Source organism: Arthrobacter sp. zg-Y238, assembly GCF_024385525.1.
Classification (GTDB): domain Bacteria; phylum Actinomycetota; class Actinomycetes; order Actinomycetales; family Micrococcaceae; genus Arthrobacter_B; species Arthrobacter_B jinronghuae.
In genome coordinates, this window is sequence record NZ_JANFLU010000012.1 from 113,768 (window position 1) to 168,016 (window position 54,249).

General features: G+C 65.9%; 57 protein-coding genes and 2 tRNA genes (2 of these 59 only partly in view). 25 read left to right on the top strand and 34 right to left on the bottom strand.

Going from position 1 to position 54,249, the window contains the following annotated elements:
• Nucleotides 1-634, bottom strand: the 5' portion of a protein-coding gene (thiD, locus tag NNX38_RS15030; protein ID WP_255798760.1) for a bifunctional hydroxymethylpyrimidine kinase/phosphomethylpyrimidine kinase. It extends 212 nt beyond the left edge of the window; 634 of the gene's 846 nt are visible here — the first part of the coding sequence; the start codon lies at nucleotides 632-634; its stop codon lies beyond the left edge, outside the window.
• 93 nt (nucleotides 635-727) lie between these two features.
• Nucleotides 728-1,381: a TetR/AcrR family transcriptional regulator gene (locus NNX38_RS15035; RefSeq protein WP_255798761.1), complete on the bottom strand. Its 654-nt coding sequence runs from the start codon at nucleotides 1,379-1,381 to the stop codon at nucleotides 728-730.
• Between the two features lie 191 nt (nucleotides 1,382-1,572).
• On the opposite strand from NNX38_RS15035, the gene NNX38_RS15040 reads away from it, so the two are divergent.
• From NNX38_RS15040 to NNX38_RS15050, 3 genes are all read left to right on the top strand, one after another.
• Entirely contained in the window at nucleotides 1,573-2,307 is a 735-nt protein-coding gene (locus NNX38_RS15040; protein WP_255798762.1) for a queuosine precursor transporter, read from the top strand.
• A gap of 101 nt (nucleotides 2,308-2,408) precedes the next feature.
• Complete coding sequence (locus NNX38_RS15045) at nucleotides 2,409-2,612, top strand: hypothetical protein (protein ID WP_255798763.1); 204 nt, start codon at nucleotides 2,409-2,411, stop codon at nucleotides 2,610-2,612.
• Between the two features lie 48 nt (nucleotides 2,613-2,660).
• Nucleotides 2,661-2,885 carry a hypothetical protein gene (locus tag NNX38_RS15050; RefSeq protein ID WP_255798764.1) on the top strand — a complete coding sequence of 75 codons (225 nt, stop codon included), beginning with the start codon at nucleotides 2,661-2,663 and terminating at the stop codon, nucleotides 2,883-2,885.
• 42 nt (nucleotides 2,886-2,927) lie between these two features.
• Here the strand turns inward: NNX38_RS15050 and tgt are convergent, their stop codons facing one another.
• Nucleotides 2,928-4,202 (bottom strand): tRNA guanosine(34) transglycosylase Tgt, encoded by a 1,275-nt coding sequence (gene tgt / locus NNX38_RS15055; protein ID WP_255798765.1) that lies wholly within the window; start codon nucleotides 4,200-4,202, stop codon nucleotides 2,928-2,930.
• A gap of 189 nt (nucleotides 4,203-4,391) precedes the next feature.
• On the opposite strand from tgt, the gene NNX38_RS15060 reads away from it, so the two are divergent.
• On the top strand, nucleotides 4,392-5,438 hold the full coding sequence (locus NNX38_RS15060; RefSeq protein WP_255798766.1) for an FUSC family protein: 1,047 nt from the start codon (nucleotides 4,392-4,394) through the stop codon (nucleotides 5,436-5,438).
• On the opposite strand, the gene NNX38_RS15065 is transcribed toward NNX38_RS15060, so the two are convergent.
• A complete protein-coding gene (locus NNX38_RS15065; RefSeq protein WP_255798767.1) occupies nucleotides 5,419-6,285 on the bottom strand; it encodes a DUF6707 family protein in 867 nt (288 codons plus the stop codon). The two genes, NNX38_RS15060 and NNX38_RS15065, sit on opposite strands and share 20 nt — an antisense overlap.
• A 72-nt stretch (nucleotides 6,286-6,357) precedes the next feature.
• Entirely contained in the window at nucleotides 6,358-6,897 is a 540-nt protein-coding gene (locus NNX38_RS15070; protein ID WP_227924051.1) for an NUDIX hydrolase family protein, read from the bottom strand.
• A 115-nt stretch (nucleotides 6,898-7,012) separates the two neighbouring features.
• On the opposite strand from NNX38_RS15070, the gene NNX38_RS15075 reads away from it, so the two are divergent.
• Both NNX38_RS15075 and NNX38_RS15080 read left to right on the top strand, forming a co-directional pair.
• Nucleotides 7,013-7,639: a YdeI family protein gene (locus tag NNX38_RS15075; protein ID WP_255798768.1), complete on the top strand. Its 627-nt coding sequence runs from the start codon at nucleotides 7,013-7,015 to the stop codon at nucleotides 7,637-7,639.
• Between the two features lie 74 nt (nucleotides 7,640-7,713).
• The gene (locus NNX38_RS15080; protein WP_255798769.1) at nucleotides 7,714-8,586 is read left to right on the top strand and encodes a class II glutamine amidotransferase; all 873 of its coding nucleotides are present in this window, start codon (nucleotides 7,714-7,716) and stop codon (nucleotides 8,584-8,586) included.
• Between the two features lie 9 nt (nucleotides 8,587-8,595).
• On the opposite strand, the gene NNX38_RS15085 is transcribed toward NNX38_RS15080, so the two are convergent.
• Nucleotides 8,596-9,726 (bottom strand): glycoside hydrolase family 76 protein, encoded by a 1,131-nt coding sequence (locus NNX38_RS15085; protein ID WP_255798770.1) that lies wholly within the window; start codon nucleotides 9,724-9,726, stop codon nucleotides 8,596-8,598.
• 117 nt (nucleotides 9,727-9,843) lie between these two features.
• Between NNX38_RS15085 and NNX38_RS15090 the strand changes: the two genes are divergently transcribed.
• Together NNX38_RS15090 and NNX38_RS15095 are read left to right on the top strand one after the other, a co-directional pair.
• Entirely contained in the window at nucleotides 9,844-10,617 is a 774-nt protein-coding gene (locus NNX38_RS15090; protein ID WP_227924047.1) for an SDR family NAD(P)-dependent oxidoreductase, read from the top strand.
• Nucleotides 10,618-10,622: 5 nt separating this feature from the next.
• Complete coding sequence (locus tag NNX38_RS15095) at nucleotides 10,623-11,843, top strand: acyl-CoA dehydrogenase family protein (RefSeq protein WP_255798771.1); 1,221 nt, start codon at nucleotides 10,623-10,625, stop codon at nucleotides 11,841-11,843.
• A 567-nt stretch (nucleotides 11,844-12,410) separates the two neighbouring features.
• Here NNX38_RS15095 and NNX38_RS15100 read toward each other — a convergent pair.
• The gene (locus NNX38_RS15100) at nucleotides 12,411-12,557 is read right to left on the bottom strand and encodes a hypothetical protein (protein WP_255798772.1); all 147 of its coding nucleotides are present in this window, start codon (nucleotides 12,555-12,557) and stop codon (nucleotides 12,411-12,413) included.
• Nucleotides 12,558-12,717: 160 nt separating this feature from the next.
• On the opposite strand from NNX38_RS15100, the gene NNX38_RS15105 reads away from it, so the two are divergent.
• Both NNX38_RS15105 and NNX38_RS15110 read left to right on the top strand, forming a co-directional pair.
• Nucleotides 12,718-13,167, top strand: a complete 450-nt coding sequence (locus NNX38_RS15105; RefSeq protein WP_227924040.1) for a hypothetical protein — start codon at nucleotides 12,718-12,720, stop codon at nucleotides 13,165-13,167.
• 128 nt (nucleotides 13,168-13,295) lie between these two features.
• Nucleotides 13,296-13,601: a hypothetical protein gene (locus tag NNX38_RS15110; protein ID WP_227924039.1), complete on the top strand. Its 306-nt coding sequence runs from the start codon at nucleotides 13,296-13,298 to the stop codon at nucleotides 13,599-13,601.
• A gap of 10 nt (nucleotides 13,602-13,611) precedes the next feature.
• Here the strand turns inward: NNX38_RS15110 and NNX38_RS15115 are convergent, their stop codons facing one another.
• Nucleotides 13,612-14,517 (bottom strand): RluA family pseudouridine synthase, encoded by a 906-nt coding sequence (locus NNX38_RS15115; protein WP_255798821.1) that lies wholly within the window; start codon nucleotides 14,515-14,517, stop codon nucleotides 13,612-13,614.
• Nucleotides 14,518-14,720: 203 nt separating this feature from the next.
• On the opposite strand from NNX38_RS15115, the gene NNX38_RS15120 reads away from it, so the two are divergent.
• Entirely contained in the window at nucleotides 14,721-16,202 is a 1,482-nt protein-coding gene (locus NNX38_RS15120; protein WP_255798822.1) for a SulP family inorganic anion transporter, read from the top strand.
• Nucleotides 16,203-16,237: 35 nt separating this feature from the next.
• On the opposite strand, the gene NNX38_RS15125 is transcribed toward NNX38_RS15120, so the two are convergent.
• Both NNX38_RS15125 and NNX38_RS15130 read right to left on the bottom strand, forming a co-directional pair.
• A complete protein-coding gene (locus tag NNX38_RS15125) occupies nucleotides 16,238-17,131 on the bottom strand; it encodes a serine/threonine-protein kinase (RefSeq protein WP_255798773.1) in 894 nt (297 codons plus the stop codon).
• A gap of 121 nt (nucleotides 17,132-17,252) precedes the next feature.
• The gene (locus NNX38_RS15130; RefSeq protein WP_255798774.1) at nucleotides 17,253-17,771 is read right to left on the bottom strand and encodes a MarR family winged helix-turn-helix transcriptional regulator; all 519 of its coding nucleotides are present in this window, start codon (nucleotides 17,769-17,771) and stop codon (nucleotides 17,253-17,255) included.
• Nucleotides 17,772-17,935: 164 nt separating this feature from the next.
• Here NNX38_RS15130 and NNX38_RS15135 point away from each other — a divergent pair, with 164 nt between their 5' ends.
• The 4 genes from NNX38_RS15135 to NNX38_RS15150 are packed head-to-tail and all read left to right on the top strand — an operon-like array spanning nucleotide 17,936 to nucleotide 22,464.
• On the top strand, nucleotides 17,936-19,084 hold the full coding sequence (locus NNX38_RS15135) for an ABC transporter substrate-binding protein (RefSeq protein ID WP_255798775.1): 1,149 nt from the start codon (nucleotides 17,936-17,938) through the stop codon (nucleotides 19,082-19,084).
• Between the two features lies 1 nt (nucleotide 19,085).
• On the top strand, nucleotides 19,086-20,195 hold the full coding sequence (locus tag NNX38_RS15140; protein ID WP_255798776.1) for an iron ABC transporter permease: 1,110 nt from the start codon (nucleotides 19,086-19,088) through the stop codon (nucleotides 20,193-20,195).
• Nucleotides 20,192-21,109, top strand: coding sequence for an ABC transporter ATP-binding protein (locus NNX38_RS15145; protein ID WP_255798777.1), 918 nt, complete (start codon nucleotides 20,192-20,194; stop codon nucleotides 21,107-21,109). Before NNX38_RS15140 ends, NNX38_RS15145 begins: the two co-directional genes overlap by 4 nt.
• A complete protein-coding gene (locus NNX38_RS15150; RefSeq protein ID WP_255798778.1) occupies nucleotides 21,106-22,464 on the top strand; it encodes a hypothetical protein in 1,359 nt (452 codons plus the stop codon). Before NNX38_RS15145 ends, NNX38_RS15150 begins: the two co-directional genes overlap by 4 nt.
• Before the next feature lie 6 nt (nucleotides 22,465-22,470).
• Here the strand turns inward: NNX38_RS15150 and NNX38_RS15155 are convergent, their stop codons facing one another.
• Nucleotides 22,471-23,067, bottom strand: a complete 597-nt coding sequence (locus tag NNX38_RS15155) for a LysE/ArgO family amino acid transporter (protein WP_255798779.1) — start codon at nucleotides 23,065-23,067, stop codon at nucleotides 22,471-22,473.
• Nucleotides 23,068-23,136: 69 nt separating this feature from the next.
• Here NNX38_RS15155 and NNX38_RS15160 point away from each other — a divergent pair, with 69 nt between their 5' ends.
• Nucleotides 23,137-24,003 carry a LysR family transcriptional regulator ArgP gene (locus NNX38_RS15160; RefSeq protein ID WP_255798780.1) on the top strand — a complete coding sequence of 289 codons (867 nt, stop codon included), beginning with the start codon at nucleotides 23,137-23,139 and terminating at the stop codon, nucleotides 24,001-24,003.
• Between the two features lie 50 nt (nucleotides 24,004-24,053).
• Here the strand turns inward: NNX38_RS15160 and NNX38_RS15165 are convergent, their stop codons facing one another.
• The 6 genes from NNX38_RS15165 to rlmH all read right to left on the bottom strand — a co-directional run bounded on the left by NNX38_RS15165 (nucleotide 24,054) and on the right by rlmH (nucleotide 32,639).
• On the bottom strand, nucleotides 24,054-24,848 hold the full coding sequence (locus NNX38_RS15165; protein WP_255798781.1) for a DNA-formamidopyrimidine glycosylase family protein: 795 nt from the start codon (nucleotides 24,846-24,848) through the stop codon (nucleotides 24,054-24,056).
• A 38-nt stretch (nucleotides 24,849-24,886) separates the two neighbouring features.
• Complete coding sequence (locus NNX38_RS15170) at nucleotides 24,887-29,776, bottom strand: ATP-dependent helicase (RefSeq protein WP_255798782.1); 4,890 nt, start codon at nucleotides 29,774-29,776, stop codon at nucleotides 24,887-24,889.
• Nucleotides 29,777-29,845: 69 nt separating this feature from the next.
• On the bottom strand, nucleotides 29,846-30,520 hold the full coding sequence (locus NNX38_RS15175) for a DUF4232 domain-containing protein (RefSeq protein WP_255798783.1): 675 nt from the start codon (nucleotides 30,518-30,520) through the stop codon (nucleotides 29,846-29,848).
• Nucleotides 30,521-30,642: 122 nt separating this feature from the next.
• Nucleotides 30,643-31,368 carry a YcnI family protein gene (locus tag NNX38_RS15180; protein WP_255798784.1) on the bottom strand — a complete coding sequence of 242 codons (726 nt, stop codon included), beginning with the start codon at nucleotides 31,366-31,368 and terminating at the stop codon, nucleotides 30,643-30,645.
• A 66-nt stretch (nucleotides 31,369-31,434) separates the two neighbouring features.
• The gene (locus NNX38_RS15185) at nucleotides 31,435-32,049 is read right to left on the bottom strand and encodes a hypothetical protein (RefSeq protein ID WP_255798785.1); all 615 of its coding nucleotides are present in this window, start codon (nucleotides 32,047-32,049) and stop codon (nucleotides 31,435-31,437) included.
• A 134-nt stretch (nucleotides 32,050-32,183) separates the two neighbouring features.
• Nucleotides 32,184-32,639 carry a 23S rRNA (pseudouridine(1915)-N(3))-methyltransferase RlmH gene (gene rlmH, locus NNX38_RS15190; RefSeq protein WP_255798786.1) on the bottom strand — a complete coding sequence of 152 codons (456 nt, stop codon included), beginning with the start codon at nucleotides 32,637-32,639 and terminating at the stop codon, nucleotides 32,184-32,186.
• A 63-nt stretch (nucleotides 32,640-32,702) separates the two neighbouring features.
• On the opposite strand from rlmH, the gene NNX38_RS15195 reads away from it, so the two are divergent.
• Nucleotides 32,703-33,617, top strand: coding sequence for a patatin-like phospholipase family protein (locus NNX38_RS15195; protein ID WP_255798787.1), 915 nt, complete (start codon nucleotides 32,703-32,705; stop codon nucleotides 33,615-33,617).
• A gap of 18 nt (nucleotides 33,618-33,635) precedes the next feature.
• Here NNX38_RS15195 and NNX38_RS15200 read toward each other — a convergent pair whose 3' ends face one another.
• The 5 genes from NNX38_RS15200 to NNX38_RS15220 form a co-directional block, all read right to left on the bottom strand.
• Nucleotides 33,636-33,944, bottom strand: a complete 309-nt coding sequence (locus tag NNX38_RS15200; protein ID WP_255798788.1) for a hypothetical protein — start codon at nucleotides 33,942-33,944, stop codon at nucleotides 33,636-33,638.
• 61 nt (nucleotides 33,945-34,005) lie between these two features.
• Nucleotides 34,006-34,350 carry a hypothetical protein gene (locus NNX38_RS15205; protein ID WP_255798789.1) on the bottom strand — a complete coding sequence of 115 codons (345 nt, stop codon included), beginning with the start codon at nucleotides 34,348-34,350 and terminating at the stop codon, nucleotides 34,006-34,008.
• A gap of 9 nt (nucleotides 34,351-34,359) precedes the next feature.
• Nucleotides 34,360-35,103 carry a GAF and ANTAR domain-containing protein gene (locus tag NNX38_RS15210; RefSeq protein ID WP_255798790.1) on the bottom strand — a complete coding sequence of 248 codons (744 nt, stop codon included), beginning with the start codon at nucleotides 35,101-35,103 and terminating at the stop codon, nucleotides 34,360-34,362.
• Complete coding sequence (locus NNX38_RS15215; RefSeq protein ID WP_255798791.1) at nucleotides 35,090-35,365, bottom strand: hypothetical protein; 276 nt, start codon at nucleotides 35,363-35,365, stop codon at nucleotides 35,090-35,092. The genes NNX38_RS15210 and NNX38_RS15215 overlap by 14 nt, the downstream gene beginning before the upstream one ends.
• A complete protein-coding gene (locus NNX38_RS15220) occupies nucleotides 35,362-35,667 on the bottom strand; it encodes a hypothetical protein (RefSeq protein WP_255798792.1) in 306 nt (101 codons plus the stop codon). Before NNX38_RS15220 ends, NNX38_RS15215 begins: the two co-directional genes overlap by 4 nt.
• A 265-nt stretch (nucleotides 35,668-35,932) precedes the next feature.
• Between NNX38_RS15220 and NNX38_RS15225 the strand changes: the two genes are divergently transcribed.
• Nucleotides 35,933-36,814, top strand: a complete 882-nt coding sequence (locus NNX38_RS15225; RefSeq protein WP_146364083.1) for a manganese catalase family protein — start codon at nucleotides 35,933-35,935, stop codon at nucleotides 36,812-36,814.
• Nucleotides 36,815-36,891: 77 nt separating this feature from the next.
• Here the strand turns inward: NNX38_RS15225 and NNX38_RS15230 are convergent, their stop codons facing one another.
• Nucleotides 36,892-37,707, bottom strand: coding sequence for a GAF and ANTAR domain-containing protein (locus NNX38_RS15230; RefSeq protein WP_255798793.1), 816 nt, complete (start codon nucleotides 37,705-37,707; stop codon nucleotides 36,892-36,894).
• 775 nt (nucleotides 37,708-38,482) lie between these two features.
• A complete protein-coding gene (locus NNX38_RS15235) occupies nucleotides 38,483-39,100 on the bottom strand; it encodes a hypothetical protein (protein ID WP_255798794.1) in 618 nt (205 codons plus the stop codon).
• Nucleotides 39,101-39,225: 125 nt separating this feature from the next.
• Here NNX38_RS15235 and NNX38_RS15240 point away from each other — a divergent pair, with 125 nt between their 5' ends.
• The 3 genes from NNX38_RS15240 to NNX38_RS15250 are packed head-to-tail and all read left to right on the top strand — an operon-like array spanning nucleotide 39,226 to nucleotide 41,641.
• The gene (locus NNX38_RS15240) at nucleotides 39,226-39,921 is read left to right on the top strand and encodes a CDP-alcohol phosphatidyltransferase family protein (RefSeq protein ID WP_255798795.1); all 696 of its coding nucleotides are present in this window, start codon (nucleotides 39,226-39,228) and stop codon (nucleotides 39,919-39,921) included.
• On the top strand, nucleotides 39,918-40,652 hold the full coding sequence (locus NNX38_RS15245; RefSeq protein ID WP_255798796.1) for a 1-acyl-sn-glycerol-3-phosphate acyltransferase: 735 nt from the start codon (nucleotides 39,918-39,920) through the stop codon (nucleotides 40,650-40,652). The genes NNX38_RS15240 and NNX38_RS15245 overlap by 4 nt, the downstream gene beginning before the upstream one ends.
• Nucleotides 40,649-41,641, top strand: a complete 993-nt coding sequence (locus NNX38_RS15250) for a phosphatidate cytidylyltransferase (RefSeq protein WP_255798797.1) — start codon at nucleotides 40,649-40,651, stop codon at nucleotides 41,639-41,641. The genes NNX38_RS15245 and NNX38_RS15250 overlap by 4 nt, the downstream gene beginning before the upstream one ends.
• Nucleotides 41,642-41,701: 60 nt before the next feature.
• Here the strand turns inward: NNX38_RS15250 and NNX38_RS15255 are convergent.
• From NNX38_RS15255 to tadA, 3 genes are all read right to left on the bottom strand, one after another.
• Nucleotides 41,702-41,791 (bottom strand) — tRNA-Ser (locus tag NNX38_RS15255).
• Between the two features lie 75 nt (nucleotides 41,792-41,866).
• A complete protein-coding gene (locus NNX38_RS15260) occupies nucleotides 41,867-42,352 on the bottom strand; it encodes a pyridoxamine 5'-phosphate oxidase family protein (protein ID WP_255798798.1) in 486 nt (161 codons plus the stop codon).
• A gap of 69 nt (nucleotides 42,353-42,421) precedes the next feature.
• Nucleotides 42,422-42,901, bottom strand: a complete 480-nt coding sequence (tadA, locus tag NNX38_RS15265; RefSeq protein ID WP_370646480.1) for a tRNA adenosine(34) deaminase TadA — start codon at nucleotides 42,899-42,901, stop codon at nucleotides 42,422-42,424.
• A gap of 66 nt (nucleotides 42,902-42,967) precedes the next feature.
• Between tadA and upp the strand changes: the two genes are divergently transcribed.
• From upp to NNX38_RS15280, 3 genes are all read left to right on the top strand, one after another.
• Nucleotides 42,968-43,600: a uracil phosphoribosyltransferase gene (upp, locus tag NNX38_RS15270; protein WP_255798801.1), complete on the top strand. Its 633-nt coding sequence runs from the start codon at nucleotides 42,968-42,970 to the stop codon at nucleotides 43,598-43,600.
• A gap of 553 nt (nucleotides 43,601-44,153) precedes the next feature.
• The gene (locus tag NNX38_RS15275) at nucleotides 44,154-45,023 is read left to right on the top strand and encodes a winged helix-turn-helix domain-containing protein (protein WP_255798802.1); all 870 of its coding nucleotides are present in this window, start codon (nucleotides 44,154-44,156) and stop codon (nucleotides 45,021-45,023) included.
• Nucleotides 45,024-45,094: 71 nt separating this feature from the next.
• A complete protein-coding gene (locus NNX38_RS15280) occupies nucleotides 45,095-45,619 on the top strand; it encodes a histidine phosphatase family protein (RefSeq protein WP_255767417.1) in 525 nt (174 codons plus the stop codon).
• Here the strand turns inward: NNX38_RS15280 and NNX38_RS15285 are convergent.
• The 5 genes from NNX38_RS15285 to NNX38_RS15305 form a co-directional block, all read right to left on the bottom strand.
• Nucleotides 45,616-47,682, bottom strand: a complete 2,067-nt coding sequence (locus tag NNX38_RS15285; protein ID WP_255798803.1) for a YhgE/Pip family protein — start codon at nucleotides 47,680-47,682, stop codon at nucleotides 45,616-45,618. The genes NNX38_RS15280 and NNX38_RS15285 overlap by 4 nt on opposite strands.
• Nucleotides 47,679-48,344, bottom strand: coding sequence for an ABC transporter ATP-binding protein (locus NNX38_RS15290; protein WP_255798804.1), 666 nt, complete (start codon nucleotides 48,342-48,344; stop codon nucleotides 47,679-47,681). The genes NNX38_RS15285 and NNX38_RS15290 overlap by 4 nt, the downstream gene beginning before the upstream one ends.
• A 135-nt stretch (nucleotides 48,345-48,479) precedes the next feature.
• A complete protein-coding gene (locus NNX38_RS15295) occupies nucleotides 48,480-49,907 on the bottom strand; it encodes an NAD(P)/FAD-dependent oxidoreductase (protein ID WP_255798805.1) in 1,428 nt (475 codons plus the stop codon).
• A 50-nt stretch (nucleotides 49,908-49,957) separates the two neighbouring features.
• Nucleotides 49,958-50,689: a GAF and ANTAR domain-containing protein gene (locus NNX38_RS15300; RefSeq protein WP_255798806.1), complete on the bottom strand. Its 732-nt coding sequence runs from the start codon at nucleotides 50,687-50,689 to the stop codon at nucleotides 49,958-49,960.
• 159 nt (nucleotides 50,690-50,848) lie between these two features.
• A tRNA-Arg gene (locus tag NNX38_RS15305) sits at nucleotides 50,849-50,924 on the bottom strand.
• Between the two features lie 303 nt (nucleotides 50,925-51,227).
• Here NNX38_RS15305 and NNX38_RS15310 point away from each other — a divergent pair.
• Entirely contained in the window at nucleotides 51,228-53,114 is a 1,887-nt protein-coding gene (locus tag NNX38_RS15310) for a phosphoenolpyruvate carboxykinase (GTP) (protein WP_255798807.1), read from the top strand.
• 68 nt (nucleotides 53,115-53,182) lie between these two features.
• On the opposite strand, the gene NNX38_RS15315 is transcribed toward NNX38_RS15310, so the two are convergent.
• Nucleotides 53,183-53,635 (bottom strand): hypothetical protein, encoded by a 453-nt coding sequence (locus NNX38_RS15315; RefSeq protein WP_229952962.1) that lies wholly within the window; start codon nucleotides 53,633-53,635, stop codon nucleotides 53,183-53,185.
• 3 nt (nucleotides 53,636-53,638) lie between these two features.
• Nucleotides 53,639-54,249, bottom strand: the 3' portion of a protein-coding gene (locus tag NNX38_RS15320; RefSeq protein WP_255798808.1) for a phosphomannomutase/phosphoglucomutase. It continues 796 nt past the right edge of the window; only the last 611 of its 1,407 coding nucleotides appear in the window; its start codon lies beyond the right edge, outside the window; its stop codon occupies nucleotides 53,639-53,641.

Here is a 54,249-nt window from a genome sequence, read left to right on the forward strand (position 1 = left end):
GCAGGACCTCCATGGTTTCACCGTCGTAGAAGACGTCGACGGCGTCGTCGCCTTCCAGCCGGACCCCGCCCTTGGCCAGCACTACGGCTCCGCTGGCTTCATGGATGCGGCGGGCTGCTTCCTGCAGGTCTTCCACGGTCTCAATGGAGTCCATGCCGGACAGTGACATGGACTCGAAGTGGTTGGGGGTGACGAAGGTGGCCAGGGGGAGGATCTGGGCCTTGAGCGCCTTGTCGGTGTCCAGTGCTGCGCCGGGCTCCTGGCCCTTGCAGATGAGCACCGGGTCCAGCACGAGGTTCTTCCAGTCCTGGGACTGCAGCGCCTTGGCGACGACGTCGATGGTTGCCGGGGTGCCGAGCATGCCGATCTTGACCGTGTCGAGGTCATAGGCGGTCATGATGGCTTCGAGCTGGTCGGTAATGACCTGCGGGTCCACCGGGACGAACCGGTGGTTCCACGAATCATTGGGATCGAAGGACACAATGCAGGTCAGGGCGGTGATGCCGTAGACGCCGAGTTCCTGGAAGGTCTTCAGATCGGCCTGGGCGCCGGCGCCGCCGGTGGCTTCGGAACCTGCGATGGTCAGCGTGACGGCCGGGGCTGAGGCCGCAGAAGTGGATGTGTTTGCAGACATGGGTCCATCTTCCACCCAAAACGGCGGAACCGGCCACCCTTGCAAGACGCGCTGTTACGGCGCGCCGTCGTCGTCCCCCGCCGCCGCTGCGGGCTAACCGTCCCGGCGGACCCCTCGGAGCAGGCGGACTATGTCTTCCAGGATGTTCCGGACCACCGGGAGTCGGGACAGGATCACGAGTTTGGCCACCAGCGGGGCCAGATTCGCGGCCAGCCGGTGGGACCTGCGCTGGCCGGGGGAACGGTCATACACCCAGAAGAAGGTGATCCCCATATGCATCAGCCAGAGCAGTTCGGGCAGGTCGTTGCGGATGGCCACGGGCGGCTGCGGCCGGGCGGTGGATACCGCCTGCCGGAACATCGCGATGGATTTCCCCCGCCCGACGGCGCCGTCCTCCCTGCGGTTCGGCGACATGGCGTCGCGCAGGAAATGCGTGCCGAAGGCGTGGTACGGCTCCATGGTGGTCAGGCCCGTGGACAGAATGACCGCCAGGTTCTCGCCCAGGTTGTGGCCCTCCCGGATCTGCGGCAGCGCAAGCGAGCGGTGTTCGTCCTGGAGGGATCGGTATAGCTCGTGGAGGAGGTCATCCTTGGAACGGAAATAGTAATAGGCGTTGCCTACCGAAACGTTTGCCTCCTGCGCGACGGCGCGCATGGTGGTCTTTTCGTAGCCCTGTGAGGCGAAGAGGCGCAGCGCGGTGTCGATGAGGAGCCGGCGCGTCTGTTCGCTCTTGGCGATGACGGCCAATGATGCTCCCTTTGCAGTAATTCCAGCGTTTAGTAGACCATTCTTTTGAACGTGTTCAAAATAGGGCGCGCGGCAGGAACTGACCGGGCATGGCAGAATGGAGGCGGTCCAATCGGGCCGCCCGGGGCAGCGGGCACAGTGCTAATACAGCCGGCGAAAGCCAGGCGAACCACTACCGGAACGGAAATGCCATGGATGCACAGCCACGGGCAGCTGTGAAAACTGCTGCAACTTATGCCTCCCGCGGGAGCTCGCAGTACGACCTGATCCTCACCCTGATGTGCGTGGTCATCGTCATTTCGAATATCGGCGCCACCAAGGGCGTGCAGTTTTCCCTTCCCGGCGGCTGGGACATTGTCACCGACGGCGGGTTCTTCCTCTTTCCGCTCGCGTACATCCTCGGCGACGTGGTCAGCGAGGTTTACGGCTTCAAAGCAGCCCGCCGGGCCATCTTCACCGGCTTTGCAATGGCACTTCTCGCCGTCGCGAGTTTCGCGGTAATCATTGCCCTGCCTGGATTCACGGATGCCTACGGGCTGGAGAAGCAGGCTGCACTGGAAGTGGCACTCGGTCCGGTCTGGCAGATTGTGCTTGCGAGCCTGCTGGGGTTCCTGGCCGGCCAGCTGCTGAACTCAATGGTGCTGGTGCGGATGAAGGAGCGGTTCCGCGAGAAGGCGCTGGCCGGGCGGCTGATGGTGTCCACCGGTGTGGGGGAGTTTGCGGACACCCTGATCTTCTGCGCCATTGCGGCTCCGGTCATCGGGATTACCGACGCCGGCGGGTTCTTCAACTACGTCCTGTTCGGCTTCCTCTACAAGACGCTCATCGAGTACCTTTTTGTGCCGGTCACCGCGCTGGTTATCCGGGTCATCAAGAAGCGCGAACCCAGCTACGTGCCGGCTGAGCTGGAGCCTGTCGCGGCGTAGGGGCGGGATGCCCGTCAGGTCACCGGGCGAAATCCCTGCCCAGGTGTGCAAAGGTGGGGGAACGCCAGCGTTTCACTTCCCCAGTACGGCAGGAGACAAACATGAGCAATCCAGTCCCGAACCCCGGTGCCAAGGCAGTAGATGAAAATCTTGCCGGAACCGCGGAGGAATTCAACGATGAAGTCACCAAGGCGATGATCGACGACGCCCAGGAGAAGGATTCGAGCCCCGGAGACGAAGAACGCGATGCGCAGCCCGCCTTGGAAGAGGATGAATCGACCCAGGCTAAGCCGGACAATTCCTAGCAGCTCGGCTCTCTGCAGAATCCACTCGATACACAACAGGAGGACAGTGTGCCCGAGGACAAAGATTTCGAACACAACGAAACCAAGGCCGAAGAACAGCTCCAGATTGTAGATCCGCCGGAACCGGGCGACGAAGAGGCCGGACAGCAGCAGGCCGGGCACGCAGACGGCTCACCCACCGGAGGCCCGGAAGATCCCACTGCCGAAGAGCAGAACGTCACCGGAGAACCGGACGACCAGCAGAACGAATCGCTGCCGCGGACCTGGAACTAGGGAGTCTGCAGGCAAGTACTACGGCGGTAGGGCGCTGCGCAGCTACTTACCGCTGTAGTACTTGCCCAGGACCTCCGCCTTGAAGTCGAAGAACGTACCGTCGTCGATGGACAGCCGGGCGTCGTCAACGAGCTTCACGGTGAAGCGTTCATTGTGAATGGAAATCAGCGTGTGGCTGACCATTTCGTTGGACTTGAACAGGTGCTGGATGTAGGCACGGGTGTAGTTGGTGCAGGTATAGCAATCGCAGCCGTCCACCAACGGCCCGAAGTCCCGCTTGAACTTGGCATTGGACAGGTTCTTGCGGCCGTACGGCGTGTAGAACGCCGAATTCCGGGCCACCCGGGTCGGAGAAACGCAGTCAAAGGTGTCGGCACCGTTTTCGATGGCGGTGAAAATGTCATCCGGCTCTGAAATGCCCAACAGGTGCCGGGGCTTATTCTCCGGAAGCTCCTCCGTGCACCACCGGACAATGGTGCCGAGGTTTTCCTTTTCGAACGCGCCGCCCAGGCCGAAGCCGTCAAAGTCCATGGCACCGAGATCCCGGGCCGCCTTACGCCGCAGGTCTTCGTACTGCGCACCCTGCAGCACGCCGAACAATGCCTGGTAGGGCTTGTCGGCGCGTTCCTCGGTGAGCCGCTGGTGCTCGGCAAGGCACCGCAGCGCCCAGAGGCGGGTGCGTTCCAAGGACATTTCCTGATACCCGCGCGAATTCATGAGCGTGGTCAGCTCATCAAAGGCAAACATGATGTCGGCGCCGATTTTGTGCTGCACCTGCATCGAAATTTCCGGGCTGAACCGGTGCTTGTCCCCGTTGAGATGGGACTTGAACCAGACGCCGTCGTCGTCAATATGGGCCAGGCGCTCCTTGCCGGGCGCGACGTCGTCGTCCGCTCCCGTGGCATGCGTCGTCCCGTCGGCATTCATGTTGATGACCTTCTTGAACCCCGCGCCCAGGCTCATGACCTGGAAGCCGCCGGAGTCGGTGAAGGTGGGGCCGGACCAGTTCATGAACTTCCCCAGACCGCCGGCCTCGTCGAGGATGTCCGGGCCGGGCTGCAGGTACAGGTGATAGGCATTCGCCAGCACGGCCTGGGCGCCAAGCTCCGCGACCGACTCGGGCAGCACGGCCTTGACCGTGGCCTTGGTGCCTACCGCGATGAATGCCGGAGTGGCGATCTCGCCGTGGGGCGTGGAGATGGTGCCGGTGCGGCCCTGAAAGCCGCCGCCGTTCGCCTCGACTCGCTGTTCGGCCGCTGCAGGGGCGGTTTCGCGCAGGCGCTTACCGAGGGTGAAGGAAAAGGCTGAGGAAGACACTCCTCCATTTTGCCCTACCCGGCGCCCGCCTTCCGCCGGGTGTTCCTGCTGCGAGATGCACCACATTTATTCAGCCCTGTGCTTTGCCGGGGATAGGTTGGATGGGCGGAATTCAAAGCCGGCCTCCAGCCGCCGGAACATCCCACATTCCTCCTATGCCTACGGCCCGAAAGGCAGAGGTCACCAGCGTTGACGCACCTGCAGGAAATGTTCAAGATCGCTCCGGCGAACAATGACCACCACGCAGCCATCCGGTGCGCCATCGGCCTGGGGGTGCCGCTTTTCCTCGTGCTTTTCCTGGGGCGGATCGACCTCGCCATTTTCGCGACTTTCGGTGCCTTCACCGGGATCTACGGCAGGAATGAACCGCACCGCCAGCGGCTGGGCCATCAGGTCCGCGCGGGGACACTTATGCTGGCCGTCATCCTGGCCGCAGCGCTGTGTGCCCGGCTGGACCTGGATGACTGGGGAACCGTCATCGGCACGACGGCGGTCGCCGGGCTGGGGACCATAGCCACTGGCTTCTGGCGGCTGCGCCCCGTGGGCTCCCTGTTCCACATCTTCGCCTTCGCCGCGATCTCTTCGGTCCCGAACCAGCCCCCGCTCTGGCAGGGGATGCTTGCGGCCGTCCTAACGGTGGCGTTCTCCATCCTGCTGGGCCTGTCCGGGATGCTCGTGCAGAAGTACCGCACGCCATGGAAGCCGCCCGAACGGCTGGAGTTCACGCCGGCCCAGCGCCGCATCATCTACATTGACGGGCTGCAGTATGCGGTGGCGGCAGTGCTGGCAGGCTCCATCGCCACCCTGCTGGGAATCGGCCACAACTACTGGGCTATGGTCGCCGCGACGGTTCCCCTGATCGGCGCAACAGTGCGGCACCGGGTCCACCGCGGCCTGCAACGCATCCTGGGCACGTTCGGCGGCCTCTTGCTGACAGCGCTGATCCTGCTTCCGGGCCTGGAGCCCTGGCAGATGGTCCTGGTCATTGCCGCCTGCCAGTTCGGGGCCGAAATGTTCATTGCCCGGCAATACGCGCTGGCCCAGGTGGTGGTCACTCCGCTGGCGCTGGTCAGCACGGAGCTGGCCCACCCGAGCAACCCGTTGGAACTGCTCCGGGACCGCGGCATCGAAACGCTGATCGGCGCCGTCGTCGGCATGGCCGTGGTGGGAGCCGTACATCTACGGCAGAAGCAGCTGCACCGGCAGCGGGAGTCCGCTAGCCGCGGACGGCAATAAGCTCGGTGCGGATGCGCCGGTCGAGCTCGGCGTCGGACAGCGTCTGGGAACCGCCGTGGGAGCGCAGGTAGAGCAGGGCGTTCAGGCGCAGGATCCGCCACTCCCGCTCGCTGGCGTCTTTTCCGGCCTCGGCAGCCCGGTGAATCTCGCGGTCGTACAGGTTGGGTTCGTTCAGCTGCCGCTGCAGCAGCTCGGCGGCCAGCTTGGCCTTCATCGGGTCCGTCTCGGAAGTATCCGCCGCACGCACGGCATGGCTGTACGCCGCCGCGCTTTCGGCATCCCCGGCCTCATGGGTGATGTGCGCCGCGAGGGCCAAAGCGCCCTGGATCCAGTTCCACCGGCCGAAGTTCCCATCAAAGGGAAGCCCGGTGATGACGTTGCAGACCTTCAGGGCATTTTCGGCGTCGCCCAGATCGATGAAGAGAATGTGCGCCAAATCTCGGACATCCTGCAGATGACTGCCGGATTTCACGTTCAAACCACGCTCCAAACGCGCGGCAATCTCCTGTACGGCGGAGTTTTCCGGGTGGGCGGCAGCGGCGTCGGCAATGATTTCGGCCGCGTTGTCTTCCTCCGAAGGCACCTGCCGAACGGCGTCCGACGGCGCGCCCTCGGGAGCCGGAGCCTGAACCCGGACGGCGGATCCGTAGGCCAGCCGGAGCGAGGTTCCGTCATCCAATTTAGCGATGACCAGCGCCGGAACACCGAAATCATCGGCCTCCACGCTGGTTCCGGCTACCGGAGCCAGTGGTTCTGCAGCACCCTCACCCGGGACAAGGATCTGTCCGGGGGCAAGCAGTTCCGCATTGACCCGGAACGCGTACGTTTCCGGCAGGCTCTCAGACATGACGATTCCTTCGTGGTTGGACCTCGGCTCCCCAGAACCTCCAGTATATAAAGCTTGTCAGCGGCGCCCTTGTCAGCGTCCCCAGCCGGCCGAGGCCAGTGCCTGGCGCAGCAGGTCCCCGCGGCCGCCCGAAAATTCGGCGTAGATCGCGGGGCTGAGTGCCTCATCCGGAGTCAGCCAGGACAGTTCCAGTGCATCCTGGCGGGGATTGCACTCACCGGTCACGGGAATCAGATAGGCAAGCGCCACGGCATGCTGGCGTTCATCCGTCAGCCCGCTCTGGGAGGGGGAAGGGAAGTACTCGGCGACGGCGAACGGCACCAGGGTGGGCGGCAGCTGCGGCAGCGCCATCGGCCCAAGATCCTTCTCCAGGTTGCGCAGCAGGGCGCCGCGGATGGTTTCGCGGTACAGCACCCGGCCCGAAACGAAGGAACGCACCATCTGCCCTTCCGGGGTCGCCTGCAGCAGCAGCCCAACCTCGGTGACATAGCCCAGCGGGTCACACCGCACGGGCACGGCCTCGACGTAAACCATGGGCAGACGCTGCCGGGCCTCGTAGAGATCTTCCTCGGAGAGCCAGCCTGGATACGGGTCAGGAGTACGAACGTTCATAGCAGTGTTCTACCTCAAAGGTGCCGTGCCAGTCACACGGCACGCTACGCTTCGGCCATCGGCTGAACCGGCCCGGACCCTTTCAGCCCGGCAGGTGCTTCCCTAGACTTGGGCTATGACACGGGACCTCCCGGAGCTTCTCCTGCCCGATGCCGGGGCCTGGCGGGAGTGGCTGGAGCAAAATTACGGGTTATCCGGCGGCGTCCGTCTGGTGCTGGGGAAGAAGGGCGGAAACGTCACCCGGTTGACTTACCGCGAGGCCCTCGACGAAGCGCTCTGCTTCGGCTGGATCGATGCCCAGGCTGACCGGCGCGACGAGGAAAGCTACCTGCAGCGGTTTCAGCCGCGCGGTCCGCGCAGCATCTGGTCGCTGCGGAACGTCGGCTACATCAACCGGCTGGAAGCGGAAGGACGAATGCATCCGGCCGGCCGGGACGCCGTGCTCAGCGCCAAGGTGGACGGCCGCTGGGATGCCGCCTACGCCGGATCGGCAACAGCGGAAATCCCGGAGGACCTGCGCGCGGCCATCGCCGCCGTTCCCGCAGCCCAGGAAATGTTCGACGTGCTGACGTCGCAGAACCGGTTCGCCATGTACTTCCGGCTTAAAGGCCTCAAGACGCAGGCGGCCCGCGAGCGCCGGATCGCAGACTATGTGCAGATGCTCAGCGAACACCGCGCCCCCTACCCGCAGAAACGGAAGCCGTCGCTTCCGCCGGCGGTTGAGGGGACGCCGAAGGACTAATCGCAGCCGGGTCGGCTGCCACGATTTCCCCGGAAACCTGTCCGTCCGTCAGAATCCCGCCCCAGGAGGTCCACATGTGCCGACTCTTTGGTATGCATGCCGGGAAGGATCCGGTCCGGGCTACGTTCTGGCTCCTTACGGCCCCGGACAGCTTGGCCCGGCAGAGCCATAAGGAAGCGGACGGCTTCGGGATCGGCACCTTCACTCCTGACGGCAGCCCGGTGGTCGATAAAGCGCCCATCGCTGCGTATGAGGATGTGCAGTACGCCCAGGAGGCCCGGGACCTGGAAAGCACCACCTTCCTGGCGCACGTGCGTTACGCCAGCACCGGCGGGGACACGGACGTTAACACGCACCCCTTCGAGCAGGACAGCCGTCTCCTGGCCCACAACGGGGTGGTGGAGGACCTGGACAAGCTCGATGACCGGCTGCGCCAGCTGGAGATGTACCACCTGGTCAAGGGCGAAACGGACAGTGAACGGGTCTTCGCGCTGATCACCGGCGCAGCGAGGGTGAACGGCGGCGACGTTTCCGCAGCCATCGCGTCCACGCTGACCTGGATAGCGCAGAACCTGCGGCTGTACGCGGTGAACATCATCCTCACCACCGCCACCGACCTGTGGGCCGTCCGCTACCCGGACACCCATCCGCTGTACGTCCTGCAGCAGGGGCCGCGGGGTCCGGTGGGGGAGAAGCGGAGCAACCGGATCAGTGTCCACAGCGACCAGATACGCCAGGAGAAGCGGCCGGAAGTCCTGGTGGCCACCGAAAAGATGGACGCCAACCCTAACTGGCGGCTGCTGGACTCCGGCGAAATGCTGCATGTGGACAGCGAACTCAATGTCCGGCGCACGTTTCCGCTCCCGCAGCACCCGCAGCACCTGATCACGCTGGCGGACCTGGACCCGGCAGCGGCGGCGTCGCAGCACCCGCTCAAGACGGGTTGACGCTGTGCCTCAGGTGAGGTCCGCCCCGGCCCGCTGCACCCGCGCCGACGCTTCCAGGACCATCCAGGCTTGCAGCTGGGTGGAAAGCCCGACGGCGGTGCCGCCCGGGTAGGACACGGCGGCCGGTTCCAGCGGCTTGGCGGAGAAGAGGATCCAGTCTGCCCGTTTGCTGCGCCCCTCCCACAGGGCCTGCGCCGTAGCTTCCACCAGGGCGGCAGCCGTCCGCCGGGAAGGTTCCGGCAGGGCGGGGGACACGGCGGCCTGGGCCAGGTACCGCGCCAGGATTCCCGTGAATAGCCCGCCGTCGCCGGTGCCGTGGGTGCGCAGCACACGCGAGGTGCCGCCGTCGTCGGTCAGGTGGGTGTCGACGGCGCGCACCAGTTCCTCAGCGCGGGTGAGATTGGCACTGCCGCCGAGCTCGAGCAGGGCACCCAGGGCAGGCCCCTGGTTGTACGTGAATACGGTGCGCTCCAGCTGTGGACGGCCCCGGACCACCTTGACCCCGTCCAGGTACAGTCCGGTTTTCGGATCCAGCACGGTGGCGTTGAGCCAATCCACCAGCTGCTGAGCCCGGTCCCGCGACCCGGTGCGGACAAAATGCAGGGCAGCGGGAGCGGTGGCCGGAGTGTTCTTGAAGTTACGGTCCTTGTTCCAGTAGATGCCGCCGCCCAGTTCCGGAGTGTGGGCGGACTCCAGCGCTGCGTTCAGGGCGGAGAGGATTTTCCGGTAGGGGCGCTGCCGGTCCCGCGCTCCGGACAAAGAGTTCAGCCGGCCGACCGCCAGGGCCAGCCACGCCATGTCGTCGTAGAAACGGTTGGTGTAGTGCATCCGGTTCCGCAGCCCGATGGTCCGGACCAGCGCCGGTGCCAGGTCCGCAGCTGAGGGATGCTCCGGTCCGCGGAACGGGGTGCCGGTGCGGCGTTCGCGCAGGCCGGCGTCGATCAGGGCATCGAGATAGTGTGCCTGCCACCAGTAATGCCAGGGCTGGCGCAGCTGCTGCAGCCGGGAAGCCGGATGGCTGGTGGCCGCCAGATGGGTCCCGGGCAACCCGGCCAACGAACGGCCAAATGCAGCGCTCACGGTGCGGGCGGCAGCCTCGGCGCGGTCGTCGGCGTCCAAGGCGGAATCCTCATAAAGCATGCGCCAACCCTATGCCAGCCGCCGAAGATGCGGCACCGGCCAACGCACAGTAGGCTCGGATACTGCCGGTGTGACATAGACGACACTGCCGGTGAGTAAATCTGCCAGGAGGAACGCATGGACATCGCAGGCGCATCGGCCATAGTCACAGGGGGAGCGTCCGGACTCGGGCGGGCGACGGCGCGGAGGCTGTACGACGCCGGCGCCTCCGTTGTGTTGGTGGACCTGCCGCAGTCCGAAGGCCTTGCCTATGCAGCGGAACTGGGGGACAACGCCCGGTTCGTGCCCGGCGACGTAACCAACCCGGAACAGATGCAGGCCGCCGTCGAAGCAGCCATGGCTGCAGGACCGCTCCGGGTGGCCGTGAACTGCGCGGGCATTGCAACGCCGGGGAAGGTGCTGGGCCGCGACGGCGTCCTTCCGCTGGAGGACTTCGCCCGTGTGGTCAGCGTGAACCTGATCGGCACCTTCAACGTCACCCGGCTCGCCGCCGCTGCCATGGCCGAAACGGATCCGGTCACCGCCAACGGCACCGAGGAACGCGGCGTCATCATCAACACAGCCTCCGTTGCCGCCTTTGACGGCCAGATCGGCCAGCCCGCCTACTCGGCGTCCAAGGGCGGCGTGGCCGCGATGACGCTCCCGCTGGCGCGTGAGCTGGCCCGCCACCTGATCCGGGTGGTCACCATCGCGCCGGGCATCTTCGAAACACCCATGATGGCGGGACTGCCGCAGGCCGCCCAGGATTCCCTGGCCGCGCAGGTGCCGCACCCTTCGCGCCTGGGCCGGGCCACGGAATACGCCTCCCTTGCCGCCCACATCATTGAAAACCAGATGCTTAACGGCGAGACGATCCGCTTGGACGGCGCCATCCGGATGGGACCGCGCTGACCTTGATGAGTACCCCCGCACCACTGCACCAACTGCCCGATGCTGATTTCTACGGTTTCGAAGACCTGCTCAGCGACACCGAGAAAACCAAGCTTGCCGAACTGCGGCGCTTCCTCGCCGAGGAAGTGCTGCCGCACGCCGTGGACTGGTGGAACGAGGCGCGTTTCCCTTCCGACCTCCTGCCGAAGCTGGCACAGCTGGAACTTTCCACGCCTGTCCAGCAGGGATACTCGCCGCTGTTCGCCGGTCTGGTGATCGCGGAAATGACCCGCGCCGACACCTCGCTCGCCACGTTCTTCATGGTCCACCACGACCTGTTTGTCGAAGCGCTGCACATCTTCGGCTCCGAGGAGCAGAAATCCCGGCTGCTCGACGACGCCCGTGCGCTGCGGATTACCGGTGCCTTCGCACTGACCGAGCCGGAACACGGTTCCGATGTTGCCGGCGGCATGTCCACCACCGCAGTGCGCGACGGCGACACCTGGGTGCTCAACGGCGCCAAACGCTGGATCGGCAACGGTACTTTCTGCGACTACATGGTCCTGTGGGCCCGGGAGCCGGAAACCGGACACACCCGCGGTTTCCTGCTCGACGCGAACCTGCCCGGAGTAACCCGGACCCGGATCGAGAACAAGACAGCACTGCGCACCGTGCAGAATGCGGACATCGTGCTGACGGACGTCCGGGTTCCCGCCGCGGACCTGCTCGCCGGAGTGGAAAGCTTCGACGACACCAAGCAGCTGCTGCAGGGCTCGCGGATCATGGTCGGCTGGCAGGCGGTGGGAGCGCAGCTGGCCACGTTCGACGTCGCCCGTGCCTACGCCGTCGAACGCCTGCAGTTCGGCCGTCCGCTGGCAGCCTTCCAGCTGATCCAACAGCAGCTGGTGCAGATCCTCGGTAATGCGGTGGCCAGTACCGGAATGCTGGCCCGGGTCACCGAGCTCGAACACGGGGGCTACCCCGTAGCGGGTAACGAAGCGCCCGCCGCCGGTGCAGCCCCCGGAGATATGGCACGGGCTGCCCTGGCGAAGTCCTACGCGAGCGCCAGGATGCGCGAAAGCGTGGCGTTGGGCCGCAGCATCCTGGGCGGCAACGGGATTGTCACCGACTACCGGATGGCCAAGATATTCGCCGATGCCGAGGCCATCTACACGTATGAAGGCACCTATGAGATCAACACGCTGATTGTCGGGCGGGACATCACCGGGGTGTCTGCGCTGCGTTAGGGCTGCTGGGCTGGGGGCCTCTGGCCCCTGCGGGGACTGGAACGGCGGCAACGAAATTTCCGCGCTCGCAGAGCTCGCAGGAAATATTAAAGCCGCCTTCCTCCAGGCCCCTCCGGTGCGTTTCCCTCCGGAGCCAGTCCAGGCCCCTCCGGTTTGTCCGGATCCCTGCGGTTTGTCCGGCCCCCCCGCGGTTTGTCCGGATCCCCGCGTTGCGCGGCGCAGGGATTGCCACAAACTGCAGGGTTTCCGCCTGCGGGGTGGCCCCTTGCGGAGCTCCGCGTGCCGCCTTCCGGCGAGCGTCCTTCGAGGACCCACGTCGCCGTCCGTTCCGAGTGTTTCCCGCGGTTTGTCCGGATCCCTGCGTTGCGCGGCGCAGGGATTGCCACAAACCGCAGGGTTTTCCCCAAACCGCAGGGTTTCCCAAGCAGGGTGGTTGCCCGGCCCGGCGCAGAGGGAGCTAGCTTGCCTGACGGAACCGGGCCAGAGGGTTGGTGGTCCGTCCCGAGAACTGCAGGCCCCCGGACGGGTCGCTGAGGTCACTGCAGGCCCCCGGACGGGTCGCAGAGGTCACTGTAGGCCGCCGGACGGGTCGCTGAGGTCCGGCATCTGCTGCTCATTGCGCAGTTGCAGCCGGGTCAGGCACGGCAGCGCGAAAATCCTCGGCGAAGGTACCCGGGCGGCTGCTTCCGGGAGATCCACCTTGTCTCCCATCACCAGGATTTCCTCGGTTCGAGGATTGCACTTCGCGCTGACGGCGGGGCCATCATGGGTCGGTGGGACCCGTCGGGTGGCATGCCATCCTCAGGATCAGTAGGCTTACTAAATGGGCCGTAGCAACGGCGGCCCGGTTTACCGGACGTGAAAGGCATGGTTTATGACCGAGCAGAGCATTCCCGATCCCGAGCTGGGCGACGATCCGGTTCTCGCCGACGACGTAGCCGCTGTGGCCACACCGGACGAACTGACGGTGGTGTCCGAAGACGAGCTGCTGGAGCAGGACGAGCTGGTGGACGCTGAAGACCTCACGTACCCCGGAGCAGCAGAAGACAACCCGGATAACTGGCAGGAAGACCCGCTGATCCGCGAAGAAGCACCGTTGAACGAACCCGGTGAACTCTCCGATCAGACCCTCCGCGACGACACCGCCGAAGAGCGCTTCCTGAACGGCGATACGCAGATTCCGCCGGAAGCGCCGACCATCGGCGAGGCAGCCAACGACGTCGACTTCGGCGACCCGCTGGCAGGCGAAGAAGAAGACGCAAGCGACGATCCCGCGCACCGCGGCGGAGACCCGCTTGCCAACTTCAACCCGGACGACGTCTAGTCCGGCAGTACATTTCGCCACGGGGTCCGGCAGCACGGTCTACGGACGGCTGCCGGGCCCTTTGCCTTGCCCGGCGGGACTCTGAGTGCCGGCACCGGCAACGCACCGATCAGCACTAGGGTTGATTCATGCCTTCCTTCCGCGTCCAGTTGAATATTCTCGGACTGAAGCCGGGCAACCCGCCCGAGGCGGTCATGGAAACGGCCGTCGCCGCCCTGGGGGCCGCCCACCATGTGGAAGCCAACCAGCTGGACATAGTCTCCGGGGTCCCGCGGATCACACTGCGTTTCACCGTCCCGGATGATGAGTGGTCCGTGGAAAATTCACGGGCCCGTCGCGCCGCCATCAACATGCGGGCCGCGGTGGAAGAAGTAGCGAACGGGCAGGACCTGCGTGTGCTCCGGCGGATGCGCGGACGCTGGACCGTGCTCTAAAAGGACGGCCCTAGGTGCTGGGGAAAGCGTCCAGGGAAAGCCGGCTGCGGTACTCCACCGGCTGGCGGGTCAGCGGATCGGTAAACTGCACGGACCGCGCCAGCAGCTGCAGGGGGCGGGAATAGTCGTCCGGCGCCTGTGGCAGCAACTCCGGGTAGAACGAATCATTCAGGATGCCGATGCCCTGCGACGCCATGTGCACCCGCAGCTGATGGGTCTTCCCCGTGTGCGGCAGCAGTCGGTACCGGCCCAGCCCGCCGCTGCTCTCCAGCAGCTCAATCCGGGTCTCCGCGTTGGGCTCGCCCTCGACTTCCTGGGCCAGCAGGTAAGTGCGGGATTTGATCATCCGGCTGCGGACAATCCGCGGCAGTTCGAGGTCCTCCCGGACCGGAGCCACGGCCTCGTACTCCTTGCTGATCCGGCGCTTCTCGAAGAGGGTCTGGTACTTGCCCCGGGTATCGGGGTTGGTGGAGAACAGCAGCACACCGGCGGTCATGCGGTCCAGACGGTGCATGGGAATCAGGTCCGGAATCCCCAATTGGACCCGCAGCCGCACCAGGGCCGACTCGGCCACGTACATGCCGCCCGGCGTCGTCGGCAGGAAATGCGGCTTGTCCACCACCAGCAGGTCCTCATCCTGGTGCAGGATGCCGATCTCCACCGGGATGCGCTCTTCCGGCGGAAGCTCGCGGTAGTACCAGATGAAGGTGTGCTCGGTCAGGGGCGTGGCTGCGGTCAGTGGAATGCCGCCCATACCGACTACTTCACCGCGTTCGAACCGTTCCGCGATTCCGTCCGGATCCACATGCCCGAACCGTTCAAGCACGTAGTCCATGGCGGTGTCCCACGGTCCTTCTACGGGAAGGCGCAGGCGGGTGGCATTGACTCCGTTGCGCACGGGAAGCGGGGACTGCATCACGGTTTCAGGATATCGCGCGTGCGGGCTTAAATTGGGCTTGGCTGTTCTGGGTAGAAACAGGCCCGCCCATCTCGAAATCCAGGCAGATCCTGCCGCAGAATCCCCATCCGAAACGGAGCCCGGTGGCCACCAAACGAGTTCTTCCTCCTTCTGACCAGACGGAGCCGACGCCGGTACCGCCCAAGACGACGACGCCGGCCCTGACACCGGAGGAGCGCCAGTCCGTCCTGCGTACCCTGCGTTCGCCGAAACTGCTCAAGACCGAGGTCCTCGCCGGACTGGTGGTGGCCCTTGCGCTCATCCCCGAGGCCTTGGCCTTCTCGGTCATTGCCGGGGTGGACCCGCGGATCGGCCTGTTTTCGGCGTTCACCATGGCCGTCTCCATCGCCTTCCTCGGCGGCCGTCCGGCCATGATTTCCGCGGCCACCGGCGCTGTGGCCCTGGTGATTGCCCCGCTGGTGGCATCCCACGGCGTGGAGTACATGATTGCCGCCGTGCTGCTGGCCGGCGTCTTCCAGGTGCTGCTGGCACTGCTTGGCGTGGCGAAGCTTCTGCGCTTCATTCCGCGCCAGGTCATGGTCGGCTTCGTCAACGCACTGGCCATCCTGATCTTCGTTGCCCAAGTGCCCGAACTGCTGGGGGTGCCCTGGCTGGTCTATCCGCTCGTGGCGCTTGGGCTGTTGATCGTTTTTGGCCTGCCCCGGCTCACGGCGGCGGTGCCGGCGTCGCTGGTGGCCATCGTGGTCCTCACGGCCATTACGGTGTTCGCCTCCCTTGCCGTGCCGACGGTGGGGGACAAAGGCGAACTGCCGGACAGCCTGCCGTCACTGCTGCTGCCCGACGTGCCCTTCAGCCTCGACACCCTGCAGGTGGTCTTTCCCTACGCACTGGCCGTGGCCTTTGTGGGGCTGCTGGAATCGCTCATGACGGCCAAGCTGGTGGATGACGTCACCGACACCCGCTCCAATAAGACCCGTGAAGCCTGGGGCCAGGGTGCAGCCAACCTCATCACGGGGTTCTTCGGCGGCATGGGCGGCTGCGCGATGATCGGCCAGACCATGATCAATGTGAAGGGCTCCGGTGCCCGAACCCGGATTTCCACGTTCCTGGCCGGGGTTTTCCTGCTCCTCCTGGTGGTTGTCCTCGGAGACGTGGTGGCCCTGATTCCGATGGCAGCCCTCGTGGCCGTGATGATCTTCGTGGCCGTCACCAGCTTCGACTGGCACAGCATCCGCCCGTCCACGCTGAAGATGATGCCCAAGAGCGAAACCGCCGTCATGCTGGCCACCGTGGCCGTGACCGTCTGGACCCACAACCTGGCCAGCGGCGTCGGCGTCGGCGTGCTGGTGGCCATGGTGCTGTTCGCGCGCAGGGTGGCGCACTTCGTCACCGTGGACCGGGCGGTTACCGGGAACGACGCCGATGCCACCGCGGTCTACACGGTGAACGGTGAGCTGTTCTTCGCCTCCTCGAATGATCTGTACTCCCAGTTCGAGTACGTCCTGGATCCCGCGAAGGTGGTCATTGACCTCAGTGGTTCCCACGTCTGGGACGCGTCAACCGTGGCAGCGCTCGACGCCGTGACGGAGAAGTATCGGCGGCGCGGAACCGAGGTTCAGATCACCGGGCTGAATGAAGCCAGCGGTCTGATGCGCGAACGGATGGCCGGAAAGCTGCCGTAGCGGTCGGCGTCGTCCGTGCGGGCGGACATCCGTGTTCAGGCAGCGGCGGTGGCAGCGGCGGCGTGCTGGTGCTGCAGGGATGCCAGCGCCAGCCGGCACTGCTCGGCGCTCGGGCGTTCACGCGGAGAGAGGGAAGTCATGGCGGACAGCAGCGACCGCCAGGCGGCGGGGAGTGCGGGCGGGATCTCCGGTCCGCGGACCGTCCGGGCCGCCATGGAGTCGCCCTGCGGCAGGTCGAAGGCGCGGACTCCCGTCAGGCATTCGAGCAGGACAAGTCCCAGCGAGTAAATGTCCGAGGCGGAGGTCAGGGGCGCGCGCCGCAGCTGCTCGGGACTCATGTAGGGCAGGCTCCCGTAGGACGGTTCCTTATCTCCGACCCTGTGGACGCTGACGGCGATACCCAGATCGGTAATCTTGGCGTGGCCGGTTGCAGGATCCACCAGGATGTTCGAGGGTTTCACGTCCCGGTGGATGTACCCCGCAGCGTGCACGCCCGCCAGTCCGGCGGCCAGCTCGGCCCCGAGTCGTGCTGTGTCCACAGGCTCCAGCACGCCGGGGAGGCTGTGCCGCAGATCGGCGCCCCGCACCAGTTCCAGAACCAGGTACGGCGTCTGCACACCGGTGTCCGGGTGGCTGATGGTGCCCGTGGAAATCATCCGAACCACGTGCGGATTTTCGACGGCTCGCAGTGCGGCCGCTTCCCTGACGGCTTCATGCCCCTGAGGTGCGTGTCCGAGCGGTGCGGAAAAGATCTTGACGGCCACCTTCTGCAGGGAGGAAAGATCCGTGGCACGCCAGACGTAGGCAGCGGTGCCGTGCCCGATGGGCTCATCCAGGCAGAACCGTCCGTCGATGAGGACGTGGGCGCTAAATCCCGAGGCGTCCGAGGCAGGTGGTGGAGCGCTTCTTGTTGGTCGGTATCCGTCCATGCCGCCCCCGCGTATTAGCTAGTTTTCCTAGTGAATAGTTCGGCTAACAATAGGGTGGGCGCGCAGTTGAGTCCAGCCTCCGGGCGGGGAATGTCTGGTTAGGTCGACAAATAGGACGGGGTTAACCCTGCCCTGGGTCCGGGCTCGGGTCCTCCAGGGCGGAACGCAGGCGGTCCATAAAGGAAATGACAATCTCGGCTTCCTGTGGCGACAGCTCTGCGGCGGCCTGCATCATGCGCTGGTGCATATCCCCCACGGTCTGGCGGACGTCGGTGTCCGATGTGTCGGTGGGAACGATCTCCCAGGCACGGCGGTCGTTGGGGCGGGCGCGCCGTCGTACGTATCCGCCGCGTTCCAGCCGGTCGATAAGTGCGGTGGTGGAGGCGGTGGAGATGCCAAGGAGCCTGCTCAGGTCCTTGGGGCCGAGGCTGCCGCCGGCCTGCCGGGCCTGCATCAGGCAGCGCATGGCCAGGAGGTCGTTTTCGTTCATCCCCATGGCGTCCTGGATGCGTCGGCGGACCAGTGTTTCAGCGGCACGGTAACTGCGCACTGCATCCAGTACGGCGCGGGCTTTTGGATGCTCCGGATCGGGGCCGTACCAATAGCCGTCCTGCCCTGAGGGCTGCTGAGGAGTATCCATTCCGCCAATCCTAGCCTTGCTGAAAGGTAGGACAGCTAGGAATCGATGCGATGCATTTCACACCGTAATTAGGGCATAAAAACGTGCTCTAATCTCTTCGGCTGTGGTCAGATGTAGGTGTCCGCTTAGGTAATCCTTACCTCTCGCCTGCGATAGGAACGTCCTTGACTGCACCTGAAATCTCCCCGTCCGGTCCGAAATCCGGACTCTCGCGCCGCAACATCCTGGGCGGAGCCGGGCTCGGCTTCCTGGCGTTGGCGCTGGGGGCCTGCTCCACCCGCGACACCGTGGCCGCGGCAGGGAATGCAGCAGGATCCGGTGGTTTCACCGTCACTGACATGCGCGGCGTCGAGGTTTCCTTCGATGGCCCGGTGCAGAAAATCGCCACCACGGTCATCCCCTCTCCTTCCATGCTGGCCGCGGTGGACGGCGGGTACGGCAAGATCGTGGGCATCAACGAATCCACTCTGCAGGCAAACCGGCAGGGCCTGTTCGGGGAGATGTTCCCGGAATCGAAAACCACCACCACCATCTCGCCGTCGAGCTTCACTCCCAACATCGAGACCATCACCAAGCTGGAACCCGACGTGGTGTTCCAGTGGGCGGACCAGGGCGACGGGCTTGTGGAGCCGCTGGAAAACGCAGGCTTCAAAACAATCTGCCTGCTTTACGGAACGCAGGAGTACCTGGAAACCTGGGTGTCCCTGTTCTCCACCATCCTCGGCAAGCCCGAGCGCGGCACCGAAATTGTGGACTGGATGCATGCTGAAATCGCGCGGCTGGAGGATGAGCTCGCCGGTGTTTCCAAGCCCGTGCGGGTGGTCCACCTCGGCCAGTCGGGCGACGGCTATTCGGCCTCCAACAAGTCCTCCTACATGCACTACTGGATGGAGCTGGCGGGCGGGCAGAACATGGCGGCGGAGAACCTTTCGGCCGAGAACGTGGTCAGCGCCGAGCAGCTGATCGAGTGGGATCCCGAAGTCATCACGCTGGGAGGTTTCGATACCCGCACCCCGGCCGAGGTTTACGCGGATCCGTCCCTGGCCTCCGTGTCTGCCGTCAAAAACCGCCGGGTCTACAAGGCACCGCTGGGCGGATACCGCTGGGAGGTGCCCTGCGCCGAATCGCCGCTGATGTGGCAGTGGGCGGCCGAGGTGTTCCATCCCGGCCGCACCAAGAACACCCTGCGCACCGCCATGAAGGAAAAGATTGCCTACCTCTACGGGTACGACGTGAGCGAAGCGCAGATTGATGCGGCCCTCCGGCTGGACCTGAACGGCGCCAGCGTTGGCTACGACGTCTTCCGTGGCTGAGGTGGCGGCTTCTCATAGCGCGGCTGCACCCGCCCGCGGCGCCGGCTCGCCGTCGGCCGGTGCCCCGCCGTCGTCGGCGCGCCGCAGGCTGATCCTGCCGCTCTGCGTCCTGATCCTGTGCGCGGTGGCCCTGGTTTCCATGGCCGCCGGCCGGTACTGGGTGCCGCCGAATGAAATCCTGCGCATCCTGTTCAACGAAGTCACCGCACTCTTCGGCGGAGAAGGGATGCTCCGCCGGACCTGGACCGAGCAGGAAGCCACCGTGGTCCTGGACGTGCGGCTGCCGCGCGTGCTGCTGGCCTTCCTCGTGGGCGGCGCGCTCTCGCTCGGCGGCGCGTGCCTGCAGGCGCTGTTCCGCAACCCGCTGGTCAGCCCGGACATTATCGGCGTCACGGCCGGTGCCTCCTTCGGCGGCGTGCTGGTGCTGACCCTCGGGCTGTCCGGCGGCTGGATGGTCGGCGGTGCCTTCGGCTTCGGGCTGGCCGCACTCGCCGGCGTCCTGCTGCTTGGCCGGCTGGGCGGACGGGACAACGCCATGCTGATGATCGTCCTGGGCGGGATTGTGGTGGCGGCGTTCTTCAACGCATTGGTCTCCTTCATGACCTACCTCGCTGATCCGTATTCCGAACTGCCCTCGATTGTGCACTGGCTGCTGGGGTCCATCGCCGCAGCCAGCTATGACAAGGTGCTCACCGCACTGGTCCCGGTGGCTATCGGCGCGGCGATAGTCCTCGCTCTGCGCTGGCGCCTGAATGTGTTGTCCCTGGGGGACGACGACGCCGCCGCGCTGGGCGTGAACCCGCAGCGCTCCCGGGTGGTGCTGTTGTGTGCCGTGGCCCTGATGACGGCCGGCACCGTGGCCGTAGCCGGGGCCGTCGGCTGGGTGGGACTGGTGGTTCCGCACCTCGCCCGGCTCTGGGTGGGTCCGGACCACCGGATCCTGCTGCCGGCGTCGTTGCTGCTGGGCGGCACCTACCTGATGCTCATCGACACCCTCAGCCGTTCCATCAGCAGCAGTGAACTGCCGCTGGGCATCTTGACCGCCATCATCGGCGCCCCCGTCTTCGTGGTGCTGCTGGCCCGTTCACAGAAGAAAGCCGAGCTCTCATGACCGTCGCATCCCTGTCCCGTACGGTTCCCGCTGATCCGGTGGCGGGCAGTCCGGCCGCTGGCTCCGCGCCCCTGATGCAGGCCACCGACCTCGGTTTCCGTTATTCCCGGCTGCGCCCGTGGCTCTTCCGGAACCTCGGCTTTTCCTTGGAACGCGGGGAGATCCTGTCCATCCTGGGTCCCAACGCCCGAGGTAAAACCACGCTGCTCAAGTGCCTCTCCGGGCTGCTTTCCCCGCGTGAGGGAACGGTTCACGGTGCGCCGGGCATCGGGTACGTGCCCCAGGACCACGGCGCAGGCCCGTCCTTCACCGTGGCCGACATGGTGTTGATGGGCTGCACCCGGCACCTGCGTGCCTATCAGACTCCCCGCCCCGAGGACCACGCCGCCGCCGATGCGGCCATGGAACGGGTAGGCGTGGCCGCCTGGGCCGGACGCGACTATTCCACCCTCTCCGGCGGGCAGCGGCAGCTGGTGCTGATTGCCCGGGCCGTGGCCTCCGGCTGCGAACTGCTCGTCCTGGACGAACCGGCTTCTGCACTGGACCTGAACAACCAGTCCCGCGTGCTGAGTGTGCTCAGCGGACTGGCAGCGGAGGGCATGGGCGTCATCATGACCACTCATCATCCTGACCACGCGCTGCACGTGTCCCGCAACGCACTGCTGTTTGTCGGCAGCCATGACGTCCGCTGGGGTCCCACGGAGGAGCTGCTCACCGGTCCCGCCCTCTCAGAGGTCTACGGGCTGCCGATCTGTACCCCCACCGTGGGCACGGAATCCGGCGACCGCGTAATCGCCGTGCCGGATTTCGGCCCGTCCTGCCGCGCGTGCCCGGTGCCCGGCGCCGTTGGAGCACCCGCTCCAGCGCCGACTCCGGTGCAAATACGAATCCCTTTCGGAAAGGAACACCCGTGATTATCCGCTTGATCGGCGGAACGCCGATGCTTGGCCCGACCGATACCACCTGGCGCGGCGCCTTCGAGGAGGTGGACGCCTACGATCTCGACGACGACGCCGCCCGCGCCCGGATCCTCTCGGCCGACGCCCTGGTGATCGGCGGCGGCGTAGACCATCTCCTGCTGGGCAGGCACCGCGAAGCGCTCACCGGCTTCGTCCGCGCCGGCGGCCGGGTGCTGGTCAACGGACAGGTGGTGAAGCCGTTCATCGACGGGTTGGCGGTCTGGCGGAAGCTGGAATTCCGCGGCGCGCAGGATGTTCGGCCGCATCCGGTCTCTCCGCATCCGGTGTGGGCAGGCATTGACTACCGGGACCTGCACTACCGCACCGGGGTGCCCGGAACCCACAGCTACGAGCGGTTGGAGGAGATCGGCGTCGCCGGTTTCTACGGCCGCGGCTACCACGTGGACCTGCCCGAGAATGCGACCGTGGTGACAGGCATCGGCCAGTACCGGCTCCCGCTGGACTACAGCTACACCTTGGGGAACGGGGAAGTGCTCGTCCACGGCGGCAATGACCTGGAGAGCTTCAGCGACGATCAATATTCCACCCGCGTGCTGGGACCGAACCTGGTGCAGTGGCTGGAAGGCGGAGTGCGGGACACAGTTGAGCTGAAGCCAGCAGTACCGGCAGCCGCCGCCGGCCCCCGCCTGCCCGGAGCCGCTCGCGCAGCGGGGCAGGCAGCCCCGCGGATCGGGCTGCTGCACTGCGGCACGTTCCCGCCCCTGCGGACCCTGGCCGACCCGGCCCTGGCACCGTACCGGCTGGAATCCGTCTACCTGCCGGACGTCGATCCGGCCGTACTCGCGGACCTGGATGTGGTGATTGTCAGCGACCGGCTGCATCAGGGGCAGCTCGCCCGCTTTGTTCCGGCGATCCTGGCGGCACTGCAGGACCCGGCCAAAACCGTGATCGTGCTCGGCGAGAACAAGGTCGAACAGTGGCTGCCCGGCGTCGGCTACAGTTTCCGCCCCACGGTGTTCTGGATGTGGCGCACCGGCGAGGACAACGGCACCCGGCTGCGGCTGCCGGAGGATCCGATGTGGGAATTCCTCACCCCGTGGTCCGTCTCCTGGCATCACCACGGTCTGCTGCACCCGCGCCCCGGCGCCCGTTCGCTGGTGGTGATGGAAGAGGACGGCGCCGAGTCGGGCTCGCTGCTGTACGTGGACGAGGTGAACCAGCCGGCCCGCCTGCTGGTGACCACGATGGACCCGGTCTACCACCACGGATCCGGCTTTATGCCCGGTGCATCCCAGCTGCTGTACTCGCTGCTTCGCTGGGTGACGGCCACGCATGCAGCGGAGGCTTAGCCCGAGTCAGCCGGCCACGAGCCGGACGGCGAGGACCAGCATAACGACGCCGATCAGCAGGTCCACAATCTGCCAGGTACGCGGCCGGTTCAGCACCGTGGATAAGCTGCGCGCACCGTAGCCCAGCGCCGTAAACCAGAGCACGCTTCCGACCACGGCACCGGCCGCGAAAATCCAGCGTGTGTCGGAACCGTAGTGGTTCGCCAGGCTGCCCAGCAGCACCACGGTGTCCAGATAGACGTGCGGGTTCAGGAACGTCAGGGCAAGGGTGGTCAGGATGACGGTGCCCTTCGCCCTCGGTGCTTGTGCTTCCAGCACCGACGGCTTGGCGGCGGAGATCAGCGATCGGATGCCCCACCAGGCGAGATAGGCGGCGCCGGCCCAGCGCAGGATTTCCAGGACCGCCGGGAACCGGGACACCAATGCCCCGATCCCGGCGGTGCCGCCCAGGATCAACAGGGCGTCGCTGACGATGCACAGGGCCACCACCACGCCGATGTGCTCGCGCCGCAGCCCCTGCCGCAGGACGAAGGCATTCTGCGCTCCGATGGCCACGATCAGTCCGAGGCCGGTGACCATTCCGGTTACCCAAATACTCAACATCCCTCGACGGTAACCAGCTAGATCGGTTCAGACAAACGAATCATTTGAAGGATGCATTAGGTTTGCTTCATGAACTTCGAGCATCTCCGTGCGCTGGCCGCCGTCGTCGACGAGGGAACCTTCGAAGCAGCGGCGGACCGGCTGCACATCAGCCCGTCCGCGGTAAGCCAGCGCATCAAGGCGCTGGAAAGCTCCGTGGGCCAGGTTGTCGTCCGCCGCGGGGTGCCCTGCACGCCCACGGACGCAGGCGCGGTCCTGCTGCGCATGGCGCGGCAGGTGCAGTTGCTGGAGGGGGAAGCCCGTTCCGCGCTCTCGGGCGGCACGTCTCCGCGGACGACGACGCCGGTGGCCGTCAATGCGGACTCCCTCGCCACGTGGTTTCTACCCGTCCTCTCCGAAGCAGCCGAGTGGACGGACAGCACCCTGGACCTGCAGGTGGAAGACCAGGACCACAGCGCGCAGCTGTTGCGCCAGGGAGACGTCATCGGCGCCGTCACCGCCGACCCAACACCGGTCAACGGCTGCAGGGTCGAGGCATTGGGCGCCATGCGCTATCTCCCGGTGGCGACGCCGGACCTGCAGCAGCGCTTCACGCGTGGGGATGGCATCGATTGGGCAGCCATGCCGGTGGTTCAGTTCAATGCCAAGGACGATCTGCAGCGCCGGTTCCTGCAGACGCGCGGCGTCGATGGAGGACCGCCACGGCACACTATCCCCTCCTCGGAGGCCTTCGTGGCGGCGGTCCGTGCAGGGCTCGGCTGGGGCATGCTCCCGGAACTGCAACTGGGCAACGGGCTCAAGGACGGGACGCTGGTGCTGCTCGACGAGCAGGCGCACCGGGACGTCCTGCTGTACTGGCAGGCCTGGAAGCTGGACTCGGAACGGCTGCACCGCATCGGTGACTCCGTCCGGCGGGCCGCCCGGCAGCTGAGGTAAAGACGGCTGGGTCCGGAGCGGCCGGCTGGCGTGGTGGAGAAGGAGTGCGGTTAAGGAAACGGCTGGCAGTGCGGGCAGTAATACAGGTCCCGCATTTCCATCTCGTTGTCGCCGAGCAGCTCATGCGCCACCTTGGTGCCGCAGCGCAGGCAGCCCCGCCGTTCCCGGTTATAGACCCAGAGCTGGTCCCGGCCCATGGCGCCGGTGGTGATCCGGCGGGAGCGGGCCTTGTTGACCTCCAGGAGCCGCTTGGACAGGTTCACCAGCCGCGGCAGATCCGGCACGTCGGAGACCGGGGTCAGCGGGTGGATGCCGGCCAGGAAGCACAGCTCGCACCGGTAGATGTTGCCGATGCCGGCGAGGTTCCGCTGGTCCAGCAGCGCCAGACCGATGGGCCGGTCCGGCTGCGCCGAGATCCGGCGCAGCGCCTCATCCGCGTCCCAGTCCGGTCCCAGCAGGTCCGGACCAAGATAGCCGACGGCGTCGTCTTCGTCCTTGCGGGCCAGCACCCGGAGGAACCCTAAGTCGAACCCGACCACCTGGTGGGTGTCCGTTTCCAGGATGCAGCGGGCCTTGAACGCCGGCCGCCGCCACTTCTCGCCGCGGGCGTACACGTGCCAAAGCCCCTCCATTTTCAGGTGCGAGTGGAGGATCCAGCCGTCCACGGGATCGCCGCCGCGGATCAGCAGATGCTTGCCGCGGGACACGACGTCCTGCACGGCGGAACCGGTCAAATCCGTGGTGGCGAATTTCGGGACGCGGATATCGCACCGGGTCAGCTCTTTGCCGGCCAGGACGGCATTGAGGTCTCTCGCTGCCCGCCAGATGGTATCGCCTTCAGGCACGGTTCCTCCCCGGGTCGACTATGCCCGGGACCGACAGCTCAGACACGGTAGCGCAGTCCCTTCGGCGTGGTGTAGAAACCTGCGGCGGTCAGTGCCCGCGCGGCTTCCGTATCGAGGATATCCGTCCCGTTGACCTTCTCGATGGCCATTTTCTCCGCCGCACCCCGTTGGATGATCCGCACCAGGGCGGCAGCGGAAAGCTCCAAAGCCGCCGGCTCCTCGGTGAAGGTCAGCAGTGTCTTGCCGCCGCGTTCGGCATACAGTGCCAGCTCGCCTTCGACCAGGACCACCAACGCTCCGGCTTTGCGGCCGGGCCGGTGTCCACCCTCCAGCGTGGGCCAGGGCAGGGCGGCGCCGTAGGGGTTCGCCGGATCGGTGGCGGCCAGTGCGACGGCGGACGGTTCCGGCTGCTTCAGCTGCGCATCTTCGGAGAAGGAGCGCAGCCGGTCCACCGTGGCGGGCACGGCGAACTGGGCCGCGCCGAGCTGCTCAATAAAGTAGCCGCGCCGGCACCTGCCCATTTCCTCCAGCCGGGCCAGCACCCGGTAGAGCAGGGCGAAGCCGCCGGGGGTGCCTTCACTGGCCACGGAGCCGCGGGTGACCACACCGTAACGGTCCAGCATCAGCTCGGCCGTGGCGTGCGCATGCAGGGTGGTGTCGGTTTCGACCTCGGGGAGCATGCTCCACCGCCCGGCGACCAGGGGCGGAGCGTTGCGGAGTGCCGGGGCCGACGCGCCGCCGCCGGCCGCCAGCCGCATGGAGCTGCCCGTCAGCGAGGCTCCCGGTGCCCGGCCGAGCCGTCCCATCCGGGCAGTGCGGGCACGCGGGGTTGCGGCCCGTTGCTTGTGGGCCGTTTTCCCGCCGGACAGCAGGGACCGCACGGGGGTGAAGGTGTCATTGCTGATCCGTCCGGCCCAGACGAGTTCCCAGAGGGCGGAAATAATGTTGGCATCCGTTTCGGCCATGCCGTCCGCGGCGAGACCGTCGCCGAGCTGGCGGAAGAAGTACGCGCCGCCGTTGCCCAGCAGCTCCAGCAGCCGCTGGTGCAGGCCGCCCGGCTCGAAATCAGGGGAGGGGTTGAGTGTCAGCGGTGCGTTTTCGGCCAGGTGCAGGGCAATCCAGCCGTCGTTGCCCGGCAGGGAGCCGGCGCCGGACCACACCACTTCGCCCGTGGCGGTCAGCTCGTCCAGCATGGCCGGGGCGTAGTCGCGCACCCGGGAGCCCAGGATCAGCGGTTCCCAGGCCGAGGCCGGGATCGGCACGCCGGAAAGCTGGTCGATCACCGTGGCCACGCCGTCGAGCCCGCGCAATGACGATCCCACGTTCTGCCAGGCCGGCAGGAACCGTCCGTAGGTGGCCGGGTCCACCGGTTCCACTTCGGAGCGCAGGGCGGCGAGCGAACTGCGGCGCAGCCGCCGCAGCACCTCGACGTCGCACCATTCGGTTCCGCCGGGAGCGCCGTGAACGGTGGCCGGGGGAGGAGAGTCGACGCCGTCGGCCGCGTCCAGCAGCAGCGTTTCAGCGGGGCGGAATTCGCCCTCCGCGACGCGTCCCTCGCCGGCCAGACGCTGCAGGGTGCCGGTGACGACGGCGACGCCGAGACCCAGCCGCGCGGCGGCTTCGGCGGCGGTGAAGGGTCCGTGGGTACGTGCATACCGGCCGACGAGGTCCCCGAGCGGATCCGCGACGGGCTCGATGAAGGCCAGCGGCACGCCCATCGGCAACGGAACACCGAGGGCGTCCCGCAGTCGGGCGGCGTCTTCGATGGCCGCATATCGGGTGTTGCCCGCCATTCCGATTTTCAAGGCCCGGTTGGCGCGGACCAGCTGCTCCAACAGCTCTTCGGCGTCGGCAGGGGTGGCGGTGGACGGAGCCGGTTCCACCGCCGTCCCGGCGTCGTCCGCGGGAAGCTCCACCGGTTGCAGGCGGGCGGCTACCTCCGGAACGGACAACGGTCCGAGCAGCCGCAGCAGGTCCGCCACGCCTTCCAGCCCGCGGGCATGGCGGTCCGGAGCCAGCCGCTGGAGTTCACTCTCGATCCGGGCGATGATCCGCGCGTCCAGCAGTTCGCGCAGTTCGGCCCGGCCCAGCAGTTCATTGAGCAGCGTGGGGTCCAGGGACAGGGCGGCGGCCTTGCGTTCGGCCAGCGGTGAATCGCCCTCGTACAGGAAAGCGCCCACGTAGCCGAAGAGCATGGAGCGGGCGAACGGCGACGGCGAGGGCGTGGTGGTCTCCACGAGCCGGATCTCGCGCCGCTCAATCCCGGACGCAATGTCTTTCAACGCGGGCAGATCGTAGACATCCTGCAGGCATTCTCGCACCGTTTCCAGCAGGATCGGGAACGTGGGGTACTTTTTGGCGACATCCAGCAGCTGCGCCGACCGCTGCCGCTGCTGCCAGAGCGGTGTCCGTTTGGACGGGTTCTGCCGCGGCAGCAGCAGCGCACGCGCCGCGCATTCCCGGAACCGCGAGGCGAACAGCGCCGACCCGCCCACCTCGGCGGTGACAATGGAGTCCAGTTCCTCCGGGTCGAACAGGAACAGCTCGGCGCCGGGCGGTTCGTCCTCCATCAGCGGCACGCGCAGCACAATGCCGTCATCCGATGCCATGGCGGATCCGTCCAGCCCGTACCGGGCGTGCAGCCGCGCCCCGACGGCGAGTGCCCAGGGTGCATGGACCGGCATGCCGTACGGGCTGTGCAGGACTACCCGCCAGTCGCCCAGTTCGTCTTGGAAGCGTTCCACCACCAGCGACCGATCGTTCGGCACCACATCGGTGGCCTGCTGCTGATCGCGCAGGTACGTAATCAGGTTGCCGGCGGCCCAGTCATCCAGCCCGACGGCGGTCAGGCGTTCCCGGGCAGCGGCGTCATCAGCGGCCGCCATCTCGCGGACGAAGGCCCCCAGGGCGCGGCCCAGTTCCACCGGCCGGCCGAGGGTATCCCCGCGCCAGAACGGCAGTTTGCCCGGCTGGCCGAAGGCAGGGGAGACCAGCACCCGGTCATGGGTGATGTCTTCGATCCGCCAGCTCGTGGCGCCCAGGGCGAAAATGTCCCCGACCCGGGATTCGTAGACCATTTCCTCATCAAGTTCACCAACCCGGCGGCTGTTCTTGCCCTCGGAATCGCCCACCAGGTAAACACCGAACAGCCCGCGGTCCGGGATGGTGCCGCCGGAGGTGACGGCGAGGCGCTGCGCTCCGGGCCGGCCGGTGATGGTGCCTTCGGTGCGGTCCCAGACAATCCGGGGCCGCAGCTCGGCGAACTCGTCCGAGGGATACCGGCCGGAAAGCAGGTCCAGAGTGGCGTCGAACGCGGAGCGCGGCAGCCCGGCAAAGGGCGCGGATTGGCGGACGACGTCGAACCATTCCTCCACATCAATGGAACCCAGCGCTGCGGCGGCCACGGTCTGCTGGGCGAGGATGTCCAGCGGGTTGGCCGGAATGGCCAGGGGTTCGATCTGCCCGGCCAGCATCCGTTCCGCGGTGACCGCCGAGTTCAGCAGGTCGCCGCGGTGCTTGGGGAACATCACGCCCTGGGAGATTTCGCCCACCTGGTGCCCTGCCCGGCCCACCCGCTGCAGCCCGCTGGCCACCGACGGCGGCGATTCGACCTGCACCACCAGGTCCACCGCCCCCATGTCGATGCCGAGTTCCAGGGAGCTGGTGGCCACCACGCAGCGCAACCGGCCGGATTTCAGGTCATCTTCGATCAGGGCCCGCTGGTCCCGGGACACCGAGCCGTGGTGCGCCCGCGCCAGCACGGGGTTGTCGTCTTCCACGGCAAGGTCCTCGCGCCGCAGCACGGACACCCCGGCCTGTGCCATGATCTGGGCCGGCGGGCGGGCGGCGGCGGGCACGGGTACTGCGGTCCCGTCAGTTCCGGTGGCCGCCTGCGCAGCCTCCAGCCGGAAGGCATGGATCTCGTTCAGGCGGGCAGTGATGCGCTCGGCCAGGCGCCGGGAGTTGGCAAACACGATGGTGGATCGGTTCGCCTCGATGAGGTCGACAATTTTCTCTTCCACGTGCGGCCAGATGCTTGCCTGCGGAGCGTAGCCGCCCTCCACGGTGTCCTCCGTGGTGGGAGCGTTGCCCAGATCCGTCATGTCCTCCACCGGAACGGTGACGGTGAGGTTCCAGTTCTTCCGGGACTTCGGCGCAACGATCCGCACCGGGGCATTGCCGCCGAGGAAACGCGCCACGGTTTCGTGCGGCTCCACGGTGGCGGAGAGCCCGATCCGCTGCACGGGCTTTTCCAGCATGGCATCCAGCCGGGCCAGCGTCACGGCCAGGTGGGCGCCGCGTTTGGTGCCTGCCACAGCGTGGACCTCGTCCACGATCACGGTTTCCACTTCCGCCAGGGTTTCCCGGGCCTGAGATGTGAGCATCAGGAACAGGGATTCGGGCGTGGTGATGAGGATGTCCGGGGGCCGTGTCAGCAGGGCGCGCCGCTCATTCTGCGGGGTGTCGCCGGAACGGACGCCGACGGTGATGGACGGCGCCGGCAGACCCAGCCGTTTGGCGGTCTGGGTAATGCCGATCAACGGCGAGCGGAGGTTGCGTTCCACGTCCACGCCCAAGGCCTTCAGCGGGGAGATATACAGGACCTTGGTTTTGCGTTTGGGTTCCCGGGTACGCTTCCGCCCCGCCGGTTTGGGCGCGGATTCCGGCAGTTCCGGAAGCGGCAGTTCGGCGGGCGGCAGGCCTTCGGTGCCGGCAGTGGCGGCAGAGGCAATAAAGCTGTCCAGTGCCCAGAGGAACGCGGCCAGCGTTTTGCCCGACCCGGTGGGAGCAACCACCAGCGCATTGGCCCGCTCCGAGATCGCATCCCAAGCTCCCACCTGGGCCGGGGTGGGCGCAGTGAAGGCACCCTCGAACCATTCCCGGGTGGCGGGGGTGAACTTGGCTAGCACCGAAGATGCCGATGTCATGGCACTATTCTTCCCCACCCCGGTGACAGTTTGGCCGCTGTCACCGGGGGTTCGGCTGCAGGCCGAAAATCAGCGCGCCTGCAGGATCCCTACCTGCAGCAGCTCGATATCCGTGTTGCTGCATCCCGTGGAGGCGTAGGGGACGGACAGGGAAGCGGTGTCCTCCGGCGGATAGACCAGCAGGGACGCTGTCTCCTGCACCTGGCAGTCTCCGTACTTCTGCGCCACGGTTTCCCGCAGTTCGGCGGCCGCTGCCTGCCCGGGTGCCAGCGTGACGGGAACGGCTGCCGCCGCCTCGGTCCGGGCGGCCGGTGCGCCCACCTGCTGTCCGGCGGCGTCGAGGTAGGAGACACCCGGGTAGCCGGCCACGGTGCAGGTACCGTCGGCGGAGATGTTGGTCAGCACCAGGACACGGGAGATGCCGTCCGCTCCGGCGCCGCCGGGAACATTCTCCACGGCGCCGGCAAGCATGTCGGCGGTGCAGGGAACGGGGCCAACGGCCGCCGCTCCGCCTGTGGCCGCCGGCGATGAAGACGAATCCGGAGCAGGTTCGGTGGATGCGGACGGCGCGGGTGTGGTCTCACTGGCTGATGACGACGGCGACGCTGACGCGCCGCCGTCGTCCCCTGAACCGCCGCAGCCGGCCAACGCGGAACCGGAGAGGGCCAGCAAAGCCACGAGGGCCAGTGCCTTGCGGGACGGGGAGGACTTTTTGACGGGGAATGCAGGTGCCGAGGTGATCATGCTCTCACCTTTCCCGCCGGGCCCGGTTTGCGTCAATCCGCCCCGCCCGGCAGGACGGAATGACGCAAAACCGTTACGGGGAGTGGCCGCAGGCGTCCTGCGTGCCCGGTCAGGGCAGCAGGTCAGGCCCGGTTGCGGCCGCGGGTGCGGATCAGGGCGGTGACGCCTGCCGCAAGGCCCAGCAGCCCGGCGCCCAGGCCGACATAGCCGGCAACTTCGGCGGTCTCGACATCGTCGTCCCGGTCATCGGCGCTTTCCGGCGTGGTGCCGTGGGCGCTGCCGTGCTCGTCGCCGGCGGCGTGATCATCGTCGTCGTCCGCTTCGGTGATGGTGACTACGGGCGCCGGGGAGTCAAGGTCGTGGCCGGACTGGCCCTCGGCCGGGATCTGGGACCAGTCCGTTTCCCCCTTTTCACAGCTTTGCAGCACGGGGAAGGCCAGGGTGGTGTCTTCGGCGTCGGGCAGGTCAACGCCGAGAGTAATGGTGTCCCGGACGCCGTCGGGCAACGGTTCCTTGGCGGTGTACACAATTTCGCTGGTCCGCGAGCTGACCTGTGACCCGTTGGGCAGGGTCCGCGGCTCCGCGAGCTCCTCGGTGACCTTCTCGATCTCCCAGCCGGGGTGGGCCGTGGGGGTGGCGTCCGCCAGTTCGTCCGGGAGGGTGAAGGTCAGGGCGGTGGTCGGGGAGCCCTCGCAGCCGTGCGAGAGGTCGAAGGTCAGCAGGGCGGACTCGCCTGCGCCGGTGGTGTCGGGGGTGACATGTACGTGGGCGGCTGCCGGTGCCAGGCCGAGCGCCATCAGAGCGGCGGTGCCGCCGGCGGCAAGGAGGACGGAGGAAGAGGTACGCATGGAAAAGCCTTTCGGTGGCGCATTGCCAAAAAACCGCGCTGGACGCGGAAAGTACTGGAAAAGGGATTAGGCCAATGCGTACGACGGCGGCCCGCGCAACGGGCGCGCGGAGCAGAACCGGGCGCGCGGGGTCCCGGCGGCGGGACCGGAAATCGCCTGCGGCCGGACGGGTCGGAACCTCGTCGGGGCCGGCGGCGTGAACAGCGGCCGCAGCCAGGCCGCCGTGGCGTGCAGGGCGTCCTCGCCCCGGGCGAGCACCAGCGCGGACAGCGCCACTGCGGCGAGGTGCGCGAGGAACAGCGCGGGGCCGGCGTCGTGCTGGAGCGCGTGGAAACCGGACAGGGCAGCCCCGGGCAGCGGCGCCGCCTCCGGACAGAGAACGGCAACCCCGTGGTGGGTGGAAGCGCCGGGCAGGCACTGGACGCCGGAGGTCAGGAGGCCAAAGGCTTCATGGAGTCCGAGCTGCGCGGCACCGAGGACCAGGAAGAGGCTGCCGGGCCGGAACCGGCGCCCGGCGGTGATGCTGACGCCGGCCAGGGTGAAGGCCGCCAGGGCCATGAGGAGGACAGGTTCGGGGAGTATCCCGCCGCCGGCCAGGTGCGCACCGGTAGCCAGCGCGAAAATGACCGCGGTGGCGATTCCGGCGCGGAGCAGCCGGAAGGGATCGGTGCGCTGGGGCATGCTTCCCTCTCCGGTCCCGCCGGCCGCGGCACGGAGCCTGCCGGACTGCTGAAAAACTGCTCCTACTTTACCGTGCAGCCGCCCTGCCGACGGCACGCACAACCCGAGCGGAAGGCCCGCCGTCGTCCCCTGCCTTATTCATGGTGGTAGGGGTGTCCGCCGGCGATCTCCTGGGCCCGGTACACCTGCTCCGCGAGGATCAATCGGACCAGCTGGTGGGGGAACACCAGGGGGGAGAGGGACCAGACAAAGTCGGCGCGGTCGTGGACACTCTGGTCCACCCCGTAGGCCCCGCCGATGATCAGGGTGACGTTGCGCGAGGAATCCAGCGGCCTCTGCAGGGTCTGCGCCAGCGCCGGGGAGGTGATGGCCTTGCCCCGCTCGTCCAGCAGGATCACGTAGTCGGATCCGACCTTCGCCAGCAGCCGCTCGGACTCCTCGCGGCGGGCGGCGTCGCCTTCGCGGGCGGAATGCGGAATGGGGACCCAGGTCAGGTCAAAGGGCTTCTTCAACCGCTTTTCGTACCGGCGGATCCCGTCAACCACCCAGTCCTCGTGCTTGCGGCCCACCATCAAAACTTTTAATGCCATGCAACCATTCAAGCCCGGAACCAGTGAGGTCCGGTAACCGGGCGGGCGCCGGGCTTACACTGCGTGGACAACGAAGAGCACTTCGACGGCGGCAAGCCAGGAGGTTACAACGTGTTGGAATCGCGTGCGGTGGTGTTGGGCGGCGGCGGAGTGGCCGGCATCGCCTGGGAAATCGGCCTGCTGGCGGAACTGCTGGACCAGGGCATCGACCTCAACGAGGCAGACCTCGTTGTCGGTACATCTGCCGGATCGGTGGTGGGAACCGCCCTTCGCTTCGGGCAGCTGCGGTCCGCGGCGCTCGCCCAGGAGACGGCTGAGGAAGGTGCCGGCGCCGCGGATTACCAGGAGCCGGACGCATTCGACGGCGAGCGGTTCATGAACATCATGGGCGCGGCCGGCTTTGGCGGCGGCGGGGAGAAAGCCGCCCGCGCACGCCTGGGGCAGCTGGCCCTCAAAGCGGACACGCAGCTGACCGAGGAAGCCTGGGTGAACAGCATCCGTTCACTGGTTCCTTTCCCGGCCTGGCCCGAAAAGGCGCTGGGCGTCACGGTGGTGGACGCCGAAGACGGCAGCTTCAAGGTGTTCGACGGCGATTCCGGCGTGGACCTTGGCCTGGCGGTCACCGCCAGCTGCACTGTCCCGACGGTGTGGCCGCCCGTGCACATCAACGGGCGGGTCTACATGGACGGGGGCATGCGCTCGGGTACCAATGCCGATGTCGCTGCCGGTTTTGGGAAGGTGCTGGTGGTTTCCTGCGGCCTCGAGGCGCCGCAGAGCCCCTTCGGACCCACCCTCCCGCAGGCGCTGAAAACGATCAGCAAGGACGGAAAGCCGTTGTTGATTGAAGCCGACGCACAGGCACTGCAGGCGTTTGGCACCAACATGCTGCTCGATTCCACCCGCCGGCCCTCCGTCGCGGCGGGCCGGCGGCAGGCGAAGGAGATTGCCGACGTCGTCCGGCGCTTCTGGGAGGACTGAATCCGGGTTGGTGCCGGCTTAGCGGTTGTCGCGGTCGACGTCGGCCTCCAGATCGGAGCCCGGCTCAATCACCACGCCGTCTTCACGCTGCTCGACGCCGTCGGTCTGGGGTGCGGTGTCTCCGGCGGGAGAGGGGGCTGCAGCCGCTTCTGATGCGGCGGCGGTCTCGGCTTCTTCGCGTTCCTTGATGTACTTCACGAGGAACTCCAGTTCATCGCTGTACTGCTGCAGGCGGTCGGAGCGGGACTCAGTCGCCAGGGCGAGCACGAGGTCGGTCTGCCGTGCACGCAGCTGGGCAATTGTGGGCTGTGATTCGTTGGTGTCCATGCTTCATCCTACAAAGGCTGCCCGGCCTCGTTGCCACGGCGGGTACAAAGCCGAGGGCCGGCTAGTCCTCGCCGGCGTTTCTCCGGTGCCGGCGCGAGGGATCATTCTCCAGGCCGTTCGCATCACGTCCGTCACCTGCACGGCGTTGGGCCACTTCGGCACTGTACGGTGCACGCGGACGTGCGGGCAGTTGGTCGATGAGCTCGTTCGCGGCATGGGCGAGGATGTCCCGCTGGAAGGGAGGGAGGGACAGGGACCCGTTGATATAGGCATCGATTTCGTATTCGCCGGCTGCGCCTCCGATGCTGAAGTACTTCATCCACACTTCGGGCACAGTCAGCCGGGCGTCCTCAAGCGCTTTCTTGAGCAACTGTCGTTGCTCCGGCTCCACAGCCTCGAAACCCATCGTCTGCCCCTAGTAGCGCTGTTGGTTGCTAACGCTCATTATGACTTGCTCAGAAACGCTGCGCAGGGAATGCCCGTTGCTGCGCGAGCTCATGATCAGCTCACCCATGGCCTCTTCTGAATTCAGCTTCTTCCGCTCCATGAGGATACCGCGGGCCAACGCGATGCTGTCCCGGCTGGCAATGGCGTCTTTCAGTTCCCTGCTGGCCCGGTGCGGCACTTCGGTGGACTGGACGTTCGCAAGCAGTGTTGCCGCGGGGCCGGCGAAGAGCGTCAGCAGGTGCTCGCTGCGCTCGTTGAAGGCCGCGGTCTCCGTGGAGTAAATCTTCATTGCACCGAGGATTTCCGTCTTGTGGAGCAACGGCACACTCAGGACCGAGCGTAACCCCAGCTCAGCCGCCGGGCCGCTCCATCCCGGCCAGCGGATCTCCGCCGCCAGGTCATCCGACCGCACGGGGGCAGCGCCGGCCCAGGCTTCCAGGCAAGGCCCCTTTCCCAGCCGGTACTGCAGCTCATCGGCAGTGACCACCAGCCCGTCGGTGGATCCTGTGCTGGTCCTGCGGCCCTGATCGTCCATCAGTGAAACGCCGGCCCCCACGGCGCCGGGAATGCTTTCCCGAATCGCCTCGGCAAGCAGGTCGACGGCGTGGGCCACGGTTTCCTCGGTGAGGAGCATTCCCTGGATCCGGGCAATGAGGCTGGAAAGTTCGTCCAACGGGAGATCACTGGCACGGCTGACCTCACGTTTCCTCATGGTTTCCCCTCCCGCCGTGGTGAGCCTGATGCTTCGGATGGCCGTCTATGTCCGTCCTTCTGGCCCATTCGCCGGCCAACGCGCTGTACCACTCCAGCGCGTAGGCGGGGGGATGCTCGGAATCCAGTTGCCGGTAGACCCGGTCCGTCAGGCTCAGCAAAGTCCTCTGGGGCAGGGCGGCCAGCGCCCTGACATCCAAGGGATCTGCCGGCAGATCCAACAGCGACAAGGCCGAAGCGTGCCGGGTGCGGAAGAGCGTCATTGCTTCGCTCCTCCGGCCGGGACCAGGGCCGAACACTCGGGGAGGATGTCCGGACACTCGATCCTGAGGTCAATGTCCCGTCCGGCAACGTTTTCGCAGAGGAGGGGGAGGGCAGCACGTTCAATGTGCTGGGCCGCGGTCAGGTCCACGGTAATCCGGTGTCCGCGGACAAGAGCGGCAGTCTTCCGGATCAGGGGTGCCAGGGAACGCCAGCTGTCGGCGGTGAGGCAGCCGGTCACTTCAAGGACAGCGGAGGAAGGGGCGACATCGAGCCGAACGAGTACACGCAGTTTGTGGTCCAAAGGATTCCCAAAATAGGAGTTCCGCGGCGCACTGCTGGGCCTCGGGTTTCAGGGTAAACGGCGGATCCCGGTGAAGGCAAGTCGGGCAGTGCAGGCGTTTTTGAGGAGAAGGTGTCAGAGGCCTGGGCGGCCGATTGAAGCACCTCGGTCAAATTACTAAGTTTGCTTATAAGTTGTCTGCTGGGATAGATTTCACTTACTGGCCCCCGGGGCCGCCATAAGAGGCGACCCAACTAATGTTGGGCCTGATATGCGGAGGTGCATAGTGTTTTTCCATAAGCAGGAACTCCAGTTCTCAGCGACACCCGATAAGCCGGATGCCGTTTTCGCCCGCAAGCTTCAGGAAGTCCTTGGCGGACAGTACGGCGAAATCACCGTAGCAATGCAGTACGGATTCCAGTCGTGGAATTCCCACCTGCCCGGTAAGTACCGCGACCTGCTCTACGGCATCGCCGCCGAAGAGATGGGCCACGTGGAAATGCTGGCCATCATGATTGCCCAGCTGCTGGAAAAGGCTCCCTTGGGTATCACCGACGACGCCGTGCAGTCGGATCCGACGATCGCAGCAGTTGTCGGCGGCATGGATGTTCAGCACGCCATTGTTGCCGGTGCCGGCGCCCGTCCGGTGGACAGCAACGGCAACCCGTGGACCGGTGGCTACGTGACTGCCAGCGGCAATCTGCTCGCCGACTTCACGTCCAACGCCAACATCGAAATGCAGGGACGCCTCGCCGTCGCCCGCCTGTACCACATGACCGATGACAAGGGCGTCCGCGATATGCTCGCGTTCCTCCTGGCCCGCGACACGATGCACCAGAACATGTGGACGGCTGCTGCCAAGGAACTGCAGGAAGAGGGCCACGAGCTGCTTCCGGTTCCGAGCAACTTCCCGATCAAGAAGGAACACCGCGAGGTTTCCTACCAGTACCTGAACTTCTCCGACGGCAAGCACGCCTCCGAGGGTTCCTGGGCTTCCGGCCCCACGCCGGACGGCAAGGGCGAGTTCAGCTACCACGAGGGTCCCACCACCACGGCTCCCATGCCGGACGTCACCCGTCCGGATGCCCGCTACTACGGCACCACCGACATCCCCAACGTCGTGGAAAAGGTTGCCGGCACGGTTCAGGACAAGCTGAACCGCGAGTAATTGCGCATCTGCGGATCAAAACGATAAATGCCCGGACGCTTTGCGTCCGGGCATTTTCTTATGGTGCGGGGAGGAACCTATTGCTTGAAATGCGTCTGCGCTTCAGCGGGGGTCACTGATCCCACCACCCGCTCGGCGATTTGCCGAAGTTTGATGTTTCGGCTGCCGGACGCGGAAACCAGAATGTTGAAGGCTTCGTCCTGGCTGCACCGGTTCTGGGCCATAACAATCCCGACGGCCAAATCAATAACCGTTCTGGAGTCCATTGCGGCACGCAGGTCTGCGGAATGCTCGCCCCCGGCCGCCAGGCGGGCGGCCAGCTGAACGGGTTTGGTGATGCGCCGGGCGTAGTCCTGGATCTGCTCGACCGTTGCGCTGTCGAAGTGTTCCGGGCGGGTGCTGTAAAGGCTGAGGGTTGCGACGCCATCTGTTTCGAGGTCCAGCGGAAGTACGAGCACCGAACGCATTCCGGCCTGCTCCGCGAGGGCTACATACTGCTCCCACCGCTTTTCCCGGCGAAGGTCGGGTATATGCACCACTGCCCGTTCCTGGATCGCAGTGATGCAGGGCCCCTCGGTGAAGTTGTACTGCAGGTCATCCAGGGAACCGGAGGGGGCGCCGCTGAAAGCTGCGCGGACAGGTTTGTGGTCCCGGGTGATGGTCATGGCGCATTCGACGGGACTCGTCGGAATGGAAAACGCCTTAGCCGTCAGTGTTGCCAGCTCGTGGAGGAACTCCTGAACCGTGACGCTGGAAAGAGTCAGGTCCTGCAGCCGCTCCACGAGGAAGAGGTCCAGATCATCCGCCGTACTCTTCCGGTCTTCTGCCGACCGACCCGTAGGGGCTTCGAATGGAGCTATGGCGTCCTGTGCAGTTGCTCCGGTTCCGATCATCCCTACTTTCTACACCATCCGGCATTGGTCAGTAGGCTTGCCGTTTCTGTCGAGTTTCCTGCGGGCATTCCCTGCCCGCGTTCTCCCGGAACGTGAGGCGCCGGTCGGGGGTGGGGGGTGAAACCTTCAGCGGGTTCAACTGGAGGACCTCATAAACGCCACGATTCTTACCCATGCGCCTTCAGGTGCCTCCCCAGCGGAATTAACCCCTGTCGTGAATGACAACTGCTGTATTCAGTACCGGTGCTATTGTCGAGGGCGCTAAACCGAAATAGGGAATCGTGCAGCGGCAGGCGGGGTGGAACGGCGGTGAATGCGGTGAACAACGGCAACGGCGCGGATATGACAAAAAGGAACGGACTTCCTTCCGCGCGGTTAACTGAACGGGATCTGGTGCTCGGCAAGAAGGCCGCCAAATACTCAGCCGTTATCTGCGGGGTTGCGTTTGCGGCGTGTCTAGGCATCGCCATATACGTGTTGTTCAGTGTGCCGCTTGGGACACGGATGCCCTACAGCGGACAGTACGGGAGAAGCGGGATTCCCATGCCGTTCGCTCTCCTTCCGGCTTTAGTTGTCCTCTCTGGTTTGTTCCGTGGATCAATAAAACCTAAGTCGCACCACATGGGGAAAATGACGCGGGGATTCTTGTATAGTTTCGGGACGGCAATGGTCCTGGGATGTGTGATTCTCCAGTGGGTTTTTGCGAAATCCATACTGATTGAGGGTGGTGCGCTCCCCGCATAGCTGTGCGGGCGGGCAGAGTTCGGCCTCAGGGCTAGTGGCGCGACTGGGCCGAGGATGACCCGCGACGGGCCTTCAGTGGAATGAATACCGCGTAGAACGCACCCCAGCAGATCCAGAACACGGTCGAGATGCTTCGTTCAGAGATTCCAGGGAGCCGGCGGCGACCCATAGCGGCAATCCCGGATACTGCCGCTGTCACCACCACGAACCGGATCATCCGGCCGGGCACGCTCCAGGCAAGAAACGTCACGAGCGGGGTCCGCTGCAGCCCGGCTGCCCGCGCGTAGAGCTTGTACGGGATTCCACGGGTGGGGCCCCGCAGCAAAGACGCGGCCCCGGACTTGGCGATCTCCTGCTCCACCTCGCTGATCATTGCATCCGTGATTGCCGGAACTTTCACCAACACCTTACGCGAGGTGTTTGCGGCTACCTTGCGCGCCCACCAGTACGTCACTGCCCCTCCGGCCATGGCGCCGCCGAGGGCTGAGACCGTGGTGCCGAGCGCGCGTTTCGGCCGGCGCAGCCCCACCCAGGATGTCCACACATCGGGGACCACAAAGAAGAACGTCGCTTCCGCGAAGCCCCAGGCGCCGGCGATTCCGTGGTCCCGCAGGGCATTCCCGAAGGCTGATTTGCGCCTAGTTCTCATGTTTACACTGTAATGAATGGTGACGTGGAAATACGGGATTGATCGCGGGTTGCTGCCGGTTCCGCCGCCCGCCCCGCATTAGCGTAAGAGTTACGGCAAGAAGGCCCAATGAATGGATACTTTATATGAGCCACGGAACGGATAGGCGGGAAATTCCGCAGCGCAGCAGCCAATGGGCGGCCAAATCTGCGGATATTCTTGCGGCGGCGAAACTCACCCCAAATCAGATTTCGGTCGGTTCAGTGGTGTTCGCCGCAGTGGGTGCCGCTGCGTTGATCTGGTCGGCACATACCGACGACGCCATTATTCGTGCTGTCTTACTGGCTGCGGCTGCTGCCTGTATACCGCTGCGTTTGTTGTTGAACATGCTCGATGGAATGCTGGCCGTGGAAAAGGGTATGAGCTCACCGGTGGGTGATATCTACAATGAACTGCCTGATCGGATCTCCGATGTGCTGTTCCTGGGGGCAGCAGGCATCGCCACCGCCGGGCTGGTGACCGCCGACCGAGTCGATTTCGGGGTGACACTGGGATTCCTTGCGGCGATACTCGCCGTACTCACCGCTTACATCCGCTGCCTCGGAGCATCCCTCGGCACGGGAAACTTCTTCGATGGGCCCTTGGCCAAACCGCACCGCATGTGGTTGCTGATGATCGGCGTCCTGGTGGGCACCGCCGAACCATGGCTTCCCTGGGCGGAAGGTTGGGCATTGTTCGGCACGCTGGCGCTCATCGCGTTAGGCTCCGTGCTCACCTGTGCTCGCCGACTGCGCCGTGTCAGCGCTGCGCTGCGTGCCCGCAGCAAGGGCTTGCCATCATGAACGTCGGCAGCGCTTCCCGGCGCAGCCTCGCGAAACTTATCAGCGCCTTCGCCGGTGCGCGCGTGGTGAGTGCAGCCGGAGATTCTGAACTGGATCTACCCGGGCAGGCCATCTATTACGCGAACCATTCGAGCCATCTGGACTTCCTCACCATTTGGGCCGCACTGCCGGCAGGGCTTCAGCAACGCGCCCGCCCGGTGGCTGCCAAGGACTACTGGGGCTCCGGGGTGCGTAAGGCTTTTGCCGAACAGATCTTCAACGCCTATTTGGTCGAGCGCCACGGCTCCAGCAGCCGCCGGCAGCGCACGTCGGACTCAGGGGTCAGCCCCAAGGGACAGGTGGAGGGCATGGCCGAGGTGCTGGCCGCCGGTGATTCGCTGATTATCTTCCCTGAAGGCACCCGGGGCGACGGCGATACGATCGCCCAGTTTCACGGCGGACTGTACAAACTGGCCCGTCTCCACCCTGAGGTGCCGGTGGTCCCCGTGACGCTCGCCAACCTCGGACGGATCCTCCCCAAAGGTGCGGTGATCCCGGTGCCCCACCTCTCGACTGTCATCTTCGGTGAGCCCCTCCATCTGGATCCCGATGAGGACAGGCAGACGTTCCTGGCCCGCGCCCGGAAGGTTCTCGTGGAAGCCCTCGCCAAGCATCAAGGCACGCAATCTCCCCCCAGACAGGACGACGGCGTCTCGGCCCCTCGCAGCCAGGACCGGCAGGACAACCCGTGAGCGGCTGGGAACTGGGTTTGTTGGACTCGTCGTCGCTGAAACTCCTCGGCGGCGTCGTCGTTGTTCAAGTTTTAGCCACCGTGGTCGCGTGGATTCTGGGCCGCCGATTGGGCATCACGAGCACCATCCTGAATCTGAAGCAGCGCATCAACGCCTGGTGGTTGATGGTCGCACTGCTAGGCGCTGTCCTGGCAGCCGGCGAGACAGTGACGATTGTGCTGTTCCTGCTGCTGTCGTTTCTGGCACTGCGCGAGTTCATCACCATCTCGCCGACCGGCCGCGGAGATCACAAAGTGCTCGTGTGGCTGGTGTTCATCATCCCCGCAGTGCACTACTGGTTCCTGTGGGAGCACTGGTATGGCATGTTCAGTGTGTTCATCCCGGTGTACGCCTTCCTCTTCCTGCCGGCGCGCAATGCGCTCGCCGGGCAGACCACCGGGTTCCTGCAGCGAACCGCGGCCATTCAGTGGGCGCTGATGGTATGCGTCTACGCCATCAGTTACGCCCCGGCGCTCCTGCAGCTTCCGTTTGCCATGGAGGCAGGCCGAGATGCGGCCGAAGGCTCGGCGCCTGGGACTGGTGGGGCTACCGGAGCGCATCTGCTGCTGTTCCTGCTGATCGTGGTGCAGGGCTCCGACGTGCTGCAGTACGTGTGGGGCAAGACGCTCGGGAAGCACCCGATCGCGCCGAGCGTGAGTCCCAACAAGACCTGGGAAGGATTCATCGGGGGAGTGCTTTCGGCCACCGCCCTGGGGGCTGCCCTATGGTGGGTCACGCCGTTCACCCCGTTGATGGCCGCGCTCCTGGCATTCATCTCCTGCGTGATGGGTTTCGCCGGAGGGCTGGTGATGTCTGCAATCAAGCGCGACCGCGGCATCAAGGATTTCGGCTCCATCATCCCCGGTCACGGCGGGATCATGGACCGTCTGGACTCGCTCTGCTTTGCGGCACCGGTCTTCTTTCACGCCGTGCGATTCTTCTACACCTGATAAATGCACCACGGAGACCCTAAAAATGCAGAAAACCCCCGGTTTCCCGGGGGTTTTCAGTGGCGGTGACGGTGGGATTTGAACCCACGTTGGCTTTTACACCAAACAACATTTCGAGTGTTGCACCTTCGGCCGCTCGGACACGTCACCAACGCGTCAACCTTACCGGGTTGAAGGCCCAACTCCCAAAAGCTGCCCCTTCAAGGCCTGGGGGACCAGATGGAACTAGAGGTCGACGACGTCGTTCCTGCCGATATCGGGAGTGCCGCCGGTGGCTGCAGCCTTGCCGATCTTGAACAGGCTGACGAGCTTCGGTTCATCCGAGGCCCAGTATTCGGCGGTGTCCGAGTCCACCTTCAGCAGTGCGACAGACGGGTCTTCGCGGCCCTGCTCGAACCAACCCTCCACCGAGGTCTTCCACAGGGAGGAAATCTTGCCCTGATCCTTCGTCAGCGTGGCGGTGCCGCTGATGGACAGGAAGCCCTCGGAATCACTGATGGCGACGTTAACGTGCGGGTTCGCACGGACCTCGTCGGCCTTGGGGGAGGGGTCCGGAGTAAAGAACCACAGGTTGCCGTCCGAATCCGCCTCCTGCAGCTGCAACGGCCGGCTGACCAGGTTCCCCTGCAGATCCACCGTGGTCACCGTGGCAATTCGGGCCTTTTCGAGAATCTTGACGACGGTGTCCCGTCCATCTTGCTCTGATCCCATAACGGAAACTCCTTAATTGTAGCGTTCCGGGATTAGTAAGCCTACGTACAAACCGAACCGGGCGGAACGCTAGGAGTTGCGCTTTGAGCCGAAGAAGTCCCGCAGCAGGCGCGCCGATTCTTCCTCGCGCACGCCGGGAAACACCTCGACCCAGTGATTCAGGCGGCGCTCACGCAGGATGTCGAACACAGAACCGGAGGCCCCTGCCTTCTCATCCCAGGCGCCGAACACCACTTTCGGCACCCGGGCCAGGACGATCGCCCCGGCGCACATGGCGCACGGTTCAAGCGTCACCACGAGGGTGCAGCCTTCCAGCCGCCATTCCCCGACGGCGGCAGCCGCCTTCCGGATGGCCAGCACCTCGGCGTGGCCTGTCGGGTCCCCTGTCGCCTCACGCTCGTTGCGCCCGGTTCCCAGCACCTCGCCGTCGGGACCCAGTACGACGGCGCCGATCGGCACGTCGCCTGTCTCCAGCGCCTTGCGGGCTTCGGCCAGGGCAAGGTCCATCCAGGTTTCGTGTGTGCGGGAAAGGGGCTCCATGCCTGCCATCGTCCCCCATCCGCGCGCGCACGGGCGAACGCGGAGAGAGGCAGGGGGCAATGGTAGTTTTGAAGCATGCGCGTACTTGTAGTGGATCACCCCCTCGTTGCCCACAAACTCACCGTTCTCCGCGACAAGGACACCCCGTCACCGATCTTCCGTCAGCTGACGGAAGAACTGGTCACCCTGCTGGCCTATGAAGCCACCCGAACCGTCCGCGTGGAGCCGGTTCCGATCGAGACTCCCGTCACCTCCGCCGTCGGCACTGGCCTGGTCAAGCCGACCCCGCTGGTGGTTCCCATCCTGCGCGCCGGCCTCGGCATGCTCGAAGGCATGACCCGCCTGGTCCCCACGGCCGAGGTCGGATTCCTGGGCATGGCCCGGAACGAAGAGACACTGGAAGCCATCACCTACGCCGAGCGCCTTCCGGATGACCTCACCGGCCGCCAGGTCTTCGTCCTGGACCCGATGCTGGCTACCGGCGGGACGCTGCGCGAGGCGATCAAGTTCATGTTCCAGCGCGGCGCCGCAGAGGTCATCTGCATCTGCCTGCTGGCCGCCCCGGAAGGCCTCTCGGTGCTTCAGGAGGAACTCCAGGACGCCAACGTCACCGTAGTCCTCGCCTCGATCGACGAGCGGCTCGACGAGCACGCCTACATCGTCCCCGGCCTGGGCGACGCCGGCGACCGGCTTTACGGCGTCGTCTAACCACCTCGCCCGAAGGGCCGCCTCTGAGGCCGGCTCTTCCGTCAGTGAAAAGCTCCGAACCCCTGTCCACTATGTGGACAACAGCTTCCATGCTTGACGGCACCTGCTTCGTAAGCTCGCTTACGGAGTGGGTGCCTTTTTTCTAAACACTGTTCGATAGAGCGGAACGACGCACGCGCAGTGGAGCGAAATAGATTTAGGTCTTATACATATTTACGCATAGCTATTCATTGTGTCTTTTTGTGAACTGCGTCACAAAACGACCCATAACGTCCACTATGTGAGACAACCGACCCTTTGTTACTTGCGCGAATCCCTTTGTGACATGCAATAATCCGGAGTGTGAACACCAACACGGCAGCAGCAGTCGCAGTCTTCCCGGGCGGTCTCCGGGCCGCGAAGGAGACTCGCTGTTGTCGAATGCATATCTCTGGAACCACCCCTATCCCGAGGTAAGACTCAGGCCCAACTATGGGCATAACAGGCGCCGTCTCGACCGGGCACACCCCCAGCAATCGAGCCGTGATGACGTCAAGTCACGATGAGGTCCCACATGTCAGTAGCATCCGGTTACGTCCACATCTCCCTGCGCAATGCGCAGAACCGCGCCGGATCAGGTTCCCAGCGCCAGACCGCCGTCGGCGGTTTCCCCAGCACCTACGGCGCGCAGCCGTTTGGGAACCAGTCCTATAGCGTCCCGGCCTCCAACAGCACCGGAGTCCGTCCGCTCCGCGCCGTTCCGGGCCAGGATGCCAGCCCCATGACCGCCCCCATGCCGGTGGTCACTCCGAACGGTATTCCCGGGCCGCAGCCGGTCAGCAATGACACGGCTGCCCGTGGATTCGTTATTTATGTAGGCCTCGATGAAGAAACCGCCGCAGCCAACGGCACGTCCCTGAGCAGGCTGGCGCAGGAAATCCGGGCCTACGTACAGACCCTCGTGCCATGCGCCCAAAGCCATGCAGCCGTGGCGCTTGCCCCTGCCGGAGCGTCCGGCTCGGATATCGACGTCGTCCGGCAGGCCCTCGGGGACCCCACGGTCCGGCGTCACCCGGCCCCGCAGCAGGTTCCGGCACCCCCGGTTCCGGCAGCTATCCGGCCCTCCGGGGTCCTGATCGACCTGTCCCGCCGCGAGGTGCACCTCGACGGGGACACGCTGAATCTGACCTTCAAGGAATTCGAGCTCCTGAACTACCTGGTGGAGAACGCCAGCAGGACGGTTGGGCGTGAAGAGCTTTTGGCAGGCCTGTGGCGCAACGCCGAAGAGGTGCCGAACGAACGCACCATCGACGTCCACATCCGGCGGCTGCGGTCCAAGCTGGGCCGGCTGGCCAACACCGTCCGCACCGTCCGCGGGCAGGGGTACCGCTTCTACGAGCACCCCGAGGTTGTTGTCTGGGCCGCACCGGAATACAGCATCTAGCTGCCAGCCGCGGTCCTTAGGACCGCAGCCGCGGACGGAGCGGGGGCTCCGTCCGCGGCTAAACTTGGCAAATGACCGGCCACCACCTCAAGAAACTCCAGCTCCTTCGCCATGCCAAGGCGGACTGGCCCCGCGACGTTGCAGACCACGAGCGCCCGCTCTCCGGGCGTGGACACCGGGACGCACCCCTGGCCGGGCAGTGGATGCGCGAGCACGGCAGCATTCCCGACTTCATCCTCTGCTCGTCTGCCCTGCGCGCGCGGCAGACATGCACCTGGGTCTGCAAGGAACTCGGGGATAAGGCGCCCACTGCCAAGCTCGAAGACGGTCTCTACGCGGCGACGCCGGAGCGGATCCTCAGCCTCATCAACCACGTTCCGGAAACGGTCACCAGCCTGCTGGTCATCGCGCACCTTCCCGGCGTCCAGGACCTGGCCATGCGGCTTGCCTCCGCGGACTCGGACGAAGAAGCCGTCATGGAAATGGCCACCCGCTATCCGACGTCGGGGCTCACCGTCATGGAACATGCACTGCCGTGGGCCGAGCTGGACGGCCGCGACGCCCGCATCACCGACTTCGTGGTCCGCCGGGCCTAAATGCTGATCTCCGGCTGCAGCGTCTTCAGGGTCCACAGCCGGTGCCGTCGGGCAGCCAGCAGCGAGAGCAGCAGTCCGACGGCGGTGTAGCCCAGCAGTCCGACGGCGACGGCGGCGACCTGCGGAAGATCCCCGCCGTACAGCAGTTGCCGCAGCCCGGTTACCGTGTAGCCCATCGGCAGTACGTCGTGCGCCAGATGCAGGGGCGCCGGGATGGTCTGCCATGGGAAAGTGCCGCCGGCGGAGACCAGCTGCAGCACCAGCAGTACCAGCACCACGAACTTGCCGACTGAACCCAGCAGCGCCACGATGCCCTGGATCAACGCCGAGAACGCCATGGAAGCCATCAGCAGCAACGCCCAGGCTCTCACCGGGTGCACGGGGTCCAGTCCCAGCCCGAACCGCACCACCGCATACAGCAGGGTCGCCTGGACCAGCGAGACGGCGAGGAACGGCAGCCAGCCGCCCAGGGCAATCTTCCAGCCCGGGGCATTGGACGCCAGCGCCCGGCGGCTGATGGGACGCATGGCCTGCGCGAGCATGAAAATACCCACCCACATGGCCAGCGTCAGGAAATAGGGTGCCAGTCCGGCGCCGTAGCTGCCTGCCTCGGCCTGGCTCACCGTGCGGACGGTCAGCGGATCGGCGATTACTGCGGAGGCGTTGGCCCGCTCCTCATCGTTTGGGTTGGGGATTTCACCGGCACCGTCTGTCAGCTGCCGGGCCAGCTCGGCAGACCCGTCGCGTAGCTGGCCCACCCCGTCCTGGAGGCTGCCCGCACCGGCGGCGGCGTCGTCGGCTCCTGCCGCCAGCTGCCGGGTACCGTCCAGCGCCTGCTGTGCTCCGCCCGCCAGTCCGCCGGCCCCGGAGGAAAGCTCCGCCGCTCCGGTGGACAGGTCTGCCGCTCCGGTGGAAAGGCGGGAAGCGCCGTCGTTCGCAGCGCTGATGCCCGAGGTGAGCTGCGGGGCGCTGCCCGCCAGCTGGTCCGCACCCGCCGACACTGCTGCAGCCCCGTCCGAGAGTGCCTTCAATTGCTCGAGCCCGCCGCTGCCTGCCGCGGTTCCGGCCAGCTCCTGCTGTAGGGCTGCGGCCTGCTCCTGCGTCAGGACGCCCTGCTGCACCAGCCGTGTCACCGCATCGGTGACACCCTGCCGGGCGGCATCGGAGGAAGCGGTTACAGCCGATTCCAGGCCGGTCGTCCCGGCGGCCACCTGCCGGGCGCCGTCCGCCAGCTGCTGTGCCTGCTGCGGCAGCTGTGCCGTGGCGGAGGAGAGCTGTCCCAGGCCCGAGGAAAGCTCGGCGGCACCTGAGGACAGCTGATCCGCCCCGGCGGACAGCTCACCCGCGCCCGCCGACAGCTGGTTGGCTCCGGTGGCCAGCTGTTCCTGTCCGGAGACCAGCGTCTGCGCTCCGGAGGACAGGGTTCCCAGCCCGGTGACGAGCTCGGCGGCCCCGGAATCCGCGGACGCTGCACCATCGGCGAGCTGTCCGGCGCCGTCGGCGGCCCGTTCCAGCTGGCCGTGCACTGTGGTGAAGCCGGTCAGCAGCTGGCTGGCGGTTTCCTCGCCGACTTCCGCCGCCACGGTGTCATGGACGGACGAGGTCAGCTTGTCCACGATGCTGCTGAGCAGGTAATTGTTCGCATCATTGGTGGTGACATGCAGGTTCGCCTTCCGGGCGGTGGCCGGATCCGACGCCGAGGCCAGGTTCGCGGAGAAGTCCCCGGGAACGGTCAGGGCAAATTCATACGTGCCGTCCTTCACGCCGCGCTCCGCGGCAGCGGCGCTGTCCACCAGCTGCCAGTCGAAGGTCCCGTCCTCCAGCAGGTTTTCACGGACTGTGGCGCCGACGTCTAGCCGGCCGTCTACGGTGTCGGCCCCGTCGTCGTCGACCACCAGGGCGGCCTTGACGCCGTCGAGGTTTCCGTAGGGATCCCAGTTGGCGTACAGGTAGACGGCGCCGTAGAGCAGGGGGACCAGGGAGAGTGCGAGGATAGCCAGCTTCGGCAGGGTCCCGCCGGTCATGCGGCGAAGTTCGCTGAGTGCCAGCCGGAACGCGGTCATGCGGGCACCTCTTCGGCGATACCGGCGGTGGCCACCCCAGCGGCAGTGTCCCCGGCAGCGGCGGCGGGACCGGTCCAGCCCGGCGGGATCTGCGCCACCACCGCAACGGCCGTCACCAGGCGCGAAGGCAGAGACACGCTGCCTGTCAGGGCGGGCAGCCAGGCCTCCGGGTCGGCGCCGTGGCGGTCGGGGGAATCGAAGACCAGCAGCTCCACGTCGATATCCGCCAGGGCCAGCCGGATCAGCAGATCCAGCCGTACTGACGGTTCGAGGTCCTCGATCCACCGGGGACCCAGATCCGAGAGGTCTTCGTTGGATAGCCAGTCCGCAGCATTTCCCTGCGGCCGGTTCCGGCGGGGGATCAGCGCCAGGTCTTCGGCCACCAGGTCGCGGACGCGGAAATGCCGTTCGGGTGCGTTGACCTCCGGCGAATCGATCAGTGCCGCGTGCCGGCGCAGATGTCCCGTCTGTGCGCTGTGGCCCCAGGCGAGGCTGCCGGAGGTGGGGCGCATCCTGCCCGCAAGCACCAGGGCGAGGGCGGTACGGGTGGACTGGCCACCGCCGGAGACCAGGAGCAGCCCTCCGGCATTCACCTCAAGGGATGTCGGAGGAAGGAGGGCGCTGTGGCGCCCCTTCACATAGAGGGTTTCCGCACTGAGCATGGTCTTCGCCTTGGGTCCTTAGGGTCGCTGTGCGCCTGGCACGCTTCAGAGGCGCATCTGCAAACCTACGGGAAACTGACTGGTCAGTTCAAACGGTGGTGCGGAGAGCTCTGCCACACGGGGACCGGGCGGAAGTTAGAGGCCGTACTTTTCCAACAGCCGCAGCCATACCTCGCTGATGGTGGGGTAGGCGGGCACGGCATGCCAGAGCCGGTCCAGCGGGACCTCGCCGGTGATGGCAACCGTTGCCGCGTGCAGCAGTTCCGAGACGCCCGGCCCGACGAAGGTCACGCCGACCAGCACTCGCCGGTCCTCGTCCACCACCATCTGTGCCCAGCCGCGGTAGTTGTCCGCGTACAACGAGGAGCCGGCGACGGCGATTTCCAGCGATGTTTCGGAGGCGTTGACGCCGTCGGCCCGGGCCTGTTCGAGAGTCCGCCCGACCATCGCTGCTTCCGGGTCGGTAAACACCACCTGTGGCACGGCGTAACGGTCTGCAGTTGCCGTGTACCGGCTCCAGGCAGCCGGTTCCGCGCTGCCGGGTTCCTGCTTTGCCCGCGCCGCAATCACGTCGCCGGTTGCGCGCGCCTCGTATTTCCCCTGATGGGTGAGCAGCACTTTCCCCGCAGCGTCCCCCACGGCGTACAGCCACCCGCCGTCGACGCCCATCACCCGGCCGGAATCATCGATGTCCAGTGTCTTCGGGGCCAGGCCGATTTCCTCCAGACCCAGCCCGTCCAGGGCAGGATGGCGGCCGGTGGAAACCAGCAGCCGATCTCCGCTCACGGTGTCGCCGCCCTCGAGCGATACTTCCACGCCGCCGTCGTCGGACTTCCGCACTGATGCGGGGGAGGCGGAGGTGCGCACCTCGACGCCGTCGGCCTCGAGTCCTTCCTGTACCAGCGCACGTACCGGTTCGGGGAAGGAGCCCAGGATGTCGTGCCGGGCCAGCACTATGACCTTCGAGCCCAGGCGCGCGTAGGCCTGCGCCAGTTCGACGCCGGACACTCCGCCGCCGATCACGATAAGGCGGCCGGGAATCTCGGTGGCGGAGGTGGCATCCCGGGTGCCCCAGTAATCAGTGGTGTCCAGGCCCTCGATCGGCGGTACGGAAGGGGTGGAACCGGTGGCGAGGACGACGGCGTGCTGCGCGGAAATACGCAGGGTCCGGCCGTCAGTGGCGGCCACTTCCACCTCGCGTTCTCCGGTGAGCCGTGCCCGGCCGCGGACCAGTTCGATGCCGGCGCCGGCGACCCACTCGGCCTGGCCCGCATCATCCCAGTTGGAGGTGAACGAGTTCCGGCGTTCCAGGACGGCGGCGGCGTCCAGCGTGCCGGTGACCGCCTCGCGGGAACCCGCCAGCGACTGTGCCTCCTTCAACGCCGTGCCGGGCCGCAGGAGCGCCTTGGAGGGCATGCAGGCCCAGTAGGAGCATTCCCCGCCCACCAGGGCCGCTTCCACCAGGACGGCGCTTAATCCGCCGCGGACAATGCGGTCTGCCGCATTCTCTCCCACGGCACCTGCGCCAATCACCACTACGTCGGTCTGCAGAGTCTCAGTCATGGACATGAGCCTTGCACCGCGGCGGGAGCGGGGCAACCGGGTAGCTTGTCCTACCCCTCGAAATGCGTTTCCGCGGGACGTCCGTTCACCGAGGCCACCACGGATTCGGCAACCTCGCGCAGCTTCATGTTCCGGTGGCTGGAGGCCGCACGCAGTACGTCGAACGCCTGCTGCTGGGAGCAGCGGCTCTGTCCCATGATGATGCCGATGGCTATATCGATGGTGGTGCGGGAACGCATGGCGGCCACAAGGTCCTCTGCCCTTGAGGTGGTGTCGGTGATGCGGATGGCCAGCCGTACGGCTGCCGCAGCATGCCGGGCAAAACTCTCAGCCGCCTGCACCGTGGGGTCGGGGAAGGCGTTTTTCCGATCTGCGTACAGGTTCAGGGCGCTGAGGTAGTCGCCGGACAGGGTGATGGGCACGGCAAGGAGGGAGCCCAGGCCGTGACGGGAAACCTCGCTCGTGTAGTCCGGCCAGCGGTTCTCGGCGGCCAAGTCCTTCACAAGGACCGTCTCACCGCTGTGTGCGGCGGTAAGGCAGGGGCCATCGCCGTAGGAGTACTGGATTTCATCCATGCGCGTGGCCTCAGCGCTGCTGCTGGCCACGACACGGGGCCGGGATTTATACAGGAGCGTCACGGCGCAGGAAACGGGACTGTCCGGGCCGGAGAATTCGCGGGCGGCCAGGACAGCTGACCTGTTAAGGAAATCCTGGACGTCCGGGCTCTCCAGCACGAGCTCTATGAGTACGCTGGGCAGCTGGGTGGAATTCGGACTCGCCATGCCGCTGTTCCCTTCCGGGGCCAGCCGCTGCGGGAAAGGACTTCCGGGGCAGGCTGCCGGTCCGGTTGCTTACGACCACAGTACGCAGGGCAGGAACGGGTATCCAGAGACAACAAAAAACCCGGTCTGATCAGTTGTCCTGATCAGACCGGGTCTGAGTGGTGCGCGCGAAGGGATTCGAACCCCCAACCTTCTGATCCGTAGTCAGATGCTCTATCCGTTGAGCTACGCACGCATAAGAACTATTGTATCAAAACCGATTCTCATCGGTTTCTTTCAAGTTCTTCCGTGGCTGTTTGGCCGTAGATAACTATAGCGGGCTTTTGGAGGCAACACCAATCGAGAAGTATGTCGACTGCGTCACTAGACCGGTCTACGTGACGTTGGTCACATTGGAGTAGGCTGGAGGCCCTGATTCTCTTGGATTTGTGGGACCGATCACGAATGCGGCAATAAAGGTGCGATCTTTCCCGGCAAAGCGTTCCGAAAGGCCCAACTAGCATCAAAACACACCACTGACCCAACGAAGGGAAGAGTCATGGGCGATGACGCGCGTCAGCTAGTTCTCGATGAGAACGGCGAGAATGCTGCAAGCCAGCCGCTGGACAGCACTACCGGAGGTACTGCTGCACCCACCACCCACCAGGCCCTCCTTGCGTGGGTAAAAGAAGTAGCCGAGCTGACGCAGCCTGACCGCGTGTACTGGGTCGATGGTTCCGAAGAAGAAAACCAGTCCCTCACGGACGAACTCGTGGATGCCGGCACCCTGGTGCGCCTGAACCCCGAGACCTTCCCGAATTCCTTTGCCGCCTTCTCGGATCCCAAGGACGTGGCCCGGGTCGAAGAGCAGACCTTCATCTGCTCCGAAAAGCGCGAAGACGCCGGCTTCACCAATAACTGGATGGACCCGGGCGAAATGCGTGCCAAGCTCAACGGTCTCTTCGCCGGGTCCATGCGCGGACGCACCATGTACGTGGTGCCCTTCGTTATGGGACACCTGGCTGCCGAAGACCCGAAGTTCGGCGTCGAAATCACCGACAGCGCGTACGTGGTCGCCTCCATGCGGATCATGGCCAACATCGGGACCGACGTGCTGCGCAAGATGGAGGAGCTGGACGCGTTCTTCGTTCCGGCGCTCCACTCCGTTGGTTTCCCGCTGGCCGAGGGCGAAGCCGATGTGCCCTGGCCGTGCAGCGACGAGAAGTGGATTGTGCACTTCCCCGAGGACCGCTCCATCTGGTCCTACGGTTCGGGCTACGGCGGCAACGCCCTGCTGGGTAAGAAGTGCTACGCCCTGCGCATTGCCTCCATCATGGCCCGGGACGAAGGCTGGCTGGCCGAGCACATGCTCATCCTCAAGCTCACCAGCCCGGAGAAGAAGGACTACTTCGTTTCCGCTGCCTTCCCGTCCGCCTGCGGCAAGACCAACCTGGCGCTCCTGGATCCGACCATCGAGGGCTGGAAGGTCGAAACCCTTGGGGACGACATCACCTGGATGCGGTTCGGCAAGGAAGGTGAACTGCGTGCGGTAAACCCGGAGGCCGGTCTCTTCGGCGTCGCTCCCGGCACCGGATGGAGCACCAACCCGAATGCCATGCGTGCCATCGCCAAGGGCAATTCCATCTTCACCAACGTGGCACTGACGGACGACGGCGGTGTCTGGTGGGAGGGCATGACGGATGAGGCGCCCGCGCACCTCATCGACTGGCTCGGGCAGGAATGGACGCCCGACGCCGGCCGCCCGGCAGCACATCCGAACTCGCGCTTCTGCACGCCGATCGACCAGATCGACATGCTGGCGGACGAATACCACTCCCCGAACGGGGTCCCGGTCTCGGCCATCCTGTTCGGCGGGCGCCGCAAGACCACCGTTCCCCTGGTGACGGAGGCCCGCGACTGGGCCAGCGGCATCTTCATGGGCTCCACGCTGTCCTCCGAAACCACCGCCGCAGCCGCCGGACAGGTGGGTGTGGTCCGGCGCGATCCGATGGCCATGCTTCCGTTCATGGGTTACGACGCCGGGGATTACCTGCGGCACTGGATCGAACTCAGCGGCAAGGCCAACCAGGAGAAGCTGCCCAAGATCTTCCTGGTGAACTGGTTCCGGCGCACGGCCGACGGCGGATTCGCCTGGCCGGGCTTCGGCGACAACTCCCGGGTGCTCAAGTGGGTCATTGAACGCCTTGAGGGCAAGGCGGACGCGGTGGAAACCCCCATCGGGTTTGTGCCCACGGGGGATTCCATTGACCTCACCGGCCTGGACATGACCCCGGAGGACGTGGAGCAGGCCGTCCGCGTGGATCCGCAGGAGTGGGCCACCGAGCTGGACGGCATTGACGAGTGGTACCACCGCTTCGGTCCCACCCTGCCCCAGGAGCTGAAGGACCGGCTGGCCGAACTGAAGGACCGCTTCGCCACCGCCTAACCTGCAGATAAAAGGGGAAGCCCCGCCGGAATTCCGGCGGGGCTTCCCTTTTGCAGTGCCAGGGCTGGTTACTCAGCGTCGGCCCAGACGATGGGCTCGCCGCCCTCCCAGATGGGTTCGTTGAACGTCCACTCGCCGTCCTGCTCCGAGTAGGTCTGGATCGCGGAGATGCAGACGCCTTCGGAGTGCTCGGTGACGATGTGGATGGCGTCGGTGTTTTCCTCCGGCAGGTGGATGTCCGAGAAGACGGCAACCGCGCGGTTCTCACCCTTCTGCTCGGTCAGCACCGTGTAAAGGTCATCGATCATCGAGTCTGCATCCAGGTCCTCGTCGCTGTCCTCGGGGGCGACGGCGATCATCCGCAGCTCGCCGTCGTTCTGCACCACGAGCGCGGCCGGCAGGAACGCACCCTGCGCCTCAAGCTGCTCCTGCGTTACGCCGAGGGCGGTACCCAGCAGGGAGTTCAGGTCCTCCTGGACCTCGGCGGAGGGCTCTGATCCGTTCAGTTCTACATCAGCCATTTGTTATTTCCTTACTAGTTTCAATACGTGGTCGCGGACCCGCTCCATGGTGGGCAGATCCTCTGCTTCAGCGTTCAGCCGCAGGAAGGGTTCGGTGTTGGACGCGCGGAGGTTGAACCACCACGCGCCGTCGTCGGAGGTGAACGTCACGCCGTCGAGGGTGTCCACCGTGACGCCGTCGCGCTCGAACTCGGCGCGGACGCGGGCGACGGCGGCCGGGACGTCCTCGACCCGGGAGTTCACCTCGCCGGAGGAGATGTACGGCTCGTATTCGCGGGCCAGATCCGAGAGGCTGCGGGTCTGCTCGCCCAGGGCAGCGAGTACGTGCATCGCCGCGAGCATGCCGGTGTCGGCGTTGTAGAAGTCGCGGAAGTAGTAGTGCGCGGAGTGCTCGCCGCCGAAGACGGCACCTTCGCTGGCCATCACTGCCTTGATGAAGGAGTGGCCCACCCGCGTGCGGACGGCACGGCCGCCGTCGTGCGCCACCAGTTCGGGCACGGCCCGGGAGGTGATCAGGTTGTGGATGATCACGGGCGTCTCTTCGCCGCCGGCCTTGGCCCGGGCGATCTCGCGGCGCGCGACCAGGGCGGTGACGGCGGAGGGGCTGACCGGCT

Excerpts from the sequence above, each read along its gene's own strand:
- NNX38_RS15210 (WP_255798790.1), bottom strand. The coding sequence starts at position 35,103 with ATGAGGAAACGTGAGGTCAGCCGTGCCAGTGATCTCCCGTTGGACGAA.
- NNX38_RS15260 (WP_255798798.1), bottom strand. The coding sequence starts at position 42,352 with ATGGGATCAGAGCAAGATGGACGGGACACCGTCGTCAAGATTCTCGAA.
- NNX38_RS15095 (WP_255798771.1), top strand. The coding sequence starts at position 10,623 with ATGAGTACCCCCGCACCACTGCACCAACTGCCCGATGCTGATTTCTAC.
- NNX38_RS15240 (WP_255798795.1), top strand. The coding sequence starts at position 39,226 with ATGAGCCACGGAACGGATAGGCGGGAAATTCCGCAGCGCAGCAGCCAA.
- NNX38_RS15285 (WP_255798803.1), bottom strand. The coding sequence starts at position 47,682 with ATGACCGCGTTCCGGCTGGCACTCAGCGAACTTCGCCGCATGACCGGC.
- NNX38_RS15295 (WP_255798805.1), bottom strand. The coding sequence starts at position 49,907 with ATGACTGAGACTCTGCAGACCGACGTAGTGGTGATTGGCGCAGGTGCC.
- NNX38_RS15215 (WP_255798791.1), bottom strand. The coding sequence starts at position 35,365 with ATGACGCTCTTCCGCACCCGGCACGCTTCGGCCTTGTCGCTGTTGGAT.
- NNX38_RS15290 (WP_255798804.1), bottom strand. The coding sequence starts at position 48,344 with ATGCTCAGTGCGGAAACCCTCTATGTGAAGGGGCGCCACAGCGCCCTC.
- NNX38_RS15080 (WP_255798769.1), top strand. The coding sequence starts at position 7,714 with ATGTGCCGACTCTTTGGTATGCATGCCGGGAAGGATCCGGTCCGGGCT.
- NNX38_RS15045 (WP_255798763.1), top strand. The coding sequence starts at position 2,409 with ATGAGCAATCCAGTCCCGAACCCCGGTGCCAAGGCAGTAGATGAAAAT.
- NNX38_RS15200 (WP_255798788.1), bottom strand. The coding sequence starts at position 33,944 with ATGGACACCAACGAATCACAGCCCACAATTGCCCAGCTGCGTGCACGG.
- NNX38_RS15235 (WP_255798794.1), bottom strand. The coding sequence starts at position 39,100 with ATGAGAACTAGGCGCAAATCAGCCTTCGGGAATGCCCTGCGGGACCAC.
- NNX38_RS15245 (WP_255798796.1), top strand. The coding sequence starts at position 39,918 with ATGAACGTCGGCAGCGCTTCCCGGCGCAGCCTCGCGAAACTTATCAGC.
- NNX38_RS15070 (WP_227924051.1), bottom strand. The coding sequence starts at position 6,897 with ATGAACGTTCGTACTCCTGACCCGTATCCAGGCTGGCTCTCCGAGGAA.
- NNX38_RS15205 (WP_255798789.1), bottom strand. The coding sequence starts at position 34,350 with ATGGGTTTCGAGGCTGTGGAGCCGGAGCAACGACAGTTGCTCAAGAAA.
- NNX38_RS15115 (WP_255798821.1), bottom strand. The coding sequence starts at position 14,517 with ATGCAGTCCCCGCTTCCCGTGCGCAACGGAGTCAATGCCACCCGCCTG.
- NNX38_RS15180 (WP_255798784.1), bottom strand. The coding sequence starts at position 31,368 with ATGCGTACCTCTTCCTCCGTCCTCCTTGCCGCCGGCGGCACCGCCGCT.
- NNX38_RS15125 (WP_255798773.1), bottom strand. The coding sequence starts at position 17,131 with ATGGACGGATACCGACCAACAAGAAGCGCTCCACCACCTGCCTCGGAC.
- NNX38_RS15130 (WP_255798774.1), bottom strand. The coding sequence starts at position 17,771 with ATGGATACTCCTCAGCAGCCCTCAGGGCAGGACGGCTATTGGTACGGC.
- NNX38_RS15185 (WP_255798785.1), bottom strand. The coding sequence starts at position 32,049 with ATGCCCCAGCGCACCGATCCCTTCCGGCTGCTCCGCGCCGGAATCGCC.
- NNX38_RS15280 (WP_255767417.1), top strand. The coding sequence starts at position 45,095 with ATGACCGGCCACCACCTCAAGAAACTCCAGCTCCTTCGCCATGCCAAG.
- NNX38_RS15040 (WP_255798762.1), top strand. The coding sequence starts at position 1,573 with ATGGATGCACAGCCACGGGCAGCTGTGAAAACTGCTGCAACTTATGCC.
- NNX38_RS15170 (WP_255798782.1), bottom strand. The coding sequence starts at position 29,776 with ATGACATCGGCATCTTCGGTGCTAGCCAAGTTCACCCCCGCCACCCGG.
- NNX38_RS15310 (WP_255798807.1), top strand. The coding sequence starts at position 51,228 with ATGGGCGATGACGCGCGTCAGCTAGTTCTCGATGAGAACGGCGAGAAT.
- NNX38_RS15155 (WP_255798779.1), bottom strand. The coding sequence starts at position 23,067 with ATGTTGAGTATTTGGGTAACCGGAATGGTCACCGGCCTCGGACTGATC.
- NNX38_RS15230 (WP_255798793.1), bottom strand. The coding sequence starts at position 37,707 with ATGATCGGAACCGGAGCAACTGCACAGGACGCCATAGCTCCATTCGAA.
- upp (WP_255798801.1), top strand. The coding sequence starts at position 42,968 with ATGCGCGTACTTGTAGTGGATCACCCCCTCGTTGCCCACAAACTCACC.
- NNX38_RS15085 (WP_255798770.1), bottom strand. The coding sequence starts at position 9,726 with ATGCTTTATGAGGATTCCGCCTTGGACGCCGACGACCGCGCCGAGGCT.
- NNX38_RS15145 (WP_255798777.1), top strand. The coding sequence starts at position 20,192 with ATGACCGTCGCATCCCTGTCCCGTACGGTTCCCGCTGATCCGGTGGCG.
- NNX38_RS15075 (WP_255798768.1), top strand. The coding sequence starts at position 7,013 with ATGACACGGGACCTCCCGGAGCTTCTCCTGCCCGATGCCGGGGCCTGG.
- NNX38_RS15275 (WP_255798802.1), top strand. The coding sequence starts at position 44,154 with ATGTCAGTAGCATCCGGTTACGTCCACATCTCCCTGCGCAATGCGCAG.
- NNX38_RS15160 (WP_255798780.1), top strand. The coding sequence starts at position 23,137 with ATGAACTTCGAGCATCTCCGTGCGCTGGCCGCCGTCGTCGACGAGGGA.
- tadA (WP_370646480.1), bottom strand. The coding sequence starts at position 42,901 with ATGGCAGGCATGGAGCCCCTTTCCCGCACACACGAAACCTGGATGGAC.
- NNX38_RS15300 (WP_255798806.1), bottom strand. The coding sequence starts at position 50,689 with ATGGCGAGTCCGAATTCCACCCAGCTGCCCAGCGTACTCATAGAGCTC.
- rlmH (WP_255798786.1), bottom strand. The coding sequence starts at position 32,639 with ATGGCATTAAAAGTTTTGATGGTGGGCCGCAAGCACGAGGACTGGGTG.
- NNX38_RS15110 (WP_227924039.1), top strand. The coding sequence starts at position 13,296 with ATGCCTTCCTTCCGCGTCCAGTTGAATATTCTCGGACTGAAGCCGGGC.
- NNX38_RS15315 (WP_229952962.1), bottom strand. The coding sequence starts at position 53,635 with ATGGCTGATGTAGAACTGAACGGATCAGAGCCCTCCGCCGAGGTCCAG.
- NNX38_RS15065 (WP_255798767.1), bottom strand. The coding sequence starts at position 6,285 with ATGTCTGAGAGCCTGCCGGAAACGTACGCGTTCCGGGTCAATGCGGAA.
- NNX38_RS15105 (WP_227924040.1), top strand. The coding sequence starts at position 12,718 with ATGACCGAGCAGAGCATTCCCGATCCCGAGCTGGGCGACGATCCGGTT.
- NNX38_RS15175 (WP_255798783.1), bottom strand. The coding sequence starts at position 30,520 with ATGATCACCTCGGCACCTGCATTCCCCGTCAAAAAGTCCTCCCCGTCC.
- NNX38_RS15090 (WP_227924047.1), top strand. The coding sequence starts at position 9,844 with ATGGACATCGCAGGCGCATCGGCCATAGTCACAGGGGGAGCGTCCGGA.